The 53335-nt window shown below is 64.5% G+C and carries 61 protein-coding genes and 1 tRNA gene (2 of these 62 running past the window's edge); 43 read left to right on the top strand and 19 right to left on the bottom strand.

Annotated elements, in window-relative coordinates; translation table 11 throughout:
• The 3 genes in view from ruvA to ybgC are tightly spaced (each overlapping or abutting the next) and all read left to right on the top strand, a layout consistent with a single transcriptional unit that may run on beyond the window.
• Positions 1-160 carry the final stretch of a Holliday junction branch migration protein RuvA gene (gene ruvA, locus ACQ6S1_RS05405; RefSeq protein ID WP_445040113.1) on the top strand. Its footprint begins 458 nt before the window's first position, so the window shows 160 of its 618 coding nt (coding positions 459-618); its start codon lies beyond the left edge, outside the window; its stop codon occupies positions 158-160.
• The gene (gene ruvB, locus ACQ6S1_RS05400) at positions 157-1191 is read left to right on the top strand and encodes a Holliday junction branch migration DNA helicase RuvB (RefSeq protein WP_445040112.1); all 1035 of its coding nucleotides are present in this window, start codon (positions 157-159) and stop codon (positions 1189-1191) included. Before ruvA ends, ruvB begins: the two co-directional genes overlap by 4 nt.
• On the top strand, positions 1188-1589 hold the full coding sequence (ybgC, locus tag ACQ6S1_RS05395) for a tol-pal system-associated acyl-CoA thioesterase (protein ID WP_445040111.1): 402 nt from the start codon (positions 1188-1190) through the stop codon (positions 1587-1589). The genes ruvB and ybgC overlap by 4 nt, the downstream gene beginning before the upstream one ends.
• Here ybgC and ACQ6S1_RS05390 read toward each other — a convergent pair.
• Together ACQ6S1_RS05390 and ACQ6S1_RS05385 are read right to left on the bottom strand one after the other, a co-directional pair.
• Complete coding sequence (locus ACQ6S1_RS05390; protein WP_445040110.1) at positions 1586-2113, bottom strand: hypothetical protein; 528 nt, start codon at positions 2111-2113, stop codon at positions 1586-1588. The two genes, ybgC and ACQ6S1_RS05390, sit on opposite strands and share 4 nt — an antisense overlap.
• A gap of 42 nt (positions 2114-2155) precedes the next feature.
• Positions 2156-2914, bottom strand: coding sequence for a trypsin-like serine protease (locus ACQ6S1_RS05385; protein ID WP_445040109.1), 759 nt, complete (start codon positions 2912-2914; stop codon positions 2156-2158).
• A 114-nt stretch (positions 2915-3028) separates the two neighbouring features.
• Between ACQ6S1_RS05385 and ACQ6S1_RS05380 the strand changes: the two genes are divergently transcribed.
• The 9 genes from ACQ6S1_RS05380 to ybgF all read left to right on the top strand — a co-directional run bounded on the left by ACQ6S1_RS05380 (position 3029) and on the right by ybgF (position 10468).
• Positions 3029-3643: a TetR/AcrR family transcriptional regulator gene (locus ACQ6S1_RS05380; RefSeq protein ID WP_445040108.1), complete on the top strand. Its 615-nt coding sequence runs from the start codon at positions 3029-3031 to the stop codon at positions 3641-3643.
• 74 nt (positions 3644-3717) lie between these two features.
• Positions 3718-4137: a DUF2852 domain-containing protein gene (locus ACQ6S1_RS05375; protein WP_445040107.1), complete on the top strand. Its 420-nt coding sequence runs from the start codon at positions 3718-3720 to the stop codon at positions 4135-4137.
• 303 nt (positions 4138-4440) lie between these two features.
• Positions 4441-5151 (top strand): protein TolQ, encoded by a 711-nt coding sequence (gene tolQ / locus ACQ6S1_RS05370; RefSeq protein ID WP_445040106.1) that lies wholly within the window; start codon positions 4441-4443, stop codon positions 5149-5151.
• On the top strand, positions 5151-5609 hold the full coding sequence (gene tolR, locus ACQ6S1_RS05365) for a protein TolR (protein ID WP_445040105.1): 459 nt from the start codon (positions 5151-5153) through the stop codon (positions 5607-5609). Before tolQ ends, tolR begins: the two co-directional genes overlap by 1 nt.
• A 4-nt stretch (positions 5610-5613) precedes the next feature.
• On the top strand, positions 5614-6690 hold the full coding sequence (gene tolA / locus ACQ6S1_RS05360) for a cell envelope integrity protein TolA (RefSeq protein ID WP_445040104.1): 1077 nt from the start codon (positions 5614-5616) through the stop codon (positions 6688-6690).
• A gap of 35 nt (positions 6691-6725) precedes the next feature.
• Positions 6726-8051: a Tol-Pal system beta propeller repeat protein TolB gene (gene tolB / locus ACQ6S1_RS05355; protein WP_445040272.1), complete on the top strand. Its 1326-nt coding sequence runs from the start codon at positions 6726-6728 to the stop codon at positions 8049-8051.
• Entirely contained in the window at positions 8051-8584 is a 534-nt protein-coding gene (locus ACQ6S1_RS05350) for a mismatch-specific DNA-glycosylase (protein WP_445040103.1), read from the top strand. The genes tolB and ACQ6S1_RS05350 overlap by 1 nt, the downstream gene beginning before the upstream one ends.
• Before the next feature lie 264 nt (positions 8585-8848).
• Positions 8849-9358, top strand: coding sequence for a peptidoglycan-associated lipoprotein Pal (gene pal, locus ACQ6S1_RS05345; RefSeq protein ID WP_445040271.1), 510 nt, complete (start codon positions 8849-8851; stop codon positions 9356-9358).
• 153 nt (positions 9359-9511) lie between these two features.
• Positions 9512-10468, top strand: a complete 957-nt coding sequence (gene ybgF / locus ACQ6S1_RS05340) for a tol-pal system protein YbgF (RefSeq protein ID WP_445040102.1) — start codon at positions 9512-9514, stop codon at positions 10466-10468.
• A 75-nt stretch (positions 10469-10543) separates the two neighbouring features.
• Here ybgF and mdoH read toward each other — a convergent pair whose 3' ends face one another.
• Together mdoH and ACQ6S1_RS05330 are read right to left on the bottom strand one after the other, a co-directional pair.
• Positions 10544-12730: a glucans biosynthesis glucosyltransferase MdoH gene (mdoH, locus tag ACQ6S1_RS05335; protein ID WP_445040101.1), complete on the bottom strand. Its 2187-nt coding sequence runs from the start codon at positions 12728-12730 to the stop codon at positions 10544-10546.
• Positions 12718-14244, bottom strand: a complete 1527-nt coding sequence (locus ACQ6S1_RS05330; protein WP_445040100.1) for an OpgD/OpgG family glucan biosynthesis protein — start codon at positions 14242-14244, stop codon at positions 12718-12720. The genes mdoH and ACQ6S1_RS05330 overlap by 13 nt, the downstream gene beginning before the upstream one ends.
• Before the next feature lie 238 nt (positions 14245-14482).
• Here ACQ6S1_RS05330 and tilS point away from each other — a divergent pair, with 238 nt between their 5' ends.
• The 4 genes from tilS to ACQ6S1_RS05310 all read left to right on the top strand — a co-directional run bounded on the left by tilS (position 14483) and on the right by ACQ6S1_RS05310 (position 19986).
• A complete protein-coding gene (gene tilS / locus ACQ6S1_RS05325; protein ID WP_445040099.1) occupies positions 14483-15514 on the top strand; it encodes a tRNA lysidine(34) synthetase TilS in 1032 nt (343 codons plus the stop codon).
• A gap of 132 nt (positions 15515-15646) precedes the next feature.
• Positions 15647-17563 carry an ATP-dependent zinc metalloprotease FtsH gene (ftsH, locus tag ACQ6S1_RS05320; RefSeq protein ID WP_445040098.1) on the top strand — a complete coding sequence of 639 codons (1917 nt, stop codon included), beginning with the start codon at positions 15647-15649 and terminating at the stop codon, positions 17561-17563.
• Between the two features lie 142 nt (positions 17564-17705).
• Positions 17706-19055 (top strand): phosphoglucosamine mutase, encoded by a 1350-nt coding sequence (glmM, locus tag ACQ6S1_RS05315; protein WP_445040097.1) that lies wholly within the window; start codon positions 17706-17708, stop codon positions 19053-19055.
• Positions 19056-19200: 145 nt separating this feature from the next.
• Positions 19201-19986 (top strand): outer membrane protein, encoded by a 786-nt coding sequence (locus ACQ6S1_RS05310; RefSeq protein WP_445040096.1) that lies wholly within the window; start codon positions 19201-19203, stop codon positions 19984-19986.
• 60 nt (positions 19987-20046) lie between these two features.
• Here ACQ6S1_RS05310 and ACQ6S1_RS05305 read toward each other — a convergent pair whose 3' ends face one another.
• Positions 20047-20793 carry a GH25 family lysozyme gene (locus ACQ6S1_RS05305; protein ID WP_445040095.1) on the bottom strand — a complete coding sequence of 249 codons (747 nt, stop codon included), beginning with the start codon at positions 20791-20793 and terminating at the stop codon, positions 20047-20049.
• Between the two features lie 69 nt (positions 20794-20862).
• Here ACQ6S1_RS05305 and ACQ6S1_RS05300 point away from each other — a divergent pair, with 69 nt between their 5' ends.
• The 5 genes from ACQ6S1_RS05300 (at position 20863) to ACQ6S1_RS05280 (ending at position 27460) form a co-directional block, all read left to right on the top strand.
• Positions 20863-21771 carry a hypothetical protein gene (locus ACQ6S1_RS05300; RefSeq protein ID WP_445040094.1) on the top strand — a complete coding sequence of 303 codons (909 nt, stop codon included), beginning with the start codon at positions 20863-20865 and terminating at the stop codon, positions 21769-21771.
• A 111-nt stretch (positions 21772-21882) separates the two neighbouring features.
• Positions 21883-23055 carry a phosphoserine transaminase gene (locus ACQ6S1_RS05295; protein ID WP_445040093.1) on the top strand — a complete coding sequence of 391 codons (1173 nt, stop codon included), beginning with the start codon at positions 21883-21885 and terminating at the stop codon, positions 23053-23055.
• 1 nt (position 23056) lies between these two features.
• Positions 23057-24643: a phosphoglycerate dehydrogenase gene (gene serA, locus ACQ6S1_RS05290; RefSeq protein WP_445040092.1), complete on the top strand. Its 1587-nt coding sequence runs from the start codon at positions 23057-23059 to the stop codon at positions 24641-24643.
• Positions 24644-24781: 138 nt separating this feature from the next.
• Positions 24782-26074, top strand: a complete 1293-nt coding sequence (locus tag ACQ6S1_RS05285) for an adenylosuccinate synthase (RefSeq protein WP_445040091.1) — start codon at positions 24782-24784, stop codon at positions 26072-26074.
• 51 nt (positions 26075-26125) lie between these two features.
• Entirely contained in the window at positions 26126-27460 is a 1335-nt protein-coding gene (locus tag ACQ6S1_RS05280) for a hypothetical protein (RefSeq protein WP_445040090.1), read from the top strand.
• Between the two features lie 57 nt (positions 27461-27517).
• On the opposite strand, the gene rpoH is transcribed toward ACQ6S1_RS05280, so the two are convergent.
• Positions 27518-28432, bottom strand: coding sequence for an RNA polymerase sigma factor RpoH (gene rpoH / locus ACQ6S1_RS05275; protein ID WP_445040089.1), 915 nt, complete (start codon positions 28430-28432; stop codon positions 27518-27520).
• 145 nt (positions 28433-28577) lie between these two features.
• Positions 28578-29582, bottom strand: a complete 1005-nt coding sequence (locus tag ACQ6S1_RS05270) for an RluA family pseudouridine synthase (RefSeq protein ID WP_445040088.1) — start codon at positions 29580-29582, stop codon at positions 28578-28580.
• Between ACQ6S1_RS05270 and ACQ6S1_RS05265 the strand changes: the two genes are divergently transcribed.
• Together ACQ6S1_RS05265 and ACQ6S1_RS05260 are read left to right on the top strand one after the other, a co-directional pair.
• Positions 29581-29967, top strand: a complete 387-nt coding sequence (locus tag ACQ6S1_RS05265) for a DUF6476 family protein (protein ID WP_445040087.1) — start codon at positions 29581-29583, stop codon at positions 29965-29967. The genes ACQ6S1_RS05270 and ACQ6S1_RS05265 overlap by 2 nt on opposite strands.
• A gap of 53 nt (positions 29968-30020) precedes the next feature.
• Positions 30021-30096: transfer RNA gene (locus tag ACQ6S1_RS05260), tRNA-Glu, on the top strand.
• Positions 30097-30123: 27 nt separating this feature from the next.
• On the opposite strand, the gene ACQ6S1_RS05255 is transcribed toward ACQ6S1_RS05260, so the two are convergent.
• The 10 genes from ACQ6S1_RS05255 to ACQ6S1_RS05210 all read right to left on the bottom strand — a co-directional run bounded on the left by ACQ6S1_RS05255 (position 30124) and on the right by ACQ6S1_RS05210 (position 36259).
• Positions 30124-31200: a tyrosine-type recombinase/integrase gene (locus tag ACQ6S1_RS05255; protein ID WP_445040086.1), complete on the bottom strand. Its 1077-nt coding sequence runs from the start codon at positions 31198-31200 to the stop codon at positions 30124-30126.
• Positions 31182-31307 carry a hypothetical protein gene (locus tag ACQ6S1_RS05250; RefSeq protein WP_445040085.1) on the bottom strand — a complete coding sequence of 42 codons (126 nt, stop codon included), beginning with the start codon at positions 31305-31307 and terminating at the stop codon, positions 31182-31184. The genes ACQ6S1_RS05255 and ACQ6S1_RS05250 overlap by 19 nt, the downstream gene beginning before the upstream one ends.
• Before the next feature lie 140 nt (positions 31308-31447).
• A complete protein-coding gene (gene ssb / locus ACQ6S1_RS05245; protein ID WP_445040084.1) occupies positions 31448-31897 on the bottom strand; it encodes a single-stranded DNA-binding protein in 450 nt (149 codons plus the stop codon).
• Positions 31897-32352 (bottom strand): hypothetical protein, encoded by a 456-nt coding sequence (locus ACQ6S1_RS05240; protein ID WP_445040083.1) that lies wholly within the window; start codon positions 32350-32352, stop codon positions 31897-31899. The genes ssb and ACQ6S1_RS05240 overlap by 1 nt, the downstream gene beginning before the upstream one ends.
• Entirely contained in the window at positions 32352-33503 is a 1152-nt protein-coding gene (gene dnaN / locus ACQ6S1_RS05235; protein WP_445040082.1) for a DNA polymerase III subunit beta, read from the bottom strand. The genes ACQ6S1_RS05240 and dnaN overlap by 1 nt, the downstream gene beginning before the upstream one ends.
• A gap of 80 nt (positions 33504-33583) precedes the next feature.
• Entirely contained in the window at positions 33584-34537 is a 954-nt protein-coding gene (locus ACQ6S1_RS05230) for a DUF2303 family protein (protein ID WP_445040081.1), read from the bottom strand.
• An 18-nt stretch (positions 34538-34555) separates the two neighbouring features.
• Complete coding sequence (locus ACQ6S1_RS05225) at positions 34556-34897, bottom strand: YfdP family phage-associated protein (protein WP_445040080.1); 342 nt, start codon at positions 34895-34897, stop codon at positions 34556-34558.
• A 17-nt stretch (positions 34898-34914) separates the two neighbouring features.
• A complete protein-coding gene (locus ACQ6S1_RS05220; protein WP_445040079.1) occupies positions 34915-35538 on the bottom strand; it encodes a hypothetical protein in 624 nt (207 codons plus the stop codon).
• Positions 35535-35765, bottom strand: coding sequence for a hypothetical protein (locus ACQ6S1_RS05215; RefSeq protein WP_445040078.1), 231 nt, complete (start codon positions 35763-35765; stop codon positions 35535-35537). The genes ACQ6S1_RS05220 and ACQ6S1_RS05215 overlap by 4 nt, the downstream gene beginning before the upstream one ends.
• Positions 35762-36259, bottom strand: coding sequence for a hypothetical protein (locus ACQ6S1_RS05210; RefSeq protein WP_445040077.1), 498 nt, complete (start codon positions 36257-36259; stop codon positions 35762-35764). The genes ACQ6S1_RS05215 and ACQ6S1_RS05210 overlap by 4 nt, the downstream gene beginning before the upstream one ends.
• 154 nt (positions 36260-36413) lie before the next feature.
• On the opposite strand from ACQ6S1_RS05210, the gene ACQ6S1_RS05205 reads away from it, so the two are divergent.
• From ACQ6S1_RS05205 to darG, 3 genes are read left to right on the top strand one after another with little or no spacing between them, the layout of a single operon-like run.
• Complete coding sequence (locus ACQ6S1_RS05205; RefSeq protein WP_445040076.1) at positions 36414-36668, top strand: hypothetical protein; 255 nt, start codon at positions 36414-36416, stop codon at positions 36666-36668.
• 48 nt (positions 36669-36716) lie between these two features.
• Positions 36717-37367, top strand: a complete 651-nt coding sequence (darT, locus tag ACQ6S1_RS05200) for a type II toxin-antitoxin system toxin DNA ADP-ribosyl transferase DarT (protein ID WP_445040075.1) — start codon at positions 36717-36719, stop codon at positions 37365-37367.
• Positions 37367-38443, top strand: a complete 1077-nt coding sequence (darG, locus tag ACQ6S1_RS05195) for a type II toxin-antitoxin system antitoxin DNA ADP-ribosyl glycohydrolase DarG (protein WP_445040074.1) — start codon at positions 37367-37369, stop codon at positions 38441-38443. Before darT ends, darG begins: the two co-directional genes overlap by 1 nt.
• Here darG and ACQ6S1_RS05190 read toward each other — a convergent pair.
• Positions 38440-38829, bottom strand: a complete 390-nt coding sequence (locus ACQ6S1_RS05190) for a S24 family peptidase (RefSeq protein WP_445040270.1) — start codon at positions 38827-38829, stop codon at positions 38440-38442. The genes darG and ACQ6S1_RS05190 overlap by 4 nt on opposite strands.
• Before the next feature lie 412 nt (positions 38830-39241).
• Here ACQ6S1_RS05190 and ACQ6S1_RS05185 point away from each other — a divergent pair, with 412 nt between their 5' ends.
• The 12 genes from ACQ6S1_RS05185 (at position 39242) to ACQ6S1_RS05130 (ending at position 47369) form a co-directional block, all read left to right on the top strand.
• Complete coding sequence (locus ACQ6S1_RS05185; RefSeq protein ID WP_445040073.1) at positions 39242-39487, top strand: hypothetical protein; 246 nt, start codon at positions 39242-39244, stop codon at positions 39485-39487.
• Positions 39487-39801: a hypothetical protein gene (locus tag ACQ6S1_RS05180; protein ID WP_445040072.1), complete on the top strand. Its 315-nt coding sequence runs from the start codon at positions 39487-39489 to the stop codon at positions 39799-39801. The genes ACQ6S1_RS05185 and ACQ6S1_RS05180 overlap by 1 nt, the downstream gene beginning before the upstream one ends.
• On the top strand, positions 39798-40262 hold the full coding sequence (locus tag ACQ6S1_RS05175) for a phage regulatory CII family protein (RefSeq protein ID WP_445040071.1): 465 nt from the start codon (positions 39798-39800) through the stop codon (positions 40260-40262). Before ACQ6S1_RS05180 ends, ACQ6S1_RS05175 begins: the two co-directional genes overlap by 4 nt.
• Positions 40259-40387, top strand: a complete 129-nt coding sequence (locus ACQ6S1_RS05170; protein ID WP_445040070.1) for a hypothetical protein — start codon at positions 40259-40261, stop codon at positions 40385-40387. Before ACQ6S1_RS05175 ends, ACQ6S1_RS05170 begins: the two co-directional genes overlap by 4 nt.
• The gene (locus ACQ6S1_RS05165) at positions 40384-41553 is read left to right on the top strand and encodes a DUF7146 domain-containing protein (RefSeq protein WP_445040069.1); all 1170 of its coding nucleotides are present in this window, start codon (positions 40384-40386) and stop codon (positions 41551-41553) included. Before ACQ6S1_RS05170 ends, ACQ6S1_RS05165 begins: the two co-directional genes overlap by 4 nt.
• Positions 41550-41936: a DUF4031 domain-containing protein gene (locus ACQ6S1_RS05160; protein WP_445040068.1), complete on the top strand. Its 387-nt coding sequence runs from the start codon at positions 41550-41552 to the stop codon at positions 41934-41936. The genes ACQ6S1_RS05165 and ACQ6S1_RS05160 overlap by 4 nt, the downstream gene beginning before the upstream one ends.
• Complete coding sequence (locus tag ACQ6S1_RS05155) at positions 41933-43231, top strand: DNA-methyltransferase (protein ID WP_445040067.1); 1299 nt, start codon at positions 41933-41935, stop codon at positions 43229-43231. The genes ACQ6S1_RS05160 and ACQ6S1_RS05155 overlap by 4 nt, the downstream gene beginning before the upstream one ends.
• Complete coding sequence (locus ACQ6S1_RS05150; protein ID WP_445040066.1) at positions 43228-43893, top strand: hypothetical protein; 666 nt, start codon at positions 43228-43230, stop codon at positions 43891-43893. The genes ACQ6S1_RS05155 and ACQ6S1_RS05150 overlap by 4 nt, the downstream gene beginning before the upstream one ends.
• A complete protein-coding gene (locus tag ACQ6S1_RS05145; RefSeq protein WP_445040065.1) occupies positions 43890-44198 on the top strand; it encodes a hypothetical protein in 309 nt (102 codons plus the stop codon). Before ACQ6S1_RS05150 ends, ACQ6S1_RS05145 begins: the two co-directional genes overlap by 4 nt.
• The gene (locus ACQ6S1_RS05140; RefSeq protein ID WP_445040064.1) at positions 44195-45727 is read left to right on the top strand and encodes a DUF5906 domain-containing protein; all 1533 of its coding nucleotides are present in this window, start codon (positions 44195-44197) and stop codon (positions 45725-45727) included. The genes ACQ6S1_RS05145 and ACQ6S1_RS05140 overlap by 4 nt, the downstream gene beginning before the upstream one ends.
• A gap of 375 nt (positions 45728-46102) precedes the next feature.
• On the top strand, positions 46103-46879 hold the full coding sequence (locus ACQ6S1_RS05135) for a hypothetical protein (RefSeq protein WP_445040063.1): 777 nt from the start codon (positions 46103-46105) through the stop codon (positions 46877-46879).
• A 115-nt stretch (positions 46880-46994) separates the two neighbouring features.
• A complete protein-coding gene (locus ACQ6S1_RS05130) occupies positions 46995-47369 on the top strand; it encodes an HNH endonuclease (protein ID WP_445040062.1) in 375 nt (124 codons plus the stop codon).
• Positions 47370-47393: 24 nt separating this feature from the next.
• On the opposite strand, the gene ACQ6S1_RS05125 is transcribed toward ACQ6S1_RS05130, so the two are convergent.
• Positions 47394-47780 (bottom strand): hypothetical protein, encoded by a 387-nt coding sequence (locus ACQ6S1_RS05125; RefSeq protein WP_445040061.1) that lies wholly within the window; start codon positions 47778-47780, stop codon positions 47394-47396.
• Between the two features lie 155 nt (positions 47781-47935).
• Here ACQ6S1_RS05125 and ACQ6S1_RS05120 point away from each other — a divergent pair, with 155 nt between their 5' ends.
• The 5 genes in view from ACQ6S1_RS05120 to ACQ6S1_RS05100 are tightly spaced (at most 35 nt apart) and all read left to right on the top strand, a layout consistent with a single transcriptional unit that may run on beyond the window.
• Positions 47936-48412 (top strand): hypothetical protein, encoded by a 477-nt coding sequence (locus ACQ6S1_RS05120; RefSeq protein WP_445040060.1) that lies wholly within the window; start codon positions 47936-47938, stop codon positions 48410-48412.
• Positions 48413-48415: 3 nt separating this feature from the next.
• Positions 48416-50113: a terminase large subunit gene (locus ACQ6S1_RS05115; RefSeq protein ID WP_445040059.1), complete on the top strand. Its 1698-nt coding sequence runs from the start codon at positions 48416-48418 to the stop codon at positions 50111-50113.
• On the top strand, positions 50110-51348 hold the full coding sequence (locus ACQ6S1_RS05110) for a phage portal protein (RefSeq protein WP_445040058.1): 1239 nt from the start codon (positions 50110-50112) through the stop codon (positions 51346-51348). The genes ACQ6S1_RS05115 and ACQ6S1_RS05110 overlap by 4 nt, the downstream gene beginning before the upstream one ends.
• Positions 51345-52037: an HK97 family phage prohead protease gene (locus ACQ6S1_RS05105; RefSeq protein ID WP_445040057.1), complete on the top strand. Its 693-nt coding sequence runs from the start codon at positions 51345-51347 to the stop codon at positions 52035-52037. The genes ACQ6S1_RS05110 and ACQ6S1_RS05105 overlap by 4 nt, the downstream gene beginning before the upstream one ends.
• A 35-nt stretch (positions 52038-52072) precedes the next feature.
• A protein-coding gene (locus tag ACQ6S1_RS05100; RefSeq protein ID WP_445040056.1) for a phage major capsid protein crosses the window boundary here: on the top strand, positions 52073-53335 show its 5' portion. The gene runs 15 nt beyond the window's last position; the window shows 1263 of its 1278 coding nt (coding positions 1-1263); it begins with the start codon at positions 52073-52075; its stop codon lies beyond the right edge, outside the window.

The following is a 53335-nucleotide window of genomic DNA, read 5'->3' as shown; positions in this document are numbered from 1 at the left end:
CGCGCCGGGCCCCGTGGCGGATGCGGTGTCGGCGCTCGTCAATCTCGGTTATCCGCAGGTGCAGGCATCCGGCGCCGTGGCTGCCGCGATGAAGAGTGCCGGTGAGGGTGCCGAGACCGCGACGCTCATCCGGCTCGGGCTGAAGGAATTGGCGAAGTGACCCGTCCGCTCGTCACCCCCGAACGTATTCCCGAGGACGAGGGCGATTCCTCCCTGCGGCCCCAGCGGCTGTCGGAGTTCATCGGGCAGAAGCAGGCGCGGGCGAACCTTTCCATCTTCATCGAGGCGGCGAAGGCGCGCGGCGAAGCCCTTGATCATGTTCTGTTTGCCGGGCCGCCCGGTCTCGGCAAGACCACGCTTGCGCAAATCATGTCGCGGGAACTCGGCGTGGGCTTCCGCGCCACGTCCGGACCGGTCATCGCCAAGGCCGGCGATCTGGCGGCGCTGCTGACCAATCTCGAAGAGCGCGACGTGCTCTTCATCGACGAAATTCACCGTCTGAATCCGGCGGTGGAGGAAATTCTTTATCCGGCGATGGAGGATTTCCAGCTCGATCTCATCATCGGCGAAGGCCCGGCGGCGCGTTCGGTGCGGATCGATCTCGCCAAGTTCACGCTGGTGGGGGCGACGACCCGCGCCGGTCTGCTGACCACGCCGCTGCGCGACCGCTTCGGCATCCCGGTGCGGCTTAATTTCTACACGGTGGAAGAGCTCGACCTCATCGTGACGCGGGGCGCGCGCGTGCTCGGCATCGCCATGACGCCCGATGGTGCGCGCGAAATCGCCCGCCGCGCGCGGGGCACGCCACGCATTGCCGGCCGTTTGCTGCGCCGCGTGCGTGATTTCGCCCATGTGGCCGGCTCCGACGCGGTGACGCGCGAGATCGCCGACCGGGCGTTGGGCCAGCTCGAGGTCGACGATGCCGGGCTCGATGCGCTCGACCGTCGCTATCTCTCCACCATCGCGCTGCATTATGGCGGCGGGCCTGTGGGCGTCGACACCGTGGCGGCAGCGCTGTCGGAGCCGCGCGATGCGATCGAAGAGATCATCGAGCCCTATCTGATCCAGCAGGGCTTCCTGCAGCGCACGCCGCGTGGCCGTGTGCTGACGGCGCATGCTTTCCGCCATCTCGGGCTCGCGGTGCCGAATTCGGGCAACCAGATGCCGCTGTTCGACGGAGGCGAGGAATGAGCGCGCCGCACATCCTGCCCATCCGCATCTATTGGGAAGACACCGATGCCGGCGGCATCGTCTACCACGCCAGCTATCTGCGCTTCATGGAGCGCGGACGCACGGAACTGCTGCGGGCGGCCGGGGTCGGGCAGAGCGAGCTGCAGGCGGAGAGCGGCATCACCTTCGTGGTGCGCCGCATGACTATCGATTTCCGTTCTCCGGCGCGGCTCGACGACATGATCGAGGTGCGCACGGCGGTGTCAGCCATCGGCGGTGCTTCGCTGACGCTCGATCAGAGCGTGGTGCGCGGTGCGGACGTTCTGGCAGCGGCGGAGGTATCCTGCGCCGTGCTTGGCCCGGCCGGTCGGCCGGTGCGCCTGCCGGGCGAGGTGAAAGCGCGGCTGACGGCCGACTAGGCGCCGGCGTCCTCCACGCCCGCATCGACCAGGCCGCTTGGCACCCGCTCGGCGCTCGTTCCACTCAGCGCGCGCTCGCGCCACCAATTCATAACGCGGCCGAGTTCATGTGCGCCGACGCCATAGGTCTCCGGCAGGACTTCGCGCGGCTTGGTCTTGGGCTCGTCCTTGAGGTGATAGCCAACGAGCTGGAACAGCCCGGCATTGCTGGAGGCGATGGGCGTGATCTCGTCCCAGCGGCGGCGGCGTGTGAAGAAGGCGAGACGGAACGAGAAGCCCTCGCGATCCAGCGAAAGCCCGCCCATTCCGGGGACGAGCTGTGATGCCGCGAAGGCCGCCATGGCGCCGAAGAGCACCACCAGGATCCACATGATGGACTGGTTCTGGGCGATGATGAGAGCCACATCGAGCGCGAGGATCAGCAGGCAGGCGACGAGCGTCAGTATCCAGCGCGGGCGCGAGGGCGGCAGGAACAAGGTGTCGGGATCGGAATCGGGAACGTTGTCCGGCAATTCGGTCGGCATGTTGATGTTTCCCCCTGATGTTTTTTCCGACCTATAGCGGCCTCAGGGGCGCTGCGCCATCCGCAGCATTGCGGCGGTGCCGGGCTGGGCAGGGTCGAACGGAACCACGACGACGCGGCCCGCGCAGCCCTGATCGCCGCGCAGGATCGCGCCCGAAACGCCCCACAGCGCGCCGGAGGTGGTCAGGGCGGGTCCCCCGGAATCGCCACGGCAGACGCGCCCCTTCGTCGGCGTCGCGAAGACGAGGCGGGGGCCCGTCTGTGTGGGGCGCACATTTGCCAGTGCGATTTCCTTCAGTGTTCCCGAGCGGCCGCCGGGACCGGCGATGCCGGCGCCGAGCAGCGCGGAAGGAGTGCCGGTCGGCTGTGCGGCGAGGGGCGTACGACCGGAAGCGGGGGATGCGAGGCGCAACACGGCGAGATCGGCCGCGATCTCGGCCTGACGGGTTTCGATGTCGCCAGCCTTTCTGGCCCGGCCGCGCACATGGGCCGGATGCCGCGCAATGGCGGATACGGGTAGATAAGGCGCTGCGGCCTTGCCGCCAGCGAACAGGAACACGGCGACATGTTCCGGCCGTTCCGCGTCGTCGAGGCAATGGGCGGCGGTGAGAACGAGATCGCGGGCGATCAGCACGCCCGAACATTCCGACATTCGCACCTTGCCATCAGGCTGTGGCTGCACGGCCTGAATGGCGACGGCGGCTCCTGCGCCCGCGCTTCGCGGGGCGGCGCCGCCTTCGAGGGCATGAGCCGGAAAACTGGCGAGGAGCAGGCAGGCGAGGGCGGATCGGAGAGCGCGCATGGAAATGCTATTCCTGCATCCGGGGCAACATGCAAGCCGAGGATTCGTGGCCCGGCTTGGCCTCGTCCGGCGAAATCATGTAAGTGGCGTTCACATCTGAGGGCATGCGGCGGAATGGCTGGGCGCGGTTATCATCACGGCAATCTGAAGGAGGCGCTGGTCCAGGCAGCGCTGCGGCTGATCGCCGAGAAAGGCCCGTCCGGCTTCACCTTCGTCGAGGCGGCGCGGGCTGCCGGTGTCAGTCCGGCTGCCCCCTACCGCCATTATCGCGACCGTGACGCCCTGCTGTCGGACGTGGCGGTGCGGGGCTTCGAGAATTTCGAGGCGGCGCTGACGCGAGCCTGGGACAAGGGCCGTCCGGATGCGTTCACGGCGCTGGAGCGGGTCGGGCAGGCCTATCTGCGGTTCGCCCGCGACGAGCCAGCCTTCTACTCCGCCATGTTCGAGGCGGGCCTCGCCTCCGATACGACGCCGGAATTTCGGCAGGCGGGTGATCGGGCTTTTGCCGTGCTGCGCGAGGCGGCGGAGGGCCTGGTGGAGACCGCGCCGGCAGGGCGTCGTCCGCCGGCGCTGATGGTGGCGCTGCACATCTGGTCGTTTTCGCACGGCATTGCCTCCCTGTTCTCGCGTCCGGGGGAAGGGCGGAGAAAGCTGCCGATGGCGCCCGACGAATTGCTGGAGGCAGGCGTGCTCGTCTACCTCGAAGGGCTCGGCATCAGAAAACCTTGAATCAGCTTCTTGACGGCGGGCTCGCCACTTCCCACTATGTAAATGTGTTTCACATTAACAAGGTGAGGAAGACGATGCCCTTCGCGGCGAAACTGGACGAACTGGGAAAACCGGCTTGGATCGCCGCGGTGATCCTCGGCTTCATCGTGTTCTGGCCCCTGGGTGTCCTCACCCTGGCCTATCTGTTCTGGAGTGGACGTATGACCTGCAACACTGAACGCGCCGGCTGGGCCGGCTTCGGCGGGCGAATGGGTTCCTGGCGCGGCCGCTGCGGCACTAGTTTCCGTGGCGCTTCCTTCCATCGTTCGAGCGGCAACAGCGCGTTCGACGAATACCGCAACGAGACGCTGAAGCGTCTCGAAGAAGAAGAGCGCGAATTCCAGGATTTCCTGGCCAAGCTTCGCGCGGCCAAGGACAAGGCCGAATTCGACCAGTTCATGTCGGAGCGGAAAACCCGCGGCCCGAACCCGGGCGACGTGGTCGAGCAGGTCTGACGCTTCCGTACACAGCGCGAAAACGGAAAGCCGCCTTCGGGCGGCTTTTTGCGTTGCGTCATGGATCTGGCGCGCTTAACCCAACCTTAAGCTTAACGGGCCATGAATGACGCGAGGGTTTGACACCGGATGCCGCAGTTCAGCCGCATTGCCGCGCCAGTGAGCCAATGCCGGCGGTTGCGGTGCCGGATTTCTCACCCAAACGGTTTCGGCTCGCATCCACGGGCCAATCTGTGTCGGACTGTTTTGCAATGACGCGGAGGCGCGCAGACGCCGTTTCCGCCGGAAGGTGTGGTCGCTAAAATGGATCCTGCCATCGCCCAACAGGGCATCGCTGCGGCGCATGACATGTCGCTGTGGGGCCTGTTCATGCAGGCCGGCTTCGTCGTCAAGCTCATCATGCTTGGCCTGCTGGCCGCCTCGGTGTGGTGCTGGGCCATCGTGGTCGACAAGACGGTGCTGTTCGCCCGCAACAAGAGGCAGATGGACCGGTTCGAGAAGGTGTTCTGGTCGGGCCAAAGCCTGGAGGAGCTTTATCGCACCCTGTCTCCGCGCCCGGTGACGTCGATGCCGGCGTTGTTCGTGGCTGCGATGCGGGAGTGGAAGCGCAGTTTCGAGGGCGGCGGCAAGGCCGTGGCGAGCCTGCAGATGCGCATCGACAAGGTGATGGACGTCACCATCCAGCGTGAGGTCGAACGGCTCGAGAGCAAGCTTCTCATTCTGGCGACCGTCGGCTCGGCGGCGCCCTTCGTCGGCCTGTTCGGCACGGTGTGGGGCATTATGACGAGCTTCCAGTCGATCGCCGCCTCGAAGAACACCTCTCTCGCGGTCGTCGCGCCCGGTATCGCGGAAGCGCTGCTCGCCACCGCCATCGGCCTCGTGGCCGCTATCCCCGCCACCATTTTCTACAACAAGTTCTCCGCACAGGCCGCGCGTCAGGCGAGCCGGATGGAGGGCTTTGCCGACGAATTCTCGGCCATCCTGTCCCGTCAGATCGACGAGCGGGCCGGCTGATGGGCGCGTCGGGCCCCAAGGCCGGCGGCGGGGGCTCGCGCCGGCGCGGACGGCGCAGCCATCGCGGCGCGGCGCTGAACAGCGAGATCAACGTCACGCCGATGGTCGACGTGATGCTGGTGCTGCTCATCATCTTCATGGTGGCGGCGCCCATGCTGACGGTCGGCGTGCCGATCGACCTGCCGCAATCGCAGGCCGGTGCGCTGAACGAGGAGAAGGAGCCCCTGACCATCTCCGTCAACACGCAGGGCGAGATCTTCCTGCAGGAGACCAAGGTGGCGGTCGGGGAATTGGTGCCCCGCCTCAATGCGATCACGAACCAGGGCTATGAAGAGCGCATCTATGTACGGGGCGATCGCAACGTGAATTACGGCCAGGTCATGCAGGTGATGGGGACGCTCTCCGCCGCCGGCTTCCGCCGTGTCGCGCTCGTCACCGAAGTCGAGCAGGGGAGCTGATCGCGTGAAGCGTGCCGGACTTGTCGTCTCATCGGTTGCGCACAGTGCCGTGCTCGGCTGGATGCTGGTCGGCTTTTCCAGCGCGAAGCCGTTCGAGCCGAACCCAACCGAGGCGCTGCCGATCGAGCTCATCACGCCATCCGAATACGACCAGCTGACCAAGGGCGAGAAGACCTCCAAGAAGGTCGACAAGCCGAAGGTGCAGGTGAAGAAGATCGCGGCCGCCGAGCCGGAGCCGAAGCCGCCCGCGCCGGAGGCCAAGGAGAATGTGGAGGCGCCACCGCCTCCACCGGAGAAAGCGCCGCCCCAGCCGCCGAAGCCCGCGCCGCAGGAGCCTCCTCCACCGCCGCCGCCTCCGCCCACGCCGGAACCCAAGCCCGAACCGCCGAAACCGGAACCTCCGAAGCCTGAGCCGAAGGCCGAAGCGCCAAAGCCGGAGCCGAAGAAGGCCGAGGTGCCGAAACCCGCGCCCAAGCCCGAGCCGAAGCCCGAACCCAAGAAGGTCGAGCCGCCGAAGCCGGAGAAGAAGGTCGACGCCAAGGAGCGGGCCAGCCTCGACGATCTCGTGAAGAAAGAGATCGAAAAGAAGCCGGAGCCCCCGAAGAAAACGGCCCAGAACACGCCGGACGAGAAGCCGCGCCCGAAATTCGACCCAACGAAGATCGCCGCGCTCGCGGACAAGCGCGACCCGGGCCGGATTGCGCCGACCGGACAGCAATTGGCCGACGACACCACGGCGGGCATTCCGCGTGGGCAGGCGCAGCAATTGTCGCTGTCCGAGAAGAGCATGATCAACCAGATGGTCATCGACCAGGTGCGCGCCTGCTGGGCGCCGCCGATCGGCGCTACCGGAGCCTCGGATCTTGCGGTCGTCGTGCAGTTCAACCTGAACCAGGACGGCTCGCTGTCCGGCGGCCCGCAGGTCGTGAACAGCAGTGGCAACCCGGCCTTCCAGGCGGCGGCCGATGCGGCGACGCGCGCAGTGCGGCGCTGCTCACCGCTCAATCTGCCGGCCAAATATTACGACCATTGGAGCAACGTGCAGATCAACTTTGATCCGCGCGACATGATGGGCGGTTAATCCTCCCGATGCCTTTCAGCCAGACAGGTCTGACGATGCCGAACTTCACATCCCTTCTGAAAGGTCTCGCGGCTGCCTGCGCCGGCGTTCTGGCGCTGGGCGTCGTTGCGCTGCCGGCACATGCGCAGGTGCAGGTCGACATCACGCAGGGCGCGGTTCAGCCCATGCCGATCGCCATCACCGATTTCGTCGGCGGCACCGGCGCGGAGGCGGACATTGCGCGGCAGGTGTCGGGCGTGGTGGAGGCCGACCTCAAGCGCTCGGGTCTGTTCAAGCCCATCGATCATGCGGCCTTCATCGAGCGTATCACCAATATCGATGCGCCACCGCGCTTCGGCGATTGGCGTATCCTGAATGCGCAGGCGCTCGTGACCGGCCGTCTGACGCGGCAGGGCAATGGCCAGCTCAAGGCCGAATTCCGGTTGTGGGACGTGTTCGGCGGCAGCCAGATGCTGGGCCAGCAATATTTCACCACGCCGCAGAACTGGCGGCGCATCGCCCACATCATCGCCGACACCATCTATGAGCGGCTGACGGGCGAGAAGGGCTATTTCGACACCCGCATCGTCTTTGTCGAAGAGACCGGCCCGAAGGACAAGCGCGTGAAGCGCCTTGCCATCATGGATCAGGACGGCGCGAACCTGCGGCCCCTGACGCGGGGCGACGATCTGGTGCTGACGCCCCGCTTCAATCCGTCGTCGCAGGAAGTCACCTATATGTCGTTCGCGGGCGGCAACCCGCGCGTCTACCTGCTGAATCTCGAGACGGGGCAGCGCGAGCTGGTGGGCAATTTCCCCGGCATGACGTTCGCGCCGCGGTTCTCTCCGGATGGGCAGAAAGTGGCGCTCAGCCTCCAGGCCGAGGGCAATGCCAATCTTTTCGTCATGGATCTGCGCACCAAGCAGACGATGCGCCTGACCGACAGCGCCGCGATCGACACCTCCCCGAGCTATTCGCCGGACGGCAGCCAGATCGTGTTTGAGAGCGACCGTGGCGGCAAGCCGCAGCTTTACGTGATGAGCGCGGGCGGTGGACCGGCCCAGCGCATCAGCTTCGGACAGGGCAATTATTCGACGCCGGTCTGGTCGCCGCGTGGCGATCTCATCGCCTTCACACGGCAGGGCGGCGGCAAGTTCTCCATCGGCGTGATGAAGCCCGACGGTTCGGGCGAGCGCATCCTGACCGAGAGCTATCACAACGAAGGCCCGACCTGGGCGCCCAATGGACGCGTGCTGATGTTCTTCCGCGACCAGGGCGGCGGGCCGAAGCTCTTCTCCATCGACATCACCGGTTACAACGAGCAGCAGGTGAAGACGCCGGCCTATGCGTCCGACCCGGCCTGGTCGCCCTCGCTGCATTGATGATCCTGCCGGATTTTCTGGCGCCCGATCTCGATCTCGTCCTGTGCGGCACGGCGCCCGGTCCGGTGTCGGCCGCGCGGGGCCATTATTATGCAAATCCGGGCAACAAGTTCTGGCGAACGCTTCATGCGGTGGGGCTGACGCCACGCCTGCTGCGGCCGGACGAGGATTCTCTGCTGCCGACATACGGCATCGGCCTGACAGACCTCGTGAAGACGCGCAGCGGCCTCGACCGCGATCTTGCGCGCGGCGATTACGACGTGGCGGGACTGGTCGCCAAGATCGAACATTTCGCCCCGAAAACGGTGGCCTTCGACAGCCTCAATGCGGGCCGCCGCGTCCTGGGCGCGAAAGCGCGCTGCGGCCTTCAGGGTCAGCGGATCGGCGCGACCGAGATCTTCATCCTGCCATCGCCCTCCGGGCTCGCATCCGGACATTGGGACATCGTTCATTGGCAGGATCTGGCACGCCATCTCGGACGTGCGCCCATCGTGCCCGCGCCCGGCGGCGAACCGACGCCTGATTTGCGATAGGCCGGGACGCTTTTCCCAAAATTGGCCTCGGGAAGACGCCGTTTGCGTGCCTCTTATGCAACGCCCGCGGACTATAAGCATCCGTGCGGCCCGCGCCTGAGAAAGCGCCGCCTTGCCGCCATTATTGCCCCGCACCTCGACGGTCAGACGCACCGTGACAAGGTGAAGAGCCGTTGAACAAATGCGCTTAACGGAACCTTCGCTTAACCAAACGGCGTGTATGACATTCAGGTCCGTTCGAGGACATCAGGAGTTTTTCACATGATGCAGCGTGCTTCCCGCGCCGTCTCGATTGCCGCCGTGCTGTCCATGGCGCTGCTGGCTTCGGCGTGCGCATCCAAGACCAACCAGGATATGGCGGCAGGTGCCGATGGCGCCGGCGGTTATGGCCGCAATGGCGGCCCGCCCGGCAGCCAGGGCGATTTCGTGGTGAATGTCGGCGATCGCGTGTTCTTCGAAAGCGATTCCACGGATCTGACCTCCACGGCTCAGTCCACGCTCGAAAAGCAGGCGCAATGGCTGAACCGCTATCCGCGCTATTCGATCACGGTCGAAGGCCATGCCGACGAGCGCGGCACCCGCGAATACAACCTTGCGCTCGGCGCCCGCCGCGCTCAGGTCACCCGCGATTATCTGGCCTCGCGCGGCGTCTCCGCCGGCCGTATCCGCACGCTTTCCTACGGCAAGGAGCGCCCGGTGGCCGTCTGCGACGACATTTCCTGCTGGTCGCAGAACCGCCGCGCCGTCACCGTTCTGGGTGGTCCGTCGAGCTGACGCACATCCCTTGCGAGTCGAACATCGACCCGGTCTGCCATGGCAGGCCGGGTTTTTTGCTTTCGTGAATGGCACCGCCCCGCAGGACGCCGTAAATAGGCCCTGATCGGTGCCTAGCCCGAGCCGGATGAAGAATTCGAGGTCTGTCGCCCCATGAAGTCCGTCAAAGCTTTTGTCGTTCTTGCAGGCCTGTCCGGCCTTGCCGCGTCGCTTCTGCCTCACAGCGCTCTCGCGCAAGGTGGGTCCGATATGGCGCTGCGTCTCAGCCGCCTGGAAGAGCAGGTGCGGCAGATGACCGGCCGTAACGAGGAACTGCAATACCAGGTACGCCAGTTGCAGGAGCAGATGCAGCGGCAGGTCGGCGATCTCGATTTCCGGCTGAAGGATCTGGAAGGGGGCAAAGGCGGCGGATCACGCCCGGCGTCCCAGCAGCAGACCCCGCCGCAGCGCCGCAGCGACGCCGGCGCGCCGCCGGTGCAGACGGGCGCTTATCCGCCGGCGGGTCAGGGCGGTGCTGCCGACCCCTCGCGTCCCGCGCCGGGGCCTCAAAATCTCGGCTCGATGCCCAGTGGCCCCACGGCCGGGCCCGTCACAGGTTCGCCGGGTCCGCTGGCCGGCCGCGAGCCGGGAGCACCGATGGTGATCGCACCCGACATGGCGCAGCGTTCGCCCGCTGGTGGACCGCCGCAGATGGCGACCGCACCGGCCGGCGCTGCTTCGATGACGGCCAGCGGCAGTTCGGACGAGGAACTTGCGCTGGGCCAGGGCTTCCTGCAGCGCAAGGATTACGAATTCGCCGAGACGCAGTTCAGCCAGTTTCTGACGCGTTTCCCGAACGATCCTCACACCGCCGATGCCCTCTATGGGCTTGGCGAGAGCTATTATCAGCGCCAGCGCCACAACGATGCGATCGAGCCGTTCCTGAAGGTGGTGTCGGATCATCCGCAATCGCCGCGCGCGTCCGACAGCATGCTGCGGCTCGGACAGACGCTTGGCGCCATCAATGAAAAGGAACAGGCCTGCGCGACGCTGCTTGAGCTTGGCCGCAAATACCCGAAATCGGCGGCGCGCCAGCAATCGCAGCGTGAGATGCAGCGCCTACGCTGCTGATAGCCGTTCCGGAATTGATAGCCGTTCCGGAATGCTGAAATGATAAGGGCGGGAGGCCAGGCTTCCCGCCCTTTTTTATGCCGTCGGTACGCCCGCGGCTGCGTGCTTTGAACCTTCCGCGAGCGACAGCAGGCGTTCCAATCCACGCCGATCGCCCAGCACGGCGCTGAGCTCGCGCGGGGTCAGATCCTTGACGACGGTCTCGAACGGCTCGTCGTCGAGATCGTCGATCTTGGCCAGGCCGATCAGCAGATTGGCATCCACGCCGCCACTGCGCCGTGTGCGGGGCGGCGGCAGCATGGCGCGGTGGGCGGCCAGCAATTCGGTGTCCGATGCCAGCCTTTCGACCGCTTTCATCTCCGCGCGCTCGGCCTGAAGCTGGCGCGCGAGCTCGCGGGCGCGGGCCAATACGGGCGGTGGCGCGGTTTCCTCGGGGATGAGGAAGAGGCCGAGGCGACGCGTGCCGATGCCGAAATTGCGCCAGGCGGTAAGCGCTGCGAGCGGAATGGCCAGCACCATGCCCAGGATGATCGGCGTCATCCAGAGGAACAGCGAGGGCGATACTTCATATGCGCCCCAGGCGGTGAGGATGCCGAACGCCGTGTGCCAAGAATAGCGGCCCATGATCTCGGTGAACGGGATGGACCCGTCGTCGCGGCGCTGGGGTTTCCACCCGGCGTCCCGTCCGATCAGGATGTCGAACACCGCGACCGACTGGATCAGCATCATGACCGGCGCGATGAGGCCGGAAATGAATGTCTCCAGAAGCATGCTGAAGAAGGCGCGGATGGCGCCGCCGCAGCCGCGGCGATCGTCCGGACGTGTCAGCAGCGCGATGTAGGACAGGATCTTCGGCAGGAGCAGAATGCCCATCGTGCCCGCGAACACCCAGGCCGCGCGCACGGGGTCCTGCGCCGGCCAGGTGGGGAACAATGACAGCTCGTTGCCGAAATATTGCGGCGGCACGAAACGCGCCTGCAACGAGATCAGGACGCCGGTGGTGAGAAATGCCAGCCACATCGGCGCGGTGATGTAAGAGCCGATGCCGACGAGAAGATGCAGGCGGCTGATGGGATGGAGACCGCGCGCCGGCAGCACGGCCATGTGCTGAAGGTTGCCCTGACACCAGCGACGGTCGCGCGCGGCGACATCGGTGAGCGAGGGGGGGCTTTCCTCATAGCTGCCCTGCAGGCCCGGCACCATGTGAATGGCCCAGCCGGCGCGCCGCATCAGGGCGGCTTCGATGAAATCGTGGCTGAGGATGTGCCCGCCGAAAGGCGACCGGCCCCGCAGATGCGGCAGGCCGGCCTGCTCCGCGAAGGCGCGGGTGCGGATCATCGCGTTGTGGCCCCAGTAATTACCCTCGGAGGCGTGCCACCAGGCGATGCCGTGGGCGATCAGAGGGCCATAGACGCGGCCGGCGAATTGCTGGAGACGAGCGAATAGGGTGGAGCCGTTGACGATGACGGGCAGGGTCTGGATCAGGCCGACATCCGGATTGCGCTCCATGCCGTCGGCCAGACGCACGATGGCATCCGCGCTCATCACGCTGTCGGCGTCGAAGATCAGGAACTGATCGTAACGGCTGCCGAACCTGCGCACCCATTCGGAAATGTTGCCAGCCTTGCGCTCGATATTCTGTGCGCGGCGGCGGTAAAAGATGCGGTCGTGTCCGCCGGTGCGCTCACGCAGGCCGAGAAAGGCCGCTTCCTCTTCGATCCACACGTCCGGATCGGTGGTGTCGCTGAGGATAAAGATGTCGAAATGCTCGATCCGGCCGCTCGCGACGAGGTCCTCGTAGATGGCCTGTAGGCCGGCCAGGATGCGGGCAGGTTCCTCGTTGTAGATCGGCATCAGCAGCGCGGTGCGCGCCTGAAGCTCGGGCAGGGGATTTCCCGGGTGAATGCCGAGCTTCCAGCCATTGCGGGTGATCAGCGATACGAAACCCGGGAGGGAGCTGCACAGCGAGAAGGCGATCCAGGCGAACAGCGCCACGAACAGAACGAGGACGACCGTTTCCAGATAGGTCAGGCCGCTGACGTTCAGCACGCTGTACATTTCCGAGGCGCCAAGGGCCGTCAGCGCGATCGCAGGCGCCAGCACGGCCATCCAGCGCAGGAAGCGCAGCGGTGGCGCCGAGGCCGGCACGCCCTTGACCTGCGGCTTGCGCCACAGCGACTGGACAGGCATGTCCAGCGGGGCTTCCTCGGGAAGTGCGCGGAACGCCGAAGCGTCCGTCACCGCCTGGCTTACTGCGTCCATCGATAGACCCATACCTCGGACACGGGCTGATCGCCCCTCATCACGACGGCGCGCAGCTCGATCAGCGGGTTGTCGTCCGGAATGAGGTGGAAGTTGATGCGCCAACCGCCGTTCTCGGGGTTAACCTGCAGCACCGGATGCTCGATCTTGCCCGCGCTGGCGCTGACATCGACGCGGATGTCCTCGATCGGCGTCTGGCTGACGCGAGCGCCTTCCACGTCGATGACGAAGAGGCGGCGGTTCTCGCCGATGGCGCCCGCGCTGGTGCGCATCATGCGGGCGAGGTCCGGCGTGTCGGTCGGGCCGTTGGCGCACCAGTGCAGGCGATAATTGTAGAGGTATTCACTGCCCTTCTGGAGCGGCTGGCGCGGGCGCCAGAAGGCCACGATGTTGTCGTGGATCTCGCCCTGGGTCGGGATCTCGATGAGCTGGACGCCGCCTTCGCCCCAATCGCCGATGGGCTCTACCCACAGGCTTGGCCGGCGCTCGTAGCGGGCTTCGAGATCCTCGTAATCGGCGAACGTGCGCTGCCGCTGCATCAGGCCGAATCCGCGCGGATTGACGTCGCGGAACACGCTGATCTGGAGCTTGGTCGGATTGGTCAGAGGTCGCCAGATGCGCTCGCCACGGCCGTTGTACATGGCCAGCCCGTCCGAATCGTGCACGCCAGGCCGGAAATCGTCGATGCGGATCCGATCGTTGCTGTCGAAATAGAACATCGACGTCAGCGGTGCGAGGCCGGCCTGGGTGATCTCGACTCGCGGATAGATCGCCATCTCCACGTCGAAGATCGTCACGTCACCCGGGCGGATCGTGAACCGATATGCGGCCGCGGCGCTTTCACTGTCGAGAATCGCGTGGACGACAATGGATGAGGTGCCGGGCGCGGGCCGTTCCAGCCAGAACTGCCGGAACACGGGGAATTCCTCGCCGGCGCCATCCGCGGTCTTGATCGCGAGACCACGCGCCGAGAGGCCATAGGTCTGGCCCTTGGCGAGCGAGCGGAAATAGCTGGCGCCCTGGAAGACGGCGATCTCGTCGAAATAGCTCGCATTGTTGATCGGCCCGTGGATGCGGAAGCCGGAGAAACCGAGATTGGCATCGGCGGGCGGCGGGGGCACGCGGCCGAAGGTGAACTGGCTCGGCGAATAGACAACCGGCCGCGCCTGGCCATCGGTGACGACCGAGACGTCGACCCGGTTCGAATAGAGAAAGCCGCGATGGAAGAACTGCACTTCGAAGGGCAGGCCTTCGCCGCGCCACAGCGAGCGTTCAGGAATCCAGCGGAGATCCCGATAAAGATCGTAGGGAAGATCGCGAAGATTTTCCGGCAGGCTGACATCGGGAGCCTTGAAAGGCTTCTCCGCGAGCTGGCGCGCCAATTGGCGCACCTGGGCTGCCGTGAAGGGCGTGGCCTCGCCGGTCTGGGCGAGCGGAATTTGGGTGAGCTGATAGAGCAATCCCGAGGCAAACGGGACGGCAGCAGCGCCAAGGAGCAGATCGCGACGACGCAACGAAGTTTCTTTCCGAAAAGAATGTCCAGGCGTTCAGGCTTGCGGCCCGCTGCGCTATGCAGCCGGATTGGAGCATTGCCGCCTGTATAATGAAAGCTGAATGTACCGGTTCCGCTTAAGCGTAAGGTTAATCATTCCGCGGCGAACGGGGAAAATCTGGAGGCGTTCGAACGTGTCATGATGACAGCGGCTTTTCCATGACAACGCAGCGATTCTCATTGCTTCCGAGAGCGGCCCGATGACGCAGGACGACGTCTCGGCGATCCGCACAGAGGAGGCGGCGCGCCTGTTGGCTCCGCTGCAAGACGCCGAGGGCGTGCTGATTGCACTGTCGGGCGGCGCGGATTCGTCGGCGCTCCTGGCGCTGATGTCGGAATGGGGCCGGGAGGCCCGGCGGCCCCGTCTGCTGGCGGCGATCGTCGATCACGGTCTGCGCGCGGAAAGCAGGGCGGAGGCGGAGGCGGCCGGTGCGTTGGCCGGCCGGTGCGGCGTCGAGCACGCGATCCTGTCGTGGAACGGCGAAAAGCCTGTGTCGGGGATCGAGCGCAGGGCGCGGGAGGCCCGCTATTCCCTCCTGGTGAAATTTGCGCAGATCGAGGGACTCAGCCACATGGTTACGGCCCATACCGCCGACGACCAGGCCGAAACCGTGCTGATGCGCCTGGCCGCCGGATCAGGACCGAGCGGCCTTTCCGGTATGCGGCCTGCCGTTCTGCGCGATGGCATCGTTCATGTGCGTCCCTTGCTGAACGTGCCGAAGGCCCGGCTGGTGGCAACGCTTCGGGAGCGCGATATCGCCTGGAGCGAGGATGCGATGAACGTCGATCCGCGGTTCGCGCGCCCAAGGCTGAGGGCCGCGCGCGCCGTGCTCGAAGGCGAGGGGCTCAGCCTCGCCCGGCTCGGCGCTCTGGCCCGCCGCATGGGGCGGGTGGAACAGGCGCTCGACATGCAGGTCGACAGGCTGTGGAGCGAAACTGCGAGCGGGGAGGGCGATCGCCTTGTTTTCAGCGGTGACGCATGGTGCGCAGCGCCGGCGGAGATCACCTTGCGCGCGTTGATCCGGGCGGTGCGGACGATCGGCGGCCGTCAGCCGAGGCTGGAACGGGCGGAGCGGCTGGCCGACGAGCTTCGCACGGGGTTGGAGCGCGGCGTCATGGCGCGCCGCACGCTGGCGGGCGTGGCCGTATCGGTTCGCCACGGTGTGGTTGTCGTGGCTCCGGCGCCGCCGCGGCGGTCCCTTGCGGGTGACGCGCCGGGGGCCGCATCTTGACCTGCATGAGATTGCCGGCGCGGCACGGCATTTCCCCGACTTGGCAAGGCGGCAGCTGATCCTTACATTTGCGGGGAGGGGCCTGCGCTCCGCCCTTTACGTCCAGGATGCGCCACGCCCGAAAGGCCCGTGATGAACCCGAATTACCGGAATTTTGCCCTCTGGGTCATCATCGTTCTGCTGCTGCTTGCCCTGTTCACTCTGTTCCAGAGCCCGAATGATCGCACTGCGGCGAACGAGATTTCCTTCAGCCAATTGCTGAGGGAGGTGGACAATCAGAGAGTGCGTGACGTGCTCATTGAGGGACCGAATATTTCGGGCACCTACACCGATGGCCGCGCCTTCAAGACCTATTCCCCGAACGATCCCAGCCTTGTGGAGCGCCTCTACAACAAAGGCGTGACCGTGACGGCCCGCGCTCCGCAGGATTCGATGCCCTGGTTCCTGGCGCTCCTGCTGAACTGGCTGCCCTTCGTGGCGCTGATCGGCGTGTGGGTGTTCCTGTCGCGGCAGATGCAGGGCGGCGCCGGCAAGGCCATGGGCTTCGGCAAGTCCAAGGCCAAGCTGCTGACGGAAGCGCATGGCCGCGTCACCTTTGACGACGTCGCGGGTGTGGACGAGGCCAAGGACGACCTCACCGAGATCGTGGAATTCCTGCGTGATCCGCAGAAGTTCCAGCGCCTCGGCGGCCGCATTCCGCGCGGCGTGCTGCTCGTCGGCCCTCCCGGAACCGGCAAGACGCTGATCGCCCGCGCTGTCGCCGGCGAAGCCGCCGTGCCGTTCTTCACCATTTCGGGTTCGGACTTTGTGGAGATGTTCGTGGGCGTCGGCGCCAGCCGCGTGCGCGACATGTTCGAGCAGGCCAAGAAGAACGCGCCGTGCATCATCTTCATCGACGAAATCGACGCGGTCGGCCGTCATCGCGGCGCCGGCCTCGGCGGCGGCAATGACGAGCGCGAGCAGACCCTGAACCAGCTCCTCGTGGAGATGGACGGCTTCGAGGCGAACGAAGGCATCATCATCATCGCCGCGACGAACCGTCCGGACGTGCTGGATCCGGCGCTTCTGCGTCCCGGCCGCTTCGACCGTCAGGTCGTCGTGCCGAATCCGGATGTCGTGGGTCGCGAGCGGATCCTGAAGGTGCACGCCCGCAAGGTGCCGCTGGCGCCGGACGTGAACCTCAAGACCCTGGCCCGTGGCACGCCCGGCTTCTCCGGCGCAGACCTGATGAACCTCGTCAACGAAGCCGCCCTGATGGCGGCCCGGCGTTCCAAGCGCATGGTCACGCATCAGGAATTCGAGGATGCCAAGGACAAGATCATGATGGGCGCCGAGCGCAAGACGCTCGTCATGACCGAGCAGGAGAAGATCCTGACGGCCTATCATGAGGGCGGTCATGCCATCGTGGCGCTCAACGTGCCGGCCACCGATCCGGTCCACAAGGCCACGATCATCCCGCGCGGCCGTGCCCTCGGCATGGTCATGCAGCTGCCCGAGCGGGACAAGCTGTCCATGTCCTACGAGCAGATGACCTCGCGGCTGGCCATCCTCATGGGCGGACGCGTGGCTGAGGAAATCACCTTCGGCGCCGAAAAGGTGACGTCGGGTGCCTCCTCCGACATCCAGCAGGCGACCAAGCTCGCCCGCGCGATGGTCACGCAATGGGGTTTCTCCGACCAGCTCGGCACGGTCATGTATGGCAGCGATCAGGAAGAGGTGTTCCTGGGCTACCAGATGGGCAAGCAGAACACGGTGTCGGAGGAGACCGCCCGCAAGATCGATGCGGAAGTCCGCCGTCTCGTGGAGGAGGGCTATGCCGCGGCAAAGCAGATCCTGACCGAGAAGAACGACCAGCTCGAGACCTTGTCGCAGGGCCTTCTCGAATACGAGACCCTGTCGGGCGACGAGATCGTCGGCCTGCTCGCCGGCAAGCCGCCGGTGCGCGAGGATGCGGACACGCCGCGCCCGCCGCGAGGATCTTCGGTGCCCACCACCGGCAGGGGCCGTGCGCGCCCGGATGCCGGCATGGAGCCGCAGCCGCAGGCCTGATCGCCTCAGACCTCCCAATAAAAGCCCGGCCTCGGCCGGGCTTTTCGTTTTTACGATCTGTAATCTTCGCTCATCATTTTTGAACGTGCGCCGACGCAATCTGGGATAGAAGGCCCCGATTGCGTTTGAGGGAGTTTTCCGGATGAGTCGGAAATATTTCGGCACCGACGGCATTCGCGGCCGCGCCAACCAGTTTCCGATCACCCCGGATCTTGCCCTCAAAGTGGGCATGGCCGCCGGCCTGATGTTCAACCGGGGCGGGCATCGCCACCGCGTCGTCATCGGCAAGGACACGCGGCTGTCCGGCTACATGATCGAGAATGCGCTCGTTGCCGGCTTTACCTCTGTGGGCATGGACGTGCTGCTGCTCGGCCCGATGCCGACGCCGGCCGTGGCGATGCTGACGCGTTCCATGCGCTGCGACATCGGCGTGATGATCTCCGCCTCGCACAATCCCTACGACGACAACGGCATCAAGCTGTTCGGACCGGACGGGCTCAAGCTGTCCGACGATGTGGAGCGCGAGATCGAGGCGCTCCTCGACCAGGATCTCGGCCCGCGTCTTGCGGCGTCGGCGGCGCTTGGCCGCGCGCGGCGCATCGAGGGCGTGCACGACCGCTATATCGAATTCGCCAAGCGCACCCTGACGCGGGATGTCAGCTTCGAGGGGCTGCGCGTCGTGCTCGACTGCGCGAACGGCGCCGCCTATCGCGTGGCGCCCGAAGCTTTGTGGGAGCTTGGTTGCGAGGTCGTGACCATCGGCGTTGAGCCGGACGGCTTCAACATCAACAAGGAGGTCGGCTCGACCGCGCCCAAGGCCCTCATCCAGAAGGTGCACGAAGTGCGCGGCGACATCGGCATCGCGCTGGATGGAGACGCCGATCGCCTCATCCTGGTGGACGAGAAGGGCAGCGTCATCGACGGCGATCAATTGATGGCGGTCATCGCCGAGAGCTGGAAGGATGAGGGGCGGCTGTCGCGTCCCGGTATCGTCTCCACCATCATGTCCAATCTCGGACTGGAGCGTTTTCTCGAAGGCATCGGTCTCGATCTCGTCCGTACCCCGGTGGGAGACCGGTACGTTTCCGAGGCCATGCGCGAGGGCGGGTTCAATGTCGGCGGCGAGCAATCCGGCCACATCATCCTGTCCGATTACACCACGACCGGCGACGGCCTTCTCGCGGCGCTGCAGGTGCTCTCGGTCGTGCGCCGGCAACAGCGCTCCGTGTCCGAGGTGTGCCGCCGGTTCGAGCCGTTGCCGCAGATCCTCAAGAACGTGCGCTACCGGGCGGGCAAGCCGTTGGAAAAGGACGGTGTCGTCAGCGCCATCGAGGCGGGGCGTGAGCGGCTGGGCGGCGGTGGACGACTCGTCATTCGTCCGTCCGGCACAGAGCCGGTTATCCGCGTCATGGCGGAAGGAGACGATCCGGTTCTGGTGGAGCGGGTGGTCGATGACATCGTCGACGCAGTGCAGGCGGCGGCCGCTGCCTGAACGACCGTCCGGCTCGCAATATGGTAAATTGCGCAACCGCAGATAGACATTTCTGTTAAGGTTAATACCATCTTAAGTATTAGACGGCACATTCCCCTTCATTCCGAGACCGGCGCAGACCCGGTCCAATTGAATGGGGCGGGCTATGCTGACTTCGAAACTGGCTGGAGTTGTTGTTCTTGGCGGCGCGACGCTGATGTCGACCATGGTCTCGGCAGCGGACATGCCGGATTTCGTGGAGCCCGCGCCGATCGAGGCGGTGCAGTTCGGCGGATGGTACCTGCGTGGCGATGTCGGCATCACCAATCAGCGGGTCGATGATTTCAGCTCGCCCATCTTCTTCCTGCCGGGTGCCGATTTCGACCTCGTGAACAGCGATTTCGATGCCTCCGCGCTGCTCGGTCTCGGCGTCGGTTATCGCTTCAACAAGCATCTCCGCGTCGATGTGACGGGCGAACACCGTTTCGAATCGGATTTCAACGGCCTCGACTTCTATTATGACGGCGACGGCGATCTGGCCGGTTCAAACGTCTACACCGGCAGCAAGAGCGAATGGGTCGTGCTGGCTAACGCCTATTTCGACCTGCCGAGCTACGGCATCATGACGCCGTTCGTCGGCGCCGGCATCGGCGCGGCGCGCGTCAAGATCGCCGACTTCACCGACTTCAACCCCGTCGTTCCCGGCACGGCCACGGGCGTCAGCGGCGACACCGAGACCTGGAATTTCGCCTGGGCGCTCCATGCCGGCCTGGCGTTCGACGTCTCGCGCAACTGGACCTTCGAAGTGGCCTATCGCTATCTGAACCTCGGCGATGCCAGCACCGACAATCTGCTGACGCCGGACGGTGTCGACTTCCAGTTCAACCCGTACAATTTCGACAACATCGACTCGCACGATGTGAAGGTGGCGGTTCGCTATCAGTTCAACTGAGCGAAACCCGGCCCAGGACGATGCGATGCCCGGCTTCGGCCGGGCATTTTGCTGTGTCGGCTAGCGACCGGCCCCATCATCCAAGGACGAGTTCACGAACGCTCGAAAATCCTCGGCTCCGCCGCAAAATGCGTTCAGGTCCACCGGTCCGGTGACGCCTTGCACATTTCCCGTGTCTGCGTGCTGCCAGATCGTCCAGCGGGCGCATCTTTCCTGTCGCGGCTCGACGCCGATGCTCCGCAGCCAGATGCGCAGCGGAGGAAAGGTGTTCGGATCCTCGGCCGTAAAGCGGTCGAAGAAATCCTGTTCGCCATAGAGGATCGGATCGCGCCCATAGAAGCCTTTCACCTCGGCCAGGAAGCCTGCGAGTTCGGCTCCGAGTTTCGCAGCCGGGATCGCGTCCGTGCAATTGCCGTGGAACTCGAGATCGACGGCGAGGGGGAGGGTTCCCGCCTCGGCGGGGACCACCTCCATCACGTTTTGCGCCTGTTCTTTTCCCGGGCGGCAGAACGTGAAGTAATGGTAGGCCCCGCGCACGAGGCCGGCCTGTGCCGCGCCGTCCCAGTTCTCGCGGAAGCGGGTGTCGCGGTGGTCGCCGCCTTCCGTCGCCTTCATGTAGACGAAGCGCACCCGCGGATCGCGCGACACGGCGTTCCAGTCGATCGCCTTCTGGTGATGACTGACGTCAATGCCCTGGATTGGAAAGCGATCGAGCGGCGGCACATCCGGCCCTGACGGACGGAGGCTGTACAGCAGAACGGCTCCGGCGACGGACATGAGGGCGATCAGAAAACCGAAGCGAAGCATGATGTCCGGAAGATTGGCGTGATTCGGAAAGTTCTCGTGTCATCCTGACACGGCGTCGAGGAGGTCATCGTGCCGCGCACCATCACGATCACGGCAATGGCGCGACCCGAGCTTCTGCGGGACATGCTGCTTTCCCTGCGCGAGAACGATCTCACGGGTTGGAAGATCTTCGTGGCCGTCGAGCCTTCGCCGGCAGCGCAGGACATTGTCGAGCTTTGCAGAACTTTGCTTTCCTCGGCTGATCTCGATCTGCGGGTCAATGAGCGCGTTCTCGGCATCCAGGCCAATCCTTACCACGTCCAGAAGAGGGCTTTCGACAGCGGCTCGTCCTTGAATGTCTATCTGGAGGAGGATCTGCGGTTGGCGCCGGATGCCCTGGCCTTGGCGATGTGGTTCGAGCGCCATCACCAGCCTCACTGGTTGTGCCTCAATCTCATGGCGGGCCCGTGCGAAAGCGCCGGCTATCTTTCGGACCCGGCCTGGCCAGCGGAAGTGTTCGAAAGCCGCACGTTCAACTCGCTCGGCTTCGCCGCCCGGCAGGAGGAATGGCGCAGCCTGATCGCGCCGGTGTGGCATCCGGATGTGAAACCCCGAAGGCGACTTGGCGGGCGTGCCGCGAACTGGCGAACGCGGCTCGGTTGGGATTGGTCGATCTTCGGCCTGCTCGCCAGCCGGCCGGAGCTGCGTTCCGTGCAGCCCGTGCTGGCCCGGTCAACCCACACCGGAGCCATGGGCACATATTGCCGTCCGGACTTCCAGAAACGGGCCTTCGATGATCTGCCCGTCGCTCAGGTCCCTCAGGCCGACTTCGTGCTGAGGGAGATCGCGCAATTGCCGCGCGGCGTGCGATCGCACATCTTCCTGCAGCAGGAACAGACGGACCTGCGCATGATGGCGGAGGCAGCGGGACGCGGCCGGGTGCTGAGCGGGATGGACGCGTGGTTGCAGCGCCGGTTCGGCCGAACCCTGCCATTCTGAGCATAAGTATCGGGCAGGTCATCCTCACGCTTGACGCAGGCTGGAGTTTCTATAATTTCATCCTTGGGCCACCTCTCCCCACCGAGAGGCTTCTATCTGGAAGGATAGGTTATGACCAAGGATATGCCCGGCCTCCGGCCGGCGAACCCGCGTTTTTCGTGCGGACCGACGACGAAACGCCCCGGCTGGACCCTGGACGCTCTCAAGAACGCTCCTCTCGGCCGCTCCCACCGCGCTCCCATCGGCAAGAACCGCCTGAAGCAGGCGATCGATCTTACGCGCGACGTTCTTCAGGTTCCCCAGGATTACCGCATCGCCATCGTGCCCGCGTCCGACACCGGCGCCGTGGAAATGGCCATGTGGTCTCTGCTCGGCCCGCGTGGGGTCGATGTGCTGGCGTGGGAAGCGTTCAGCAAGGATTGGGTCATCGACATCACCGAACAGCTGCGCATCGACGATGTGCGCGTCATGATGGGCGATTATGGTCATCTCCCGGATCTCTCCAAGGTCGATTTCGACCGCGACGTCGTCTTTGCCTGGAACGGCACCACGTCCGGCGTGCGCGTGCCGAATGGCGACTGGATTCCGGCCGATCGCAAGGGTCTGACGATCTGCGACGCCACGTCGGCGGCGTTCGCGCAGGATCTCGATCTGTCCAAGCTCGATGTCATCACCTTCTCCTGGCAGAAGGTGATGGGCGGCGAGGCGGCCCACGGTATGCTCATCCTGTCGCCGCGCGCGGTCGAGCGGCTCGAGACGTACGCACCGGCCTGGCCGCTGCCGAAGCTGTTCCGCATGACGAAGGACGGCAAGCTCGTTGAGGCCATCTTCCAGGGCGAGACGATCAACACGCCTTCCATGCTGGCGGTCGAGGATTACATCGACACGCTGACCTGGGCGAAGTCGATCGGCGGCCTTCCGGCGCTGATCGCGCGCGCCGATGCGAATGCAAAAATCGTTGCCGATTGGGTGGCGCGCACCCCGTGGGTGGAAATGCTGGCCGCCGATCCGGCCACCTTGTCCAACACGCAGGCCTGCCTGATGATCGTTGACCCGCAGGTGACGAGCCATTCCGAGAAGGCGCAGGCCGATTTCGCGAAGTCGCTGGTTGCGCTGCTCGAAGCTGAAAACGTGGCCTTCGATATCGGCTCCTATCGCGATGCGCCCGCGGGCATTCGCATCTGGACCGCCTCGACCGTCGAGACCTCCGATCTGGAAGCCTTGATGCCTTGGCTGGATTGGGCGTTCGCGCAGTGCAAGGCCGAATTGCGCCTGGCAGCCTGATATGGCTCCACGCGTTCTGATTTCCGACAAGATTTCCCCCGCCGCCGTCCAGATCTTCCGGGATCGCGGCGTCGAGGTCGATTATCAGCCAGATCTCGGCAAGGACCGTGAGGCCCTTGCCGAGATCATCGGCCAATATGACGGGCTGGCGATCCGCTCTGCCACTAAGGTGACGCCCAAGGTGCTGGCCAAGGCCGGCAATCTGAAGGTCATCGGCCGCGCCGGCATCGGCGTCGACAATGTCGATCTGCCGGCGGCCACGGCCAAGGGCGTGATCGTGATGAACACGCCATTCGGCAATTCCATCACCACGGCCGAGCATGCCATCGCGCTGATGTTCGCGCTGGCACGCGAGATCCCGGCTGCCGACTCCTCTACGCAGGCGGGCCGCTGGGAAAAGAACCGCTTCCTCGGTGTCGAGATCACGGGCAAGACTCTCGGCGTCATCGGCTGCGGCAATATCGGCTCCATCGTGTCCGACCGTGCCATCGGCCTGAAGATGAAGGTGGTTGCGTACGATCCCTTCCTCTCGGCGGAGCGGGCGCTGGCGCTCGGCGTCGAGAAGGTCGAACTCGACGAGCTTCTGACCCGCGCGGATTTCATCAGCCTTCACACGCCGCTGACCGAGCGTACGAAGAACGTCCTTTCCGCCGACAATCTCAACCGCACCAAAAAGGGTGTGCGCATCATCAATTGCGCGCGTGGTGGCCTGATCGACGAGTACGCGTTGCGCGCGGCGCTCGACAACGGCCATGTCGCGGGGGCCGCGATCGATGTGTTCGCCACCGAGCCGGCGACTGAAAATGTCCTGTTCGGGCACCCGCGCGTGGTCTGCACGCCGCATCTCGGCGCCGCCACCACCGAAGCGCAGGAGAACGTGGCTTTGCAGGTGGCCGAGCAGATGTCGGATTACCTGACGCGCGGCGCCATCACCAATGCCGTCAATTTTCCCTCGATCAGCGCGGAAGAAGCGCCGAAGCTGCGTCCGTTCATCACTTTGGCGGAGCGTCTGGGCTCGTTCGCGGGCCAGCTGACGGAGAGCGACATCAAGCGCGTGCGCATCACCTATCAGGGCGAGGTGGCGGGCATGAATATCCGTGCTTTGACTTCGGCGGCCATCGCCGGCCTGCTGCGTCCGGTGCTGGCGGGCGTCAACGTGGTTTCGGCCCCTGCCATGGCGAAGGAACGCGGCATCGTGGTCGAGGAGACGACCAGCGAGGCGGCCAGCGATTACGAGGCGCTGATCACGCTGTCCGTGCATTCGGATGATTTCGAGCGCTCGCTATCCGGCACGGTGTTCGGCGACGGCAAGGCGCGTATCGTCGATATCAAGGGCATCAAGGTCGACGCGGAATTCGCGCCCTCGATGATCTATGTCGCCAATGAGGACCGGCCGGGCTTCGTTGGCCGTTTCGCCAGCATGCTGGGCGATGCCGGCGTCAACATCGCGACGTTCGCCCTGGGCCGCGAGAGCGAGGGCGGAAACGCCATCGCGCTCGTCCAGATCGATGGCGATGTGCCGGAGCATGTCATCGCGAAGGTGCGCGAACTGCCGATGGTGCGCCACGCCAGGCCCCTGACGTTCTGACCCGTTTACCGCACGCCCTTGCGCCGTCCCGTCGCGTGGGGCCGTCGCAGCTTGCCCTCTGGGGCCTGTTCCTTTACCACCCGTTCAAGTTCCCTGCCGCCAGGCCGGGGCTTCTTTTGCTTTGCGTAGAGAGACCTGATGACCAACGTAGTCGTGGTCGGCGCCCAATGGGGCGACGAGGGTAAAGGCAAGATCGTCGATTGGCTTTCTGAGAAAGCTCATGTCGTGGTCCGCTTCCAGGGTGGCCACAATGCGGGGCACACCCTCGTCATCGACGGCGTTACCTACAAGCTCAGCCTGCTTCCGTCGGGCGTGGTGCGTGGCGGCAAGCTGTCGGTCATCGGCAATGGCGTCGTGGTCGATCCGCACGCATTCGGTGACGAAGTCGAACGGCTGAAGGGGCAGGGCGTCGAGATCACCCGCGATAACCTGCGCATCGCGGAAAACGCCACGCTCATCCTATCGCTTCACCGTGAGCTCGACGCGATTCGCGAGAACTCGAATTCCGGCACCCGCATCGGCACGACGAAGCGCGGCATCGGCCCTGCTTATGAGGACAAGGTCGGCCGGCGCGCGATCCGCGTGATGGATCTCGCCAATCCCGAAAGCCTCCGCGACAAGGTGGAGCGCCTTCTGGCCCACCACAACGCGCTGCGGCGTGGCCTGGGGCTGGAGGAAATCTCCGCCGATTCGGTCGTCGAGGAACTGACGAGCGCCGCGCCGAAGGTGCTGCCCTTCATGGACGCGACCTGGGTTCTGCTGGACGAGCATCGCCGCAAGGGCGATCGCATGCTGTTCGAGGGCGCGCAGGGCGCGCTGCTCGACGTGGACCACGGCACCTACCCGTTCGTGACCTCGTCCAACACGGTGGCCGGTGCGGCCGCCACGGGCTCGGGCCTCGGCCCTTCCGCCGTGGGCTATGTGCTGGGCATCGCCAAGGCCTACACCACCCGCGTGGGCGAAGGTCCGTTCCCGACCGAGCTGCTCGATGAGACCGGCCGCCTGATTGGCGAGCGCGGCCGCGAGTTCGGCACTGTCACGGGCCGTCCGCGCCGCTGCGGCTGGTTCGACGCCGTGGCCGTGCGCCAGACCGTGCGCACCTCCGGCATCACCGGCATAGCGCTGACCAAGCTCGACATCCTCGACGGCCTCGAAGAGATCAAGGTCTGTACCCGCTACCGCCTCGACGGGCAGGAGATCGATCGTCTGCCCGCCGGCCAGGGCGAGCAGGCGCGCGTCGAACCCATCTACGAGACAATCGCCGGATGGAGCGAATCAAGCCATGGTGCACGCTCCTGGGCCGACCTGCCGGCGCAGGCTGTGAAATATGTGCGCTGGATCGAGGAGCTGATCGGTTGTCCTGTCGCTTTGCTCTCGACAAGCCCCGAGCGTGAGGACACGATCCTTGTGCACGACCCTTTCCAGGATTAACCCCGAGGAGGGCGGTCGTCCGATCCGTCCGAGTGCGTAGTCGAAGGCGATATGGCCGATTATTACCCTCTTCTGTCGCGAGCGGTCGGCGGGCTTCAGCCCAACACGGCCGAAACGCGCCGTTCTGTTTACGAGCGTGCGCGACAGGCGATCGTCAAGCAATTGCGCAGCTACGATCCGCCGCTGAGCGAATCGGAGATCACCCGCGAACGTCTGGCGCTTGAGGAAGCCGTCCGCCGTCTCGAGTCGGAAATGGGTGGTGGTGTCCCGGGCGCCTCGAGCGTGCCTGTGGGATCAACCGGCCGCGAGGCGGCCGAAGCCGCGTCGCAGGGCGCCGTCGCCGCCGATAGTCAGGTCAGGGAACGGGTTGCCGCCGGCGATCTGCCGCGTGCACGGCCGCGCGCCGACGCACCGCGCCCACCGGTGCCACCGCGCGCGCCGCAGCTCAGGCCGCCCGTCGTTCCCGGGCAGAACGCGGCAGGCGCCGATGTGCTGCCGGCAAGCCGCTCGCGTTGGCCGGCTATCGCCGCTGTTGCTGCGGTTCTCGTGCTGGCCGCTCTGGGCGCCTGGGCCTATTTCGCGCGTGACCAGCTGTCGGCCAGCCTTGGCGACGCGCCGGTCGAAAACCAGCCTGCCACGCAGATGGAGCCGAAGAACACCGACCGCGTCGGCCAGTCTTCCGACGTTCCGGAAACACCTCCGGCAGCGAGCGAAACACCAAACGCGCCGCCGCCTGAAGAGGTGGCCGTCGCGCCGGACGCGGTTCCGGACGAGGCTCCCGCCCTGTCCGAGGATTCTGCCAGCCTCGTCGCGCAGCGGGCGATCCTTTACGAAGAAACGCCGGACCAGAGAGGCGGGACGGCCTTCCAGGGCTCAATCGTGTGGCGTACCGAAACGGCGGCCAATTCGTCGGAAACGGTTCTGCGCGGCGACATCAGCGTGCCGGAGCGCAACATTTCGGCGAGCCTTCTGATGCAGCGCAACACCGATCCCACGCTGCCGGCCAGCCACACGATCGATATCCAGTTCACCCTGCCGCCGGATTTCCCAAATGCGGGGATCAGCTCCGTGCCGGGCATCCTGTTCAAGCCGTCCGAGGAAGCGGGTGGTGCGGCCCTGTCCGGCCTGTCGGTGAAGGTTACGGCAAACTTCTTCCTCATCGGCCTGTCGGCTGCGCCGCGTGATCTGGCCGAGAACATGAAGGCCGTGCGCGAGCGTCCCTGGATCGACATTCCGCTGCTCTACGACAACGGTCGTCGCGCGGTGCTGACGATCGAAAAGGGCACTCCGGGCGAGCGGGCCTTCAACGAGGCCCTGGCCGCCTGGGCCGGATCCGCGCCAGTCGCGGGTTCGCAGGGCCAGCCGGGCGTGCCGTCTCCGCAATAAAAAAGCGTCCGGGCGGATTCGCCGGGACGCCTGCAAAATCGACCGGGTCCAGCCCGCTCAGGAATGGGCGAGCGCCGCCCGGGGAGAGCCGCTGCCGGCCTCCAGAAGGGCGACGCTGTCGCGAACCGCCTGCTGAACCTTCTCGAAGGCTCGCACCTCGATCTGGCGCACGCGCTCGCGCGAGACGCCGAACTCGGTGGAAAGCTCCTCGAGCGTGATCGGCTCCTCCGCCAGCTTGCGCGCTTCAAAGATGCGGCGCTCGCGGTCGTTCAGCACGCCCATGGCCTGCTTCAGCGCCGCACGCCGATTGTCGAGCTCTTCCGATTCCGCGAGGATCGATTCCTGGCTCGCGCTTTCATCGACAAGCCAATCCTGCCATTCGCCCGAATCCGCCTCGTCGCTCCGCAAAGGCGAATTCAGGGATGAATCGCCCGACAGACGCCGGTTCATGGACACGACGTCATCCTCGGACACGCCGAGACGGGTGGCGATGGTCTTAACCTGATCGGGACGCAGATCTCCCTCGTCCAGCGCCGAGATCTGGCTCTTGGCCTTGCGCAGGTTGAAGAACAGCTTCTTCTGGTTCGCGGTGGTGCCCATCTTCACGAGCGACCACGAGCGCAAAATGTATTCCTGGATCGCGGCACGGATCCACCACATGGCGTAGGTGGCCAGGCGGAAGCCCTTGTCCGGCTCGAAGCGTTTCACGGCCTGCATGAGGCCGACATTGCCCTCGGAAATCACCTCGCCGATGGGCAGTCCATAGCCGCGATAGCCCATGGCGATCTTGGCCACGAGGCGCAAATGGCTGGTAACGAGCTGGTGCGCGGCGTCGCGATCGCCGTGTTCGCGCCAGCTTTTGGCCAGCATGAATTCCTCGTCCGCGCCTAGCATGGGATAGCGGCGGATTTCATCGAGATAGCGGCTGAGGCCGCTGTCGCTGACAATGATTGGAAGCGCAGCACGCGCCATATGATTTCTTCCCCTTTGGCCTCCCGGAACGGCAAGGCCATGCGTGGCCGCACCCGGGTGCCAGCCATCCCTCCCTATATAGGGAACGCCTAGTGTGGCGATAAGGGGGCTGCGGACTCACAGCGCCGTGAAGCCCGCATCCTGATTAAAGCTCCGTGGACAGCGCTTCCACAAGTTGCGCCATATCGTCGGGAATGGGGCTGTCGAATGACATCAACTCCCCGGTCACGGGGTGCTCGAACGCAAGGTGCGCGGCATGAAGGGCCTGCCGGCCGAGCCCCTCGAGCCGCGCGCGCGCGGATTCGGGCAGATGGCGCGCCTTGGTCTTGAAACCCGCGCCATAGACCGAATCACCCAGCACCGGGTGACCGATATGCGAGAGATGGACGCGGATCTGGTGCGTGCGCCCCGTCTCCAGCCGGCAACGCACCAATGTCACGAGGGGCGCCTCGCGTGGCCCGAAGCGCTTCAGGCTCTCCCAATGGGTGATGGCTTCGCGGCCATATTGCGGGGGGCACACCCGCATCTTTTCCCGGTTGCGCGGGTCGCGGTCGATCGGAGCATCGACGGTGCCGTGTGGGCGGGGCAGTGGCCCCCAGACGAGCGCGAGATAAGCCCGCTCCAATGGCCCGGTCCGGCCATGATCGGCAAATTGTGCCGCAAGCGCGCGGTGAGCGCGGTCGTTCTTGGCGACGACGAGCAGGCCGGAGGTGTCCTTGTCGAGGCGGTGAACGATGCCCGGCCGCTCCACGCCGCCAATGCCCGAAAGCGAACCGGCGCAATGGGCGAGCAGCGCATTCACCATGGTTCCCGACCAATTGCCGGCCCCGGGATGGACGACAAGGCCGGCCGGCTTGTCGATAACGATGAGTTCGTCATCCTCATAGGCCACGTCGAGCGGGATGGGCTCAGCCAGTGGGATCGCGGGCTCAGGCGGCGGAATCAGGATGGAGGTCTCTTCGCCGCCGTGGACCTTCAGCCCCGGGTCCTCCACGGCCCGCCCGTTCACGGCCACCTTGCCCGCGCGTATCAGCGCCTGTATCCGGGTGCGTGAAAGATCGGGCACCGCCTGCGCCAGCGCGCGGTCCAGCCTTTCGCCTCCCAGATCGGGCGGAAGGGTCACATCGAGGCGGGTATCGGTTTCAGACATGGCTCACATCGAGGACGAGGATCGGACCGACGACGAGGACCCGCGCACCGCGCGGATCGTCCGCCGTATGCGCATCTTCGTGGGCGTGTCGACCGCCATCATGTTTGTCGGTTTCGTGCTGGTCATGTCGGTGATCGTGTGGCGTCTCGTCAAGCGCGACGAGGTTCCCGCTCTTGCATCCCCGCCCGTCTCAGCTCCGACCTCCGGGCAGGAATTGTCCGGAACGGTCACGTTGCCGGCGGGCGCCCGGATCGTGGGCACCACTTCCGACGGGCAGCGCCTTTTCATCACGATCGAGGCGGCGGATGGAGCGCAGAGCATCCAGGTGTTCGATGTCGCCACATTGACCTATCGCGGGCGTATCGAAACGTCATTTGCCCCTTGATCCTTCCGCGGCGTGCTCGTATAGAAAGCGCCTTCGCGGTCACCGGCCGCGCCGCTCCCATCGTCTAGCGGTCTAGGACGTCGCCCTCTCACGGCGAAAACAGGGGTTCGATTCCCCTTGGGAGCACCAGTGCTACTTATAAGTAGCTGATAGAACTCACTTTTCTTTGAAGTTTGACACTGCTGATATTGCAGGTTTGACACTTCTGTTCCCCGCCTGTTTCTCCATTGCCTGCTTGGCGAGGTGCTCCTGGTTTGCTGCGCGCGTGTAGCGCTCGACCTCGGCGAGTGTCTTGTGGCCGGTGATCGAGGCGATTTCCTTCTCCGTCGCGCCGCATTCCGCAAGCCGCCGCGCGGCGGCTTTGCGCAAGCCGTGGGCCTTGCAGCGGGATGGCAGGCCAGTTGCGACGATGGCGGCCGAAATCATCTGGCCGAATCCCTTCAGGCTGAAAGACGCGCCGTAGGCCGTGGCGAGGATGCATGCGTGCTTCTTCGGTGCGAGCGCAAGCTCCGCACGTAGATTCGGATGGAGCGGGATCACCAGCTTCGTGCCGGTCTTCTGCTGCGCGACCCGGATGCTGTCGCCGGCGATGTCTGCCCACGTCATGCGATAGACGTCCGATCCGCGCTGGCCGGTGTAGAGCAGCAGCGAGAATGTCAGGCGTTCTCGCGAGCCTGCGGGCCAGCGCTCCTCGAATATCCCAATCTCATCTTCCGTCCACGTGTGGATCTCGGTGGAGCGAAAGCTCTTTGCTCCGGCGGTCGGGTCGCGATCATGCCAGCCTAGCTCGATGGCGTAACGGCACAGAATGCGGATGCGCTTCAGCAAGATGATGGCCGCCCCTGGTGTCGCCGACATGCGGCCGATGATGGCGTCGACGTGCTCGCGCTTCATCTGATCCACGCGGCGGTGGCCGTGAGATTCAAGGAAACCGTCGATCACGCGGCGGTAATTGGTTCGGCTGCCCGGTGAAAGGCCAAGATACTTGGTGCTGCCATAGTAGCAAGCCGCCAAGGCCGCGAACGTTCCAGCGCCGGCCGCTTCCCTCTTCTTCACACCAACGGGTGCCAGCTCGTCCAGTGCTGCAGCATAAGCTTCCATGAAATCCGACGATCCCGGTTGTCCCGGCAGTGCTCGGCGGATTCCATTGCGGCGGAAATAATAACGCATGGTGCCGTGACGATCACGGAAGGCCTGAACGTATTTCAGCTCGATCAGCGAACGTCGGCCCACGTGTCCATCTCCGGATCCTCGCCCTCAATGGGCAGCGCCTTGAACGCGGCGTCGAGATCGTCAACGTCCCACACGCGCCGGCCATTGAGCAAGCGCGGGCGAGGCATCCGTTTGTCATCCACCATGCTGCGGAAGAGTGTCTCTCCAATCCCGATATAGACGGCAGCCTCCGCGCAAGACAGTCCGCGGCGCATGGGAAGGCGAGCCGCAATCTTGGTCCGTGGTGAAACGAGACTGCCGGTTGCCATCAGAACGGAATCTCGTCGTCGATGACGTCGCCCATCGGCCGGTTGTTGCCGCCGCTGGAGCCGTAGGCGTCTTCGCTGTCGGCGCCGGGCGTGCGCTCTCGGCTGTCGAGCATGGTCAGCACGCCGTTGAAACCGGAGAGCACGACCTCGGTGACGTAGCGCTCGACACCCGCATTGTCGGTCCATTTGCGCGTCTTGCTGGCGCCCTCGATGTAGACCTTCGCGCCCTTGCGCAGATATTTCTCGGCCACCTCTGCAAGCTTGTCGTTGAAGATGACGACGCGGTGCCAGTCCGTGACTTCCTTGCGCTCGCCGGTGCTCTTGTCGCGCCAGCTCTCGGACGTGGCCACGTTGAGCGTGGCGATGGCCTTGCCATCCCGGCTGCGGCTCATCTCCGGATCGCGGCCGAGATTGCCGACGAGGATGATCTTATTGACGGAGCCGGCCATTACGCGCCCTCCGTCTGTCCGGAGGTACGCACGAAGCGGCCGTCCATGAACTCGCTCTTGCGACGGACCCAAACCGATCCGTCAGCCTCGCTGCGGTAAATCACCATCTCGGCTTCGTCGTCGGGGCCGTCGAGTTGAAGGCGCGCGGCCCCGATGATGCTATAGAAGCCGCCCGAGCGAACATGCTGCCAACGCTCAGCTTTACCATTCCAGAAGGCGGCGACTTCATCCGCAATCGAAACCATCGTGGCGGCGATCGCGGCCTTGGCTACCGGGCGCATTTTTGCCTGATCTTGCGGGGGCAGATCGCTGTAACGGTCAGGGTCGCCGACACCTGCGCTAATCGCATCGAAGATCGCTTCCGAAACAGCATCTACTCTCTCGTGCTGTTCGTCCGATGTGTCTCTCATCGCGGCATTCCTCTTGATCTGATCGGGGCGGGGATCGCTGGTCATCACACCCTCATCGGCATCAGCACGAAGAGGGCGTCGTCGTCGCCTTCGGCTGCGAACAAAGTGGGGGAGCCGGCGTCGGCCAGTTTGATGATGGTGGTGTCGCCGCCGTGAGCGCCGATGACGTCGGTGAAGTAGCGGCCGTTGAAGCCGATCTCGACGTCGTCGCCGTCCATCGCACCCTCGGCGTAATCTTCGGCCCGGCCGGCGTCGGGATTGGTCACGGTCAGCGTCACGCCATCGCCGGCGAAGGCGAATTTCACGGCGCGGCCGCGCTCGTTGGAGATGGTGGCCACGCGGTCGACCGCGGCGGACAGGGCCGCCGTCTCCACCTTGAAGCTCTTGCTGTTGCCCTGCGGAATGACGCGCTGATAATCCGGGAAGGTGCCGTCGATCAGCTTGCTGGTGAGCACGATTGGCAGGCCTTCGCCGCCGGGCGTCGAGGGCTCGCCGGGGAAGGTCACGCGCATCTTCGTGACGCTCACCTCGATGCGCACCGGCTGTTTCTGGCCGGTCAGGAGGCGGGCGATTTCCGTCACCGTCTTGCGCGGCACGATCACGCCCGGCATGGCGGCGGCGCCGCTCGGCAGGTCGGCCTGCACGCGGGCCAGCCGGTGGCCGTCGGTGGCGACCGCGACGAGCTTGCCCTCCAGCGGGTGCATATAGATGCCGTTGAGGTAATAGCGCGTCTCCTCGCTGGAGATCGCAAAGCCGGTGCGGGCGATCAGGTCGCCGATCGTCGCCGGCGCCAGTTCGAAGGCATAGGGCAGGTCGCCGACCGCCAGATCGGGGAACTGGTCGGCATCCAGCGTCTGCAGCGTGAAGCGCGACCGGCCGGATTTGACGATCAGGGTGTTTTCCTTCGCCATGGAGAGCGAGACCTGCGCGCCGTCCTGAAGCTTGCGCACGATGTCGTGGAAGGTGTGGGCGGGCACGGTGGTGATGCCCGGCGTGCGCACAGCCGCCTCGGCCGCCACGTCGATCTGGATGTCGAGATCGGTGGCCTTGATGGCGAGGCGATCCTGCACGGCCTCGATGCGGACGTTCGACAGAACGGGAATGGTGGTGCGCTTCTCCACCACGCGCTGCGCGGCGGACATGGCCTTCAGGAGCGCGTTGCGTTCCAGGGTGCATTCGAGGGCTGGGGCGGTCATGTCGTCTCACGATGCTGGGAAGGGGTGGGGCGCGCGGCCGGTGGGGGGAGCCGCGCGCCCCGCTTCGAAGGGCCAGGCCGTCAGGCCTCGGGGCTTCCTTCGAAGGTTGGCAGTTCGGTTTCATCGGCGACGCGGTCGAGGTCGGACACGACCTGCTCACGCAGCCAGAATTCCCAGCGATAGAGCTGGTAGAACCACACCACCGATCCGCCCGCGATGCGGTAGCGAAGGCGTGCCGGGATCCGCACGGCGGCGCCATCGACGAAGGCCGGCACGGACAGCATGAAGATGCCGGGGATCGTCACCTTCTCGCCGTTGCCGTTGGTGTGCTCCTCGGCAAACTCGATGGTGCGCTCGCCGGTCTGCAGCCGCTCCTGCCGCTTCACCCGAGCGCCGACGAACACTTCCAGCGAGCGCGAGAGGTCGATCAGCTCATTGGGCGTGGCGAAATTCGCCTTGAACAGCCGTTCGAGATCGATCTTCTCGGCGTCGAACGGAGAGGCCAGTTCGGCGGCGTGCTCCTCGAGGAAGGCGGCGAACTCCGCCTGCTCCATGGCCTTTCCGTTGCCATCCACCCACGCCTTCAGCTCATCGGTGACAGGAAAGGCGTAACTGATGCGATGGCGCCCCCAGCGCGGAGTGTGGTCAAGCGTGTGGTAATCGATCACGGCAGTCAGGCGCGGGTTCGGCCATGCCGTCTGCCCGAACACGGCCGATCCCTCATCCTTGTGGCGGTTGATGAGGTCGATGAAGCTGGCGAGAGTCGTGGTTGTGGCCGTGCCCTTGCGGCGCTCCGGCTCCTGCCGGGCCTCTTCGATCAGGGGCAACAGGCTCTTGGCCGAGCCGGTCTTGCGGTCGAACAGTGCCGGCACCATCGTCGGCAGGCCATCGCCAAGGCCGACTGCAGGAATGTGGAGTACTTCCGCCTCGCTCGCCTTCTCGGCAAGGTCGGCGATGATGCCCACGGCGTTGGCCGTGAGCGAGGTCTGATCCGGCTGGATGCCGGTGCTGTTCGGGTTCGCCATGGTGCTCATTCTCTCCGGTTGAGGGGATTACGCGGACGCGGATTCGGACCCGCGCGGCTGGGTGTCGCGCGCGGGGAACATCTCGGTCTGGCTGGGGTGCTGGACGGACAGCTCGCCCTCGATGGGCCAGAACGTGGTGGAGGGCGTGGCTTCCTCGGGAAGCTTCAGGGCAAGCTTCGGCTTGATCTCCACGCGATCGTCGGCCATCGCGATGTTGATCGTGACGGTGAGCGTGGCGCTCCCCTTGCTGCCGGGCAGGTTCTCCAGCGTCTGGAGCGCCTCGGCCAAAGCGGCGTCGAGCTTGGGCTCGAACTTGCCGCGGGCCAGCAGGCCCAGCATTTCGGTAAAGCGGCGGATGGTGCGGGCCATGGAGGGGCGTTCCTGTGTCAGCGGCGGGAAGGGTGGGTGCCGTTGAGCGCGGGCAGATGGCGCTGCATCAGCATGAAAAGCTCGTCCGCGACGTCGGGCGCGGGGCGGAAGCGGAAGACGCGGGGCAGGGGCGCGACGTCGAACAGGCCGTGGGGCCAGCCTTCCAGGCAGGCGCGGCCGCCGTTGAAATCACGGATCTCGGTGCGCATGGCGACGAGGTCGGCCTTGTCGATCTCGATGCGCTGGCGCTGGCCGGGCATGGTGAGGCCGGCGGCGGCGTAGATCGCCTGGTCGTGCCGGAGCTTTGCCCAGCGAATGGCGCTGCGAACGATGACGTCGCCTGCCTCGAACTCCTCAGCAGCCATTGCCGCCAGCAGCTCGGCCTGCGGCGTGCCGATATCGCCCACGCGTTGCTCGTGCGCGTCGTGCAGCAGCACCCACGGCTTGTAGGCATCCGGCGCGGCGGCGCAGGCGATGATGGTGTGCTGCGCCACCGAGATCGGCGTCTCGAACGCGGCCGTGTAGCGGTTGATGCCGGCCAAGGTCTCGGCGATCTCGCGGAAGTCTACGGCCTCGATCGTGGGATTGAGGATATCGAGCGCGCGCCCGGAGCGGCCGTGCATGTAGACGGCGGCGGTCATATCGCCTTCACCAGACGTTCGGGCAGGCTAGCCTCGATCAGGCGCCAGAGCGCGGCAAAGCGATCATCCGGAAGCTTGACGACGAAGATCAGGGGATCTCTGTTGAAGCGGGTCCAGTCCGAACCACCGACCGCTCCGGGCTTGATGACGCCGGCCTCTTCAAGCTCGTGCTTGTCCAGGTTCATCATGATGTGGCACGCGCTGCGGAAGCGGGCGGCCTCGCTCATCGCACACCCCCGGCCAGTGGCAGCTCATAGGCGTTGACGGCATGGCCATGGAGGCGGGTGAAGGCTTCATCGGCGCAGGCGGCGATGGTTTCGGGGGCGTGGCCCTGGCGGGCCAGATGCTCGCGCGCGATGCGCAAAGATGCCGGGCGGCAGGGCATGGCGCGCAGCGTCGACAGCATGGCGCGCACGTAGAGCTCGCGGCTGCCCTCGGTCAGCGCGAAGGGTGGCGGTTCATACTGGCCGGGTTTCGGCTCATAGCGGGGGTCTGGCGCGGCCGGGGCCGTGAGACGGGCCATGTCGGCCAGCTGGCGCTCGGACTGATGCCGGGCGAACCGGGCCGCGCTTGCCGAGAGGATGCGGACCTCGTCGTCGTCATAGCCCGCGTCTCGCAGATCCTGCTCGGTGCAGCAGCCGGAAGCCGCTGCGCGGTTCTGCATGAACGCCGCCATGCGGACAACGACAGGATTGGAAGGGGTGATCTGTGCCTGCAACACTGCGGGCCTCCATCGGTTGATGGAAAGAGCATGCAGCGGAAAAATACGCACGTCAACACAAAGTGCGGAAAAATACGATTAACCTCATGGTGCTTATGTTCTTGAAATGTTCTCATGCTTGAGTCAGGCTGTCGCAGTCATTTGGGAGAAGAAGATGGCCAGCGTCACCTATTTCGTGGTTCAGCCGTTCGAGAACACAGAGCGTGGGCTGGTGGTGGGAGAGGCCAAACAGGCGCAATCCGAGCATGGCGCGCGCTCGCTGGCGCAGCGCCTGGCGGCGAAAGGCGGCGCGATCGCCTTCAGCCGAACCGGAGATCCGCAGTTCGGCGATTTTGAGGATGCGGTGGTGCTGGGCTTCTACGGCACGGTGCCAGAGGATGCGGCCGAGATGGCGGCCGTGGCGGCTTAGGGTTTCCTAACATATATCGAGTACTTACGATGCTGCCGAATTTGCTTGATGGTAGGTATGCCGCAGGACCTCACACCCAAAAAGGCCTTGATCTTTAGGATTCTCCATCGGAGCAACCTCGAGTGGTATCTGGAGAATGGAGTTCATTGCTCAAGCTCGAAGACGCGAAACCCTGCTTACCTGGATATCGGTAATCCGGACTTAATCGTGAAGCGGCGTGAAAGGCCGATTCTTCAGCCTCCCGGCGGCAAGTTGAGTGACTACGTGCCGTTCTATTTTACCCCTCACTCGCCCATGCTGTTGAACATAAAAACTGGGTACAACGACATAACCAAGCGAGCCAATTCAGAGATTGTGATACTCGTGGCTTCTTTGCATGATATGGCCGAACGGGGAGTCGAATTTCTTTTCACGGATCGGCACGCCTATCTCTCGGCGGCACAATTTTTCAGCGCACTTGCGGACTTAGACAAGTTAGACTGGGACATTTTGCAGAGGAGAGACTTCAAGCGAGATCCAGATGATCCCGGCAAGATGGAGCGTTATCAGGCGGAAGCCTTGATCCATCAGCGTATGCCGATCAGGTGCTTGAAGGGGATCGTTTGCTTCAACCGAAGTGTGGCGGAAAGCGTGAAAAGCGCTGTAGACACGCGGAACCTAGGGATCAGAGTGGCCGTGAAGCCGGATTGGTATTTCTGATGCTAACCTTCACTTCTGGGAATCTGCTTCAGGCGGACGCCGACGCCTTGGTTAATACCGTGAATACGGTTGGGGTGATGGGAAAAGGCATTGCCTTGATGTTCAAGGAAGCGTTTCCCGAAAACTTTAAGGCTTATGAGCAGGCCTGTAAGACTGGCCAAGTGAAGGTCGGCAAGCTTTTTGTCACCGAATCCAACAGGCTGGATGGCCCGCGTTGGATCGTGAACTTTCCTACGAAAAAGCACTGGCGCCACCCGTCGAAGATCGAATGGATAGACGCTGGACTTGACGAGCTGCGTGATTTCATCATTCAGGAGAACGTCAAGTCAATCGCCTTGCCGCCTCTGGGCAGTGGTAATGGCGGACTAGCGTGGTCCGATGTTCGTGTCCGCATCGAAGATGCCCTTGCGGATTTGCATGCGGTGGAAGTCATCATTTTCGAACCTACCGCGCAATATCAGAATGTTACTAAGCGCGAAGGCGTGCAGAAGCTCACTCCTGCGCGAGCTATGGTCGCCGAGCTTGTTCGTCGATACTCCGTGCTCGGGCTAGAATGCTCTCTGCTCGAGGTTCAGAAGCTAGCCTATTTTCTTGAGCGCAGCATTCTTCGACAAGAGATAGACAATCCTCTCGATCTCCAGTTTGGCGCAAACAAGTACGGGCCTTATTCGCAACGGCTTACGCATCTGCTGAACGGCCTGGACGGTAGCTATCTGCGTTGCGGAAAAAGGCTGGCCGATGCAGGCCCTCATGATCTGATCGTTTTCGATGACGCGCAGCGCGACAGGATAGCAGTTTATCTGAATACAGAGGCCAAGTCTTTTCATGCTGCGCTTGAGTGCACATCAGACTTGATTGACGGCTTTGAATCTCCTCTTGGGATGGAACTGCTAGCCACCGTGGATTGGCTTCATCATCATGAGGAAGTCGATCTGGATCCCGTGGCGATTGGTGAGGCCTTAAAGGAGTGGCCCGGAGGCCCTGTAGCCGCGGCTCGTAAGATCAAGATTTTCGATGACCGGCTCATTGCGTTAGCTGTTGAGCGCATTTCATCAACCTCGATGTTTGCCGACTAAAAACCCACGAGTTCGCTCATTGGAATGATCCGGTACACGGCCTTCACCTCGCGCTGGTCGTACTCGACCTCGCCCGCAGGGTTGAACTGCTCGCAGATGAGGCGGGTGCCTGAGCGCCTGACGAGGCGCTTCACGTAGGCTGGCCCGGCGCGTTCGCCATCGGTCGGTACCAGCTCGACGATGATGTAATCGCCAGCAACCGGCGCGCGGCCGGGGCTGGCGTAGACCAGTTCGCCCGGCTCGTATTTGGGCTGCATGCTGGTGCCCTCAATATGGACGCCGAACACGTTGGCCGTGCGGGCGATGCCGGGAAGGCGGCGCGCGTAATCCACCACATCGCCGTTCATGTAGAATTCGCCATCCGTGCCGCCGACCGAGATGCCCATGATCGGCACGTCTTTCGCTCCGAGCGCGAGCGTATCGGCCTGAGGCGCATAAGATACATCACTTGCCGGTCGGGCCTTCGAACGTAAGGCTACGGTCTCGCTTCCACTCACAGCTATGCCAAGAAGGAAGCCAGGAGCAAAGCCGAGGTGCGCTTCAATGGCAGTAATCTCTGCGGCTCCAAGCGATCGCTTTCGGCCCGTGAGAAAATCGCGAACATAATTACCGTCTCGGCCGATAGCTCTCGCGATCGCCGTTGGGGCGATTTCGCGTTCGTTCAGCGCTTCGCTGAGAGCGGTTCTGAGAGCCGCCATCTGATCTGACCTCATAGCGGATTTATCCACGATCCGCGTGCGGACGGCTAATCGTAAATTTCCGCTTGACGCTATGCGGAAATTTACGCAGTCTTTGTTCATGGAACACGTTCTTCGCGCTCATCTGGTCGAACTCTCCGCACGGTTTGCGGCAGCTACCGGAATGTCAGACGGCATGGTCGGACGGCGCGCGCTGAACGACAGCACGTTCATGGCCCGGATCGCCGAAGGCCAGAACTTCACGGTCAAAACCTACGACCGCCTTGTTTCTTGGTTCGCCGCTAACTGGCCGGGCGATGTCGAGTGGCCCACGAACGTTCCGGTTCCAGCCGACGAGGCGTCCTAATGGGCAACGTCGTCATCCGATCCTTCGCCAGCGCGACCACCGGGGCCGTGCTCGTCGATCTCGACATCCGGGGCATTCGCGGCACGCTGCAGATCGCCTTCGACCCGCGCGAGGCTCGCCTGCTGGGCCGCGATCTGCTCGCGGCAAGCGACCGCGCGCTCGAGGATCTCCTGAGCCTGCGCCAGATGGGCGAGGGCGATGAAGATGGGGTCTCGGGTTCGGGCGTTCATCATTCTTCTCCGGCTGTCGATGCGCGCAACCTGGCGGATGCCGGGGCGGAAATCCGCCGGAATGTCGAAGGGCAATTCCGGTGAACCCGTACAAGCCCCGCCCGCTCGCCTCGGCGCACGACGCCATGGACCGCCTGATCGACCAGTGTGGCGGCCCCAAGGAGGTGGCGGCCTTTCTCAGCGTGCGGCTGGGCACGGTGTACGGCTACACCGACCCGGACGTGTCGCGCGGGGCGCCGTTCGCCCATGTCTGCCATCTGACCGAACACCACAAGGCCGCTGCCGCTGTGGAGCACCTGGCCATCCTGGCCGGCGGGGTGTTCGTGCCCGTGCCGGCCGATGACGGCACGCTGCCCGAGCTGGGCGCCGACCTGACGATGGAAACCGCCGAAATGGTGGGCGAGCTGATCCGCTGCATGTCCGCCAAGTCGGACGGCGGGGCGTCGATCACCGAGGTTGAGCGCGCCCGCCTGAAAAGCATGGCGCATGACGTGATGCGCGTGGTGGGCGGCATCCTCTCCGAGCTGGGGGAGGGCGGCCAGTGATGGACACATTGTTCGCTGCTCTGGCCGGCGGATGGCTCTTCGGAGCCCTGATCTGCATGGTCATTCTCTACATCGGCGTCGTCGCCTTCGCGATCCGACTGCTCTTCCGGGGGCCACGCCGATGAGCCGCCTGACCGACGACCAGATCTCGGATATCCGCGCGCGCACGTCCATCGAGGGCGTGGCCGGGGTGAAGCTGCGCAAGGTCGGCCGCAAGCTGGTGGGGCCGTGCCCGATCTGCGGGGGCAGCGAACGCTCCGGCCGCTTCGAGGTGGATGGCGAGGGCTGGGTGTGCGCCGTGTGCCACGAGGGCGGCGACGTCATCAAACTCGTGCAGAAAATGCACGGGTTGGATTTTCGCGCGGCGGTCGATCATCTCGGTGGCGCCACCAACATGATCGATCCGGAGATCGCGGCGCGGCGCGAGCGCGAGCGGGCCGAGGAGCGGGCGAAGCAGGAAGCCGCCAGCGCGCGCTATCGCGAGGACGAGCGGGCGCGGCTCTATCGCTGGTGGCGCGAGGGTGCGCATTGGCGCGGCACGCCGGTGGAGGATTATCTGGCCCTGCGCATGGGCTTTGCCGTGCCGGACGGCCTCGATCTGCGGCTGCGCTTCCGGCCCGCGCAGAAGTTCCATGCCGATGGCGGCCGCCGGAGCCCGGTGCTGCACACGGGGCCGGTGATGCTGGCCGCCTTCACCGACGAGCGCGGCATCTTCCAGGGCCTTCACATGACCTGGCTGGACCTCTCCCAGCCGAAGGGCAAGGCGCGCATTCCCGACCCGGAGGCGCCGGGCGAGTACCTCAACCCGAAGAAAATGCGCGGCTCGAAGGCCGGATGCGAGATCGTGCTGCGCAGCGTGCGCCATGCCCGCACCGTGATCGCAGCCGAGGGCATCGAGAACGCCGTGCTGCCGCTTGTGGCGCTGCACGCCGCCGGCGCGGACCTGGGCGAAACCAAGATCAGCGTGGCCGGTGATCTGGGCAATCTCGGCGGCCGCGCCACCGAAAGCCTGACGCATCCGACCCTGACGAAAGCCGACAAGGCGGGACGGATGCGGCCCGTGAAGGTGCCGGGGCCGGTGCCCGACCCGGACGGCCGCGCCATGCCCGTGCCCGACGAATGCGAGGAGCTGGTGCTGATCAAGGACGGCGACAGCGAGCCCGTGCTGACCGAGCACGCGTTGGCGCGCTGCGTGCGCCGCAACGCCCGGCCCGGCCGCGTGATCCGCATCGCCGACCCCGGCGTGGGCTTCGACATCAACGATCTGGTGAGGGAAGGGGTGGCGGCGTGATCCTGACCTGCAATCTTTGCACGCGCCAACTTGCGTTCGCCGGCACTGACCCAACCGAGACCGTTCGGCTCTACGGCTGGCGCAAGTCAGGCGAGCGATATCTCTGCAGCGCATGCAATCCGCCCGTTTATGTCGACGCGCTCCAGTTCGCGAAGGGGCAGCGCTGGTGCCATCTGTTCTGCGAGGACCGGGCGCGGCTGCACGCCTTCGCGGCGCGGCTGGGGCTGAAACGCTGGCGGTTCCACAACGAGCGCTGGCCGCATTACGACCTCACGCCCCGCCAGCGAGCCATGGCCCTGCAGATCGGGGCCGTGGCGGCCGATCGGGCCACGACGTGCGAGGTGGCAGCGCGGCTTGAGCATCGGAAGGCGAGGGCGGCGTGAGCGAGCCGATCGTCTTCCTCAATGGGCGTGTGACGCTCTACCTCGGCGACGTGCTGGCAGTGCTGGCCGGCCTGCCGGATGACAGCGTCGATTGCGTGGTGACGAGCCCTCCCTATTGGGGGCTTCGGGATTATGGAACAGCCCAATGGGTTGGCGGTGATCCGGATTGCGATCATCGCTCGCCCACCATGCACGAGAACAGGCAGGAAGCCCGTCCGAAGCTGGCAGGATCGGACGCGACGAACTCCTATCAGTTGCGGCTTGCACATCGGAGCGCATGTGGGAAATGCGGGGCCGTGAAGGTGGACCAGCAGATCGGGCTTGAGCCGACGCTGGCCTTGCACCTTGAGGTGATGGTGCGCGTATTCCGCGAGGTGCGTCGCGTGCTCAAGCCAACCGGCACCTGCTGGGTGAATTACGGCGATTGCTACGCCACGTCGCCCAACGGACGCTCGGCAGCCGATACGAAGGCGGCCGGCGGCGATGACCGCACCTTCCGAGACAAGCCGTTCTCAACCATCGGCGGCGTCCTCAAGGCCAAAGACCTCTGCATGGTGCCGAACCGGCTCGCGATCGCGCTGCAGGAAGATGGCTGGTGGGTGCGCTCGGAGATCATTTGGGCGAAGTCGAACCCGATGCCGGAGAGCATCCGGGACCGACCCGCCACGAGCCATGAGAAGATTTTCATGCTCACGAAGTCGGCACGCTACTTCTACGACGCAGGTGCTGTGCGTCAGGCGCCATCAGACGCTTCACTTTCGAGGTGGGCGCAGGATATCGAGCGCCAGGTCAGCTCCACCCGCGCCAACGGCGGGATGAAGACGAACGGCACAATGAAGGCCGTTGGTGGGCCGAGAGAGAAAACACGCGCGGCTGATATCGCTGCTCCTCGGCATGCCGGGCACATCAACCACACAGGCATTGAGCAGACGCCGCGCGGCGAAGGGCGGAACCTACGCAATTTCGAACGTGCGCCGGTCGATGTCTGGGAGATCGCCACGCGGCCGTTTTCGGAGGCCCATTTCGCGACGTTCCCGCCAGAGCTTGCTGCGCGCTGCATCAACGCTGGATGCCCGAAAGGCGGGCTCGTGCTCGATCCCTTCGGCGGGGCGGGAACGACGGCGCTAGTCGCCGCACGGCTCGGCCGGCGGGCCGTGCTGATCGAGCTCAATCCAGAGTATGCCGCTATCGCGCAACGCCGCATCGAGGCTGACTGGATGGGACATGCCAGCCGAAAGGCTCGCACGTCCATTCAGGCGGTCGAGGCAGGCCCGCTGTTCGAGGCGCGCCCATGAAGCCCGTTCAGATGAAAAACGCCCGCTCAGGTTCTCGGCCTCTAAGGAGGAAAGCCGGTTTCCTTTTGAATTACTGGAATGAGGCCTTCGACCGGAGGAAGGAGATTGCCGAGCCTTTCCCGCGTGAGATGGAGGTCATGTTCAAAAACCTCCGCTTGGGCCAGCTGAGGAAGTGCGAAATGCCTTTCGATAAGCCGTTGGTTTGTGGAAAGCGCGCCGACAATCCAAATCAAAACGCTACCCGCGTCGTCAAAGACATGAAGATGATCAACGTAGCGCCGAAGTTCTGTCGGCACCTGAACGGCCATACGCTTAAGATTAGTCTGCTGCATCGCTTCCCTGATCTCAGCTTCCAGGTGGAGCAGCTCATAGTGAATGAGAATGGCGATAGTCTTACGGGCCTGCTGCCGTTGCAGCCGCTGAACATCTTCAGCTGCCGAGATGGGCAAACGCGCGCTCTGGAGTGCAAGGAAACCCGCTCCGATAGTCGCGGCAGCGCCAAGGAGCGATGCGAGCGCTCCCAAGTCCCCCCAAGCGACACTGAAACAAGTCAATGCGGCTGTGGCCAAGATGGCGAGAGCGATGAAGTAGTTGCGGGCGCAGTCGGAAGACACAACAGCTTTATGCGCTTACTTCCTGTCAAAATCGAGCTCTTGGCATGAGCGACCTCAACGCCCTCGCCGAGGCGCTCGGCCGTGCGCGGCGGGCCTATGAGCGGCGTCCGGACAATGATCGGCTCTATGCGCTGTTCCTCGAGGCGCGGGACGCGTTTACGCGGGCGCAGCTGGCGCACACGAATGCCGAACTGGCGCGCGAGCGGACGGCGCGGATTCGTGCCGAGGCCAAGCTGAAAACCCGCAATGCCGCCTTCGCCAAGCTGTGGGCCGATGTGCAGCCCGTGCGCCAGGCGCGCAAGCGGGCCGTGCGTGAGCGGCTTCCCGACCTCTTCGACATGGTGACGGCGTGAGCGACGTGATGGAACATGCCGGACTGAGGCGCGTGCGCGACGTGCTGGCGAACGCCGCCGTTGTGGATGACGGGCGGGGCGGACGCTCGGAGGCCGCTGCCGCGCCGCCGAAGCCGAAGCGCACGCCCAAGGCGAAGGCGGAGACCGAAGACGGCGCGCCGATCGAGCCGCGCGCGTTCGGCTTCAGCGTCGATGACATGAACACGGAATGGGCGCTGGTGCTGTGGGGCGCCAAGGCCGTGATGATCCGCGAGCGGCCCGACGCGCCGGTGGAAGACCGCATCCGCGTGCTCTCGGTGGACGCGTTCAAGCAATGGTTCTCGAACCGCTTCACCGAGCATGTCGACAAGGATGGGAAGATCAAGGCGACCAGCTGGGCCGATGCCTGGCTCAAGAACCGCAAGCGCCGGCAATATAGCGGCATCGAATTCGTGCCCGACCCGGGCGAGCCGAAGCACACGCCCGGCTATCTGAACCTGTGGCGTGGATTCAGCGTGACGCCGCGCGAGGGCGGGACCTATTCGATTTTCCGCGACCATCTGCTGACCAATGTCTGCGGCGGCGACGAAAAGCTGTTCGACTGGATCTTCGCCTGGGCGGCGCACATGGTGCAGAGGCCGCGCGAGCGCATCGGCACGGCCCTGATCTTCCGGGGCAAGATGGGCTCCGGGAAGACGAAGATCGGCGAAGTGTTCGGCAGCCTGTTCCTGTCGCATTACTTCCTTGTCGATGATCCGCGCTATGTGACCGGGCAGTTCAATGCCCATATGGCGAGCTGCCTTCTGCTGCAGGCCGAGGAAGCCGTGTGGGCCGGCGACAAGGCGGCCGAGGGCCGGCTGAAGGGCCTCGTGACATCGAAATTCCAGATGATCGAGGCCAAGGGCATCGACCCGATCCGGCTCGACAATTTCGTGCGCCTGATCATGACCTCGAACGAGGATTGGGTGGTGCCGGCCGGCATGGACGAGCGGCGCTTCGCCGTGTTCGACGTGGCGCCGAACTGCGCGCAGAACCATGCCTATTTCGCGGAAATGGACGAACAGCTGGACGCCGGCGGCCGCGAGGCGCTGCTGCATGACCTGCTGCGCATGGACCTCTCCGGCGTGAACCTGCGCGAGATCCCGAAAACGGCGGCGCTGCTGGAGCAGAAGCTGCGCAGCCTGACCACGGTGCAAAGCTGGTGGTTCGAGCGCCTGACGGATGGCGCGCCGACACGGGCGGGCTCGTCCTGGCTGGACGACATCCCCGCCGACACCCTCTTCGACGACTACATCGCCAATGCCGAGAAGATCGGCGTGAAGCGCAAGAGCGAGATGACGGCGTTCGGCATCGCCATGCGCAAGCTCGTGCCTGGGCTGAGGCGCGTGCAGAAGTTCATCGACGTGAACCCTGGCGAGACGAAGCGGCGATGGTGCTGGCAATTGCCGCCTCTGGCCGAATGCCGGGCCTTCTGGGACGCCGAAATCAAGCATTCCATGGGCTGGGACGGTCAATCCCTCGCGGAAGAGAGACCGGATAACGAGGGGTAGAAGCACTTTCGTGCACCACGTCGAGGTGGTGCACGGCGGCAAGGTGGTTCACGGCAAGCCATTGTGAACACTTACGTTTCACCACCTGCACCACCTGCACCACCTTTTTGCCTCACACGCGCGAGCGACGAAGGACCGACCATGTTGCCGACATCGGGAAGAAGGTTGCCACGCAACCGGGCTGCAACCCGGATGCCATTTCGCGCCGAAGGGTCCCGCTCTCACGGGGCAATTTGTGCGCCGGAAAGTCCGGAATGAGGTGGTGCAGGTGGTGCAGGTGGTGATTGGCAAGCGAGAGCAAGGGGTTAGCTGTGCACCACCTTTGTTCTTCTCTTCAATCAAGGTGGTGCAGGTGGTGCAGTGGGAGGGCTGGCGATGAAAGAGCGGATCGACATTGAGTTGCTGCTGCAAGAGGCCTATGGGCGCTATCGGGTAGAGCGGGTGACGCCTGCGAAGGTGCTGGGCGTGGCGCGGCCCCTGCCGGCGCTGCGCTGCGCCGGGGCGGCCTTCATGGAGCTGGGCACGCGGATCGACACGTCCGGGCAGGCGGCAGGCATGCTGGCGGGCTTTGCTGAGGCCGGAGCCGTGCCGGCGGACATCGCGGACCTGCACGACCGCGTTCTGGCGCTGCCGGACGTGTTCCTCGACAACCGGCCGGGGCAGGGCGTGGAGATGTGGACGCACGAGACGGCAGAGGATGCAGGCGGGCAGATCGCCCGCGCCGATGGCGGGGCGTGGGTGCTGAGCCTGCCCGACCGCCGGGCGCGCGTGCACCAGGTGGTGACGACGGCGCTGGTGGTGGCCCATGCCAAGCTGGGCACGCGGCCGGACCCGTGCGAGGAAGGGGCGCGGGCCGTGCCGTTTGACACCGACAAGCGAGGGCGCGCCGTGGTGTGGGACCATGACGGGCGGCGCGATGCGATCTGCCCGGTGCGGTTCGATCCGCACCCCGACAGCGTGGCGCGCATGCGGGGCGAATATGCCGTATGGTGGGGCGCGCTGGCCGGCCTCGTGGCGTGTTTCGGGCGTGAGCCTCTGGCGCGGTTCGAGGTGTCGGGGCCGAAGGCCGCACGAGCGCCGTGGGCCGAATCAGCGGCTGTTGTCCACATGGATTTGCGCGGTTCTGTTCTGGCGTCTCAGAGAAACGCCTAGAGCCCGCTTGACTTGTCCAGAAGCTTGGTGCCTATTCGGTCACGGATAAATAGGAAACCCGCCCGGCGCGCTGCCGAGGCGGGTTTCTTCGTTCTTGCGGAGCCTCGTGGCGGGCATGGCGCGGCTTTCCGGTTTGAAATCGAGGCTGACCGCGCCGCCGCCTCTCGTGGGCGCGCCGCCGCCGAAGGATGAGGCCGAGCGCAGCCGGAAGCGGGATGCCTCGGCGCCCTGGCGGAAGCTGTACAAGACCGCGCGCTGGCAGAAGCTGCGGGCCGCCGTGCTGCTGCGGGATCATTACACCTGCCAGAACCCGCGCTGCCGCCGCTCGGCGCCTTCGCCTCAACTGGTCTGCGACCATGTCGAGCCGCACCGGGGTGATGAGGTGAAGTTCTGGGCCGGCCCGTTCCAGACGCTGTGCAAGTCATGCCACGACGAGGGCAAGCAGAAGGAAGAGCAGGCGAGCCTGCACACTCGGGGTGTGTGGGATTAGGTTGGAGTGCGTCGAAGCGATCAGTCAAAAGGCTGATAGGTCGTAGGTCTCCTGTGACTTACTGCCATCACCGTAGTCCTCAATGATGGTGACCTTCTTGCGATCTTGGGTGACTTGATAGGTAAGCTTCCCGTCCTCAGGTTTGGTCCGCCACCTTCCCTTGTCGCTGGCCCAGATTACCTGATTGCCCTCTAGCTTGCAGCGATACGACCAAAGCGTGCCATCGTCTCGGACATAGCTCATTGAGTAGATGCCGGCAGATGTGCCATCGATCTGGATGATGGAAGGGGAACGCCCCATCGTCTTCCCGATCGCTGCTTTGCAAATCTCAGCCGCACCAATGTTGGCAGCTGCCGCTTGCTGAGAAGCTAGAGCGAAAAGCGCCGCCAAAGTCATGAGTGATGTCTTCATGCTGCCCTCCGTGAGGGTCAAGGCAGCAGACGCACGTCATGGTGTCAATTGATGTACGGCGCGCGCCCGTCCGTAGTGGGAGGGGGCGGGTCTAAAGTCTGGAAGGCCCCTTCGGCCCGGACCCGCGTCCCCCTCATGCAGAGGTTTTTTTCTTGATGAGCGAAGAATTTGACCTCTTCGGGGACCCGGTGCCTGAAGGGCGGGGAAGCCGTGGCCGCCCCCCGCACGTTCCGACCATCGAAAACCGTAGACGGGTCAATATGTTAATGGCTCTTGGATGGGGCAACGAGCGCATCGCTGGGGCGCTACGCATTACTTTGCCAACCCTGCGGCGGCATTATTTTTCGGAGCTCAAGTTCCGGGAGGTCGCACGAGATCGCCTGGACATGCGGCGCGCCGAAATCCTTTGGAAGGAAGTCGAAGCTGGCAATGTAGGCGCGATGAGAGAATTCGACCGATTCCTCGAGAAAAGCGACCTCATGGAGTTCGGCCAGACACGCCGACCGCGAACGACACCGCCGGCAGTGCCGAGGCTCGGTAAGAAGGAAGCTGCTCTCGCTGCGGCGCAGAAGCCGGATTCAGGCTCGCCTTTGGGGCAGCTGATGGCGAGGCGTCAGCGCCAGGTGAACTGACGCATGTGGGATCTGTCGTGCCCGGATTGGGAAGACCGCATCCGCGGCGGGCGATCCCTCATTCCAGATCTGCCACTGTTCGAGAGCGAGGCGAGCCTTGGGCTCGAAATGTTCGACGAACTGCAGCTGCCCGATGTGCCTGGCACACCGAAAATGGCGGACGCCTGCGGGCCTTGGTTCCGTGACATCGTCCGTGTTGCTTTCGGCTCCTGGGACCCGGTGGCGAATGTCCGGATGATCCGGGACATCTTGGCGATGTTGCCGAAGGGGCAGTCCAAGACAACGTACAGCGCAGGGCTGCTGCTGACCGGCATGCTGATGAATCAGCGGCCAAGAGCAGAAGCCCTATTCGTGGCGCCGACGCAGGCCATTTCCGACAACGCCTATGACAAGGCGGTCGGCATGATCGAGTGCTCGAAGGATCTGAAACGGCGGTTCCGCACCCGAGACCACATCAAGACCGTGGTCGATCTCGCGAACGACACCGAGCTGCGGGTGAAGACCTTCGACGTCAACATCCTCACCGGAGCCATCCTGATCATGGCCATGGTGGACGAGATCCATCTGCTCGGACGCAACGCCCAGACGACAAAGGTTATGCGTCAAATCCGCGGCGGCCTGGAGAAGACGCCGGAAGGCCTGCTGATCATCACGACCACGCAGAGCGACGAAGCTCCGGCGGGCGCGTTCAAGGATGAGTTGAAGTTCGCCCGCAAGATGCGCGATGGCGAGTTCCGCGGCCGGGATGTCCGGCGGATGCTGCCGATCCTGTACGAGTTCCCTCGCGACATCGCGTCCGATCCGGACATGTGGAAGGACTCGGACAACTGGCCGCTCGTGATGCCGAACCTCGGCCGCTCGGTGCAATTGCCCAGTCTGATTTCAGACTGGAATTCCGAGCAGGAAAAAGGAGAGCACGCCGTAAAGGTGTGGGCCTCGCAGCACCTCAACATCGAGATCGGGGTGGGCATCTCCGACGATGGCTGGCGGGGTGCGGACTTCTGGGAGGCACGAGCCGATCCGACGTTGACGCTGGACGAGCTGATCCGCCGGAGTGAGGTGGCGGTCCTCGGCTTCGACGGCGGCGGCCTCGACGATCTTTTCGGCGTCTGCGTCATCGGCCGAGAGAAGGTCACGCGGCGCTGGCTGGTCTGGAACCATGCCTTCGCCCATCCGAACGTGAAGGAAGTTCGCAAGGACATCGCGTCGATCCTCGAGGATTTCGAGGCCGAGGGTTCGCTGACCTTTTGCGAGGTCTCCGAATATCTGGCGAAGATTGCCGACATCGCGGCCCGCCTCCATAAGCTGGGACTGCTGCCGGAAAAGGACGCAGTCGGTTTCGACCCGAACAACATCGCCGCGATGATCGATGAGCTGATCGTGCGCGGGATCGCAGACGAGATGTTGCGCCGTCTTCTCCAAGGCACGGCGCTCTCGCCGGCTCTATGGGGCCTGGAGCACAAGCTCAGCAACGACACGCTCAGCCATTCCGGCCTCGCGCTGATGAACTGGTGCGTCGGCAACGTGAAGGTCGAGGTCAAGGGCAACGGCAACATGGCGACGAAGCAAACTGCCGGCCGGGCCAAGATCGATCCGTTCGTCGCGATGCTGTGCGCCGCGATCCTTATGAGCTGGAATCCGGACGCCAAGGAGGAGGGGAGCTTGGACGATTACCTTGCGAGCCTTCAGGCGTCCTCGTGAACCTGCGTCAAAAGGCAGTCTACGGCTTGATGAGGCTTCTGCGATTGCAGGAGCCCTCGGGCTGGCGGGCTCCACATCAGGAGGGCTACTCCGGCGAGACGGTTACAGACAGCAGCGTGCTCGCGCTCTCTGCTGCCTGGGCCTGCGTCAATCTACTGGCCGGCACGATTTCATCTCTGCCTCTGATGGTCTACCGCACGGATGCCAAGGGCGTCCGCAAGGTGGCCCGCGATCACAGCCTCTATCGTATTCTCCACGATAGCCCGAATGCCGATCAGACGGCGGTCGATTTCCTCGAGTTCCTCACGGCCAGTATCGAGCTGCGCGGCAACGGGTATGCCGAAAAGCAAATGATCGGCAATCGGCTCATCGGTCTTGTTCCGATCAGCCCCGACAACGTGACAGTTCGCCGGCTTGAGAACGGCAGGCTAGAGTATCGCTGGACTGCTGATGGCAAGAGCTTCGTGCGATCGCAGAGCGAAGTGCTTCATATCCGCGGCTTTGGCGGCGCACCTGAGGGTGGCCTGTCCACGCTCGCATATGGTCGACATGTCTTTGGGCTTTCCCAGGCGATTGACAAATCGGCTGGCGCGACCTTCCGCAACGGCCTTCGTCCGTCAGTTCAAATCGGCTTTCAGGACTGGCTGACCCCCGAACAGCGCAAGGTGATCGAAGAGCTCGTCACCGAAAAGTACGCTGGGGCTTTGAACGCGGGGAAGCCCTTCATCACCGAAGGCGGCACCACGCTTTCGACGATATCGTTGTCGCCCGAAGACGCGCAGATGCTGGAATCGCGCGGGTTCTCGGTCGAGGAAATTTGCCGCTTCTTCGGCGTGCCTCCCTTCATGATTGGCCATACTGAGAAGACAACGAACTGGGGAACAGGCCTGTCGGAACAGACGCTCGGCTTTCAGAAGTTTACGCTCCGCCGCCGCCTGAAGCGCATCGAGATGGCGCTCGAAAAGCAGCTGCTGACGGCCGATGACCGGGCGGCCGGGATCACCATCGAGTTCAGCGTTGAGGGGCTGCTGCGCGGCGACAGCAAGGCGCGCGCCGAGTTCTATCGCACCATGACGCAGATCGGCGTGATGACCATCAACGAGGTGCGCGCACTGGAGAACATGCCGCCGGTTGAAGGAGGCGATGTCCCGCGCATGCAATCGCAGAACATCCCGATCACGGAAGCCGCCGGGATCGGACACAATGGCGGACCGTCGCTGGAGGATGCAGCATGAAAACCTTCGACCTCGGGCTTGAAGCCAAGGCGGTCGGCATTGTCGGCGAGTTCGAGGGTTATGCCTCGACCTTCGGCAATGTCGATCTCGGCGGCGATTCCGTGCAGCCGGGCGCGTTCATTGAGAGCGTGGTGAAGGCGAAGAGCGAACGCCGCACGATCCCCATGCTGTGGATGCATCAGCAGGATCAGCTGCTCGGCAAGTGGACCGACATCGCGGAGGACGCCAAGGGTCTCTACGTCAAGGGAAAGCTCAACCTCGCGACAAATCAGGGCCGCGAGAAGTATGAGCACCTCAAGGAAAACGAGATCGGCGGCATGTCGATCGGCTACCGGGTCCCCGCCGGAGGCGCCGAACAGGACGAGCGCCGTCGCGGCGTGCAGAACCTGGTCAAGCTCGACCTGCGGGAAATCTCGCTCGTGACAATGCCGATGAACATCGAGGCCCGCGTTACCGGCGTGAAGGCTGATATTCATGATTTGCGCGACCGACTTGCGGCCGGGGAACGGCTGAGCGAGCGCGAATGGGAGAGGTTGCTGAAATCTCAGCTCGACCTGTCCAATGCCGAGGCGGAGCGCGCCGTGCGCTTGCACCTCAAGGGCCAGGGGGAGCCTGGCAAGGGTCAGGGGGATCCTGACGACACGGCGAATGATGGCCTCGCCTTACTCCGCGCCCTGCGGGCCGGCTGAGGCTGACGCTCACCCCACTTTCAGGAAACCCGAACATGAAATCGAACCTGCACAATGCGGGCATGCGCTCGCGCGTCCTCGGCGCCGGCGGCCTCGCCTGGCTGGCGTCGTCTTTCGCCTTCCGCCATGTGGCTTTTGACCGGCCGAACGAGGGCAAAACCGCGCTCGAGCTCGCGACCGAGATCAAGGCCGAGCACGAGAAGTCGTTCAACACCGTCAAGGAGATCGCGGAAAAGGCGCTCGCGGAAGCCCAGAAGGGCATCTCCATGACCGAGGCGGAGAAGGTCAAGGCTGACGAAGCACTGACCAAGATGAACGGCCTTGCCGAGAAGCTCGCCGAATGGGAGCAGAAGGCGGCTCAGGCCTTCCGCGAGGGCGGCGCCACCGAGGAAAAAACGCTTGGCCAGATGTTCGTCGAAGACGAGAAGGTCAAGAGCTTCATTGGTCAGACCCAGCCGCGCGGCCGCGTGGACTTCCAGACCAAGGCGACGATCACGTCGGCGACGTCCAACGCGGCGGGCTCGGCTGGCGCCCTGGTCAATCAGACGCGCCTTCCTGGCATCATTGCCCCGCCTGATCGCCGCATGACGGTTCGCGATCTGCTGACGCCTGGCCGGATGGACGGCAACACCCTCGAATATGTTCGCGAGACGGGCTTCGTGAACAATGCGGGCATGGTGGCAGAAACCGCGCCGAAGCCGCAGTCTGACCTCAAGTTCGATCTGGTGAGCACGACCGCGAAAGTCATTGCGCATCACACCAAGGCATCGCGGCAGATCCTGGACGATGTTGCGCAGCTCGCTTCCTACATCGATGGCCGCCTGCGCTACGGGCTGGCCTTCAAGGAGGAGCTTCAGCTCCTGAACGGCGATGGCACCGGACAGAACCTGCTCGGGATCATTCCGCAGGCGAGCGCCTATTCGGCCCCGCTCAATGTCGAGAATCCGACGAGCATCGACATGATGCGTCTGGCGATGTTGCAGGCGTTTCTCGCGGAATACCCGGCCACCGGCCATGTGATGCACCCGACTGACTGGGCCTGGGTGGAATTGCTGAAGGATGGTGAAGGCCGTTACCTGATCGGCAACCCGCAGGGAGGCATTGAGCCCCGCCTGTGGAACCTGCCGGTGGTCACCACGCAGGCCATCTCTGTGGACAAGTTCCTGACTGGCGCCTTCAAGCTCGGCGCGCAGATTTTCGACCGCTGGCTGGCCCGTGTCGAAATCGCGACCGAGAACGAAGACGACTTCATCAGGAACCTCATCACAATGCTGGGCATACGCCAAATATGCCCAGCA

Source organism: Terrihabitans aquatilis, assembly GCF_052542005.1.
This window is presented reverse-complemented; position numbering and strand designations above follow the sequence as displayed.

Excerpts from the sequence above, each read along its gene's own strand:
- ACQ6S1_RS05385 (WP_445040109.1), bottom strand. The coding sequence starts at position 2,914 with ATGCGCGCTCTCCGATCCGCCCTCGCCTGCCTGCTCCTCGCCAGTTTT.
- ssb (WP_445040084.1), bottom strand. The coding sequence starts at position 31,897 with ATGGCCGGCTCCGTCAATAAGATCATCCTCGTCGGCAATCTCGGCCGC.
- ACQ6S1_RS05390 (WP_445040110.1), bottom strand. The coding sequence starts at position 2,113 with ATGCCGACCGAATTGCCGGACAACGTTCCCGATTCCGATCCCGACACC.
- ACQ6S1_RS05165 (WP_445040069.1), top strand. The coding sequence starts at position 40,384 with ATGAGCCGCCTGACCGACGACCAGATCTCGGATATCCGCGCGCGCACG.
- tilS (WP_445040099.1), top strand. The coding sequence starts at position 14,483 with ATGACGCAGGACGACGTCTCGGCGATCCGCACAGAGGAGGCGGCGCGC.
- ACQ6S1_RS05280 (WP_445040090.1), top strand. The coding sequence starts at position 26,126 with ATGGCCGATTATTACCCTCTTCTGTCGCGAGCGGTCGGCGGGCTTCAG.
- tolR (WP_445040105.1), top strand. The coding sequence starts at position 5,151 with ATGGGCGCGTCGGGCCCCAAGGCCGGCGGCGGGGGCTCGCGCCGGCGC.
- ACQ6S1_RS05180 (WP_445040072.1), top strand. The coding sequence starts at position 39,487 with ATGGGCAACGTCGTCATCCGATCCTTCGCCAGCGCGACCACCGGGGCC.
- ybgF (WP_445040102.1), top strand. The coding sequence starts at position 9,512 with ATGAAGTCCGTCAAAGCTTTTGTCGTTCTTGCAGGCCTGTCCGGCCTT.
- ACQ6S1_RS05215 (WP_445040078.1), bottom strand. The coding sequence starts at position 35,765 with ATGAGCGAGGCCGCCCGCTTCCGCAGCGCGTGCCACATCATGATGAAC.
- ACQ6S1_RS05250 (WP_445040085.1), bottom strand. The coding sequence starts at position 31,307 with ATGCCTCGCCCGCGCTTGCTCAATGGCCGGCGCGTGTGGGACGTTGAC.
- ACQ6S1_RS05380 (WP_445040108.1), top strand. The coding sequence starts at position 3,029 with ATGGCTGGGCGCGGTTATCATCACGGCAATCTGAAGGAGGCGCTGGTC.
- ACQ6S1_RS05125 (WP_445040061.1), bottom strand. The coding sequence starts at position 47,780 with ATGAAGACATCACTCATGACTTTGGCGGCGCTTTTCGCTCTAGCTTCT.
- ACQ6S1_RS05270 (WP_445040088.1), bottom strand. The coding sequence starts at position 29,582 with ATGTCTGAAACCGATACCCGCCTCGATGTGACCCTTCCGCCCGATCTG.
- ACQ6S1_RS05205 (WP_445040076.1), top strand. The coding sequence starts at position 36,414 with ATGGCCAGCGTCACCTATTTCGTGGTTCAGCCGTTCGAGAACACAGAG.
- ACQ6S1_RS05130 (WP_445040062.1), top strand. The coding sequence starts at position 46,995 with ATGGCGCGGCTTTCCGGTTTGAAATCGAGGCTGACCGCGCCGCCGCCT.
- ACQ6S1_RS05115 (WP_445040059.1), top strand. The coding sequence starts at position 48,416 with ATGTGGGATCTGTCGTGCCCGGATTGGGAAGACCGCATCCGCGGCGGG.
- ACQ6S1_RS05230 (WP_445040081.1), bottom strand. The coding sequence starts at position 34,537 with ATGAGCACCATGGCGAACCCGAACAGCACCGGCATCCAGCCGGATCAG.
- ACQ6S1_RS05150 (WP_445040066.1), top strand. The coding sequence starts at position 43,228 with ATGAAGCCCGTTCAGATGAAAAACGCCCGCTCAGGTTCTCGGCCTCTA.
- tolQ (WP_445040106.1), top strand. The coding sequence starts at position 4,441 with ATGGATCCTGCCATCGCCCAACAGGGCATCGCTGCGGCGCATGACATG.
- ACQ6S1_RS05375 (WP_445040107.1), top strand. The coding sequence starts at position 3,718 with ATGCCCTTCGCGGCGAAACTGGACGAACTGGGAAAACCGGCTTGGATC.
- tolB (WP_445040272.1), top strand. The coding sequence starts at position 6,726 with ATGCCGAACTTCACATCCCTTCTGAAAGGTCTCGCGGCTGCCTGCGCC.
- ACQ6S1_RS05145 (WP_445040065.1), top strand. The coding sequence starts at position 43,890 with ATGAGCGACCTCAACGCCCTCGCCGAGGCGCTCGGCCGTGCGCGGCGG.
- ACQ6S1_RS05120 (WP_445040060.1), top strand. The coding sequence starts at position 47,936 with ATGAGCGAAGAATTTGACCTCTTCGGGGACCCGGTGCCTGAAGGGCGG.
- ACQ6S1_RS05240 (WP_445040083.1), bottom strand. The coding sequence starts at position 32,352 with ATGACCAGCGATCCCCGCCCCGATCAGATCAAGAGGAATGCCGCGATG.
- ACQ6S1_RS05295 (WP_445040093.1), top strand. The coding sequence starts at position 21,883 with ATGACCAAGGATATGCCCGGCCTCCGGCCGGCGAACCCGCGTTTTTCG.
- ACQ6S1_RS05285 (WP_445040091.1), top strand. The coding sequence starts at position 24,782 with ATGACCAACGTAGTCGTGGTCGGCGCCCAATGGGGCGACGAGGGTAAA.
- pal (WP_445040271.1), top strand. The coding sequence starts at position 8,849 with ATGCAGCGTGCTTCCCGCGCCGTCTCGATTGCCGCCGTGCTGTCCATG.
- ACQ6S1_RS05305 (WP_445040095.1), bottom strand. The coding sequence starts at position 20,793 with ATGCTTCGCTTCGGTTTTCTGATCGCCCTCATGTCCGTCGCCGGAGCC.
- glmM (WP_445040097.1), top strand. The coding sequence starts at position 17,706 with ATGAGTCGGAAATATTTCGGCACCGACGGCATTCGCGGCCGCGCCAAC.
- rpoH (WP_445040089.1), bottom strand. The coding sequence starts at position 28,432 with ATGGCGCGTGCTGCGCTTCCAATCATTGTCAGCGACAGCGGCCTCAGC.
- ftsH (WP_445040098.1), top strand. The coding sequence starts at position 15,647 with ATGAACCCGAATTACCGGAATTTTGCCCTCTGGGTCATCATCGTTCTG.
- ACQ6S1_RS05220 (WP_445040079.1), bottom strand. The coding sequence starts at position 35,538 with ATGACCGCCGCCGTCTACATGCACGGCCGCTCCGGGCGCGCGCTCGAT.
- dnaN (WP_445040082.1), bottom strand. The coding sequence starts at position 33,503 with ATGACCGCCCCAGCCCTCGAATGCACCCTGGAACGCAACGCGCTCCTG.
- ACQ6S1_RS05350 (WP_445040103.1), top strand. The coding sequence starts at position 8,051 with ATGATCCTGCCGGATTTTCTGGCGCCCGATCTCGATCTCGTCCTGTGC.
- darT (WP_445040075.1), top strand. The coding sequence starts at position 36,717 with ATGGTAGGTATGCCGCAGGACCTCACACCCAAAAAGGCCTTGATCTTT.
- mdoH (WP_445040101.1), bottom strand. The coding sequence starts at position 12,730 with ATGGACGCAGTAAGCCAGGCGGTGACGGACGCTTCGGCGTTCCGCGCA.
- ACQ6S1_RS05135 (WP_445040063.1), top strand. The coding sequence starts at position 46,103 with ATGAAAGAGCGGATCGACATTGAGTTGCTGCTGCAAGAGGCCTATGGG.
- ACQ6S1_RS05225 (WP_445040080.1), bottom strand. The coding sequence starts at position 34,897 with ATGGCCCGCACCATCCGCCGCTTTACCGAAATGCTGGGCCTGCTGGCC.
- ACQ6S1_RS05265 (WP_445040087.1), top strand. The coding sequence starts at position 29,581 with ATGGCTCACATCGAGGACGAGGATCGGACCGACGACGAGGACCCGCGC.
- serA (WP_445040092.1), top strand. The coding sequence starts at position 23,057 with ATGGCTCCACGCGTTCTGATTTCCGACAAGATTTCCCCCGCCGCCGTC.
- ACQ6S1_RS05310 (WP_445040096.1), top strand. The coding sequence starts at position 19,201 with ATGCTGACTTCGAAACTGGCTGGAGTTGTTGTTCTTGGCGGCGCGACG.
- ybgC (WP_445040111.1), top strand. The coding sequence starts at position 1,188 with ATGAGCGCGCCGCACATCCTGCCCATCCGCATCTATTGGGAAGACACC.
- darG (WP_445040074.1), top strand. The coding sequence starts at position 37,367 with ATGCTAACCTTCACTTCTGGGAATCTGCTTCAGGCGGACGCCGACGCC.
- ACQ6S1_RS05190 (WP_445040270.1), bottom strand. The coding sequence starts at position 38,829 with ATGGGCATCTCGGTCGGCGGCACGGATGGCGAATTCTACATGAACGGC.
- ACQ6S1_RS05105 (WP_445040057.1), top strand. The coding sequence starts at position 51,345 with ATGAAAACCTTCGACCTCGGGCTTGAAGCCAAGGCGGTCGGCATTGTC.
- ACQ6S1_RS05185 (WP_445040073.1), top strand. The coding sequence starts at position 39,242 with ATGGAACACGTTCTTCGCGCTCATCTGGTCGAACTCTCCGCACGGTTT.